Source organism: Pseudomonas sp. 31 R 17 (assembly GCF_900004915.1).
Lineage (GTDB): Bacteria > Pseudomonadota > Gammaproteobacteria > Pseudomonadales > Pseudomonadaceae > Aquipseudomonas > Aquipseudomonas orientalis_A.
Genome location: NZ_CVTN01000078.1, coordinates 39,198 through 96,868, shown reverse-complemented (window position 1 = coordinate 96,868; position 57,671 = coordinate 39,198). Strand labels below are relative to the sequence as shown.

The 57,671-nt window shown below is 61.8% G+C and carries 46 protein-coding genes (1 of these 46 only partly in view); 33 read left to right on the top strand and 13 right to left on the bottom strand.

The annotated features are described in order from the left end of the window. On the bottom strand, window positions 1-491 hold the 5' portion of the coding sequence (locus BFP89_RS21395; RefSeq protein WP_065887452.1) for a DUF1543 domain-containing protein. Its footprint begins 4 nt before the window's first position; 491 of the gene's 495 nt are visible here — the first part of the coding sequence; it begins with the start codon at window positions 489-491; its stop codon lies beyond the left edge, outside the window. A 106-nt stretch (window positions 492-597) separates the two neighbouring features. Here BFP89_RS21395 and BFP89_RS21390 point away from each other — a divergent pair, with 106 nt between their 5' ends. Beyond that, entirely contained in the window at window positions 598-1,419 is an 822-nt protein-coding gene (locus BFP89_RS21390; RefSeq protein WP_065887451.1) for an aldo/keto reductase, read from the top strand. Window positions 1,420-1,468: 49 nt separating this feature from the next. Here the strand turns inward: BFP89_RS21390 and BFP89_RS21385 are convergent, their stop codons facing one another. Further along, complete coding sequence (locus BFP89_RS21385; RefSeq protein WP_065887450.1) at window positions 1,469-1,984, bottom strand: Hcp family type VI secretion system effector; 516 nt, start codon at window positions 1,982-1,984, stop codon at window positions 1,469-1,471. A 478-nt stretch (window positions 1,985-2,462) separates the two neighbouring features. On the opposite strand from BFP89_RS21385, the gene tssA reads away from it, so the two are divergent. Genes tssA through BFP89_RS21305 form a run of 16 tightly spaced genes read left to right on the top strand, consistent with a single transcriptional unit; the run spans window position 2,463 to window position 22,194 of the window. Continuing rightward, entirely contained in the window at window positions 2,463-4,016 is a 1,554-nt protein-coding gene (gene tssA, locus BFP89_RS21380; RefSeq protein ID WP_065887449.1) for a type VI secretion system protein TssA, read from the top strand. Window positions 4,017-4,040: 24 nt separating this feature from the next. After that, window positions 4,041-4,550 (top strand): type VI secretion system contractile sheath small subunit, encoded by a 510-nt coding sequence (tssB, locus tag BFP89_RS21375; protein ID WP_065887448.1) that lies wholly within the window; start codon window positions 4,041-4,043, stop codon window positions 4,548-4,550. Between the two features lie 15 nt (window positions 4,551-4,565). Further along, window positions 4,566-6,047 carry a type VI secretion system contractile sheath large subunit gene (gene tssC / locus BFP89_RS21370; RefSeq protein WP_065887447.1) on the top strand — a complete coding sequence of 494 codons (1,482 nt, stop codon included), beginning with the start codon at window positions 4,566-4,568 and terminating at the stop codon, window positions 6,045-6,047. A 14-nt stretch (window positions 6,048-6,061) separates the two neighbouring features. Continuing rightward, window positions 6,062-6,463 (top strand): type VI secretion system baseplate subunit TssE, encoded by a 402-nt coding sequence (gene tssE, locus BFP89_RS21365; RefSeq protein WP_065887446.1) that lies wholly within the window; start codon window positions 6,062-6,064, stop codon window positions 6,461-6,463. Beyond that, the gene (gene tssF, locus BFP89_RS21360; RefSeq protein ID WP_065887445.1) at window positions 6,453-8,240 is read left to right on the top strand and encodes a type VI secretion system baseplate subunit TssF; all 1,788 of its coding nucleotides are present in this window, start codon (window positions 6,453-6,455) and stop codon (window positions 8,238-8,240) included. The genes tssE and tssF overlap by 11 nt, the downstream gene beginning before the upstream one ends. Continuing rightward, window positions 8,204-9,211 (top strand): type VI secretion system baseplate subunit TssG, encoded by a 1,008-nt coding sequence (gene tssG, locus BFP89_RS21355; RefSeq protein ID WP_065887444.1) that lies wholly within the window; start codon window positions 8,204-8,206, stop codon window positions 9,209-9,211. Before tssF ends, tssG begins: the two co-directional genes overlap by 37 nt. A 12-nt stretch (window positions 9,212-9,223) precedes the next feature. Beyond that, window positions 9,224-11,662: an AAA family ATPase gene (locus BFP89_RS21350; RefSeq protein ID WP_065887443.1), complete on the top strand. Its 2,439-nt coding sequence runs from the start codon at window positions 9,224-9,226 to the stop codon at window positions 11,660-11,662. Next, a complete protein-coding gene (locus tag BFP89_RS21345; protein ID WP_065887442.1) occupies window positions 11,659-13,203 on the top strand; it encodes a sigma-54 interaction domain-containing protein in 1,545 nt (514 codons plus the stop codon). Before BFP89_RS21350 ends, BFP89_RS21345 begins: the two co-directional genes overlap by 4 nt. After that, entirely contained in the window at window positions 13,203-13,334 is a 132-nt protein-coding gene (locus tag BFP89_RS21340) for a type VI secretion protein (protein WP_065887441.1), read from the top strand. Before BFP89_RS21345 ends, BFP89_RS21340 begins: the two co-directional genes overlap by 1 nt. Before the next feature lie 20 nt (window positions 13,335-13,354). Beyond that, window positions 13,355-14,545: a type VI secretion system-associated FHA domain protein TagH gene (gene tagH, locus BFP89_RS21335; protein ID WP_065887440.1), complete on the top strand. Its 1,191-nt coding sequence runs from the start codon at window positions 13,355-13,357 to the stop codon at window positions 14,543-14,545. Between the two features lie 5 nt (window positions 14,546-14,550). After that, window positions 14,551-15,036, top strand: a complete 486-nt coding sequence (gene tssJ / locus BFP89_RS21330; RefSeq protein WP_065887439.1) for a type VI secretion system lipoprotein TssJ — start codon at window positions 14,551-14,553, stop codon at window positions 15,034-15,036. 1 nt (window position 15,037) lies between these two features. Beyond that, on the top strand, window positions 15,038-16,366 hold the full coding sequence (gene tssK, locus BFP89_RS21325; RefSeq protein ID WP_065887438.1) for a type VI secretion system baseplate subunit TssK: 1,329 nt from the start codon (window positions 15,038-15,040) through the stop codon (window positions 16,364-16,366). Between the two features lie 5 nt (window positions 16,367-16,371). Then, window positions 16,372-17,232, top strand: coding sequence for a type IVB secretion system protein IcmH/DotU (gene icmH / locus BFP89_RS21320; protein WP_065887437.1), 861 nt, complete (start codon window positions 16,372-16,374; stop codon window positions 17,230-17,232). A gap of 20 nt (window positions 17,233-17,252) precedes the next feature. Continuing rightward, the gene (tssM, locus tag BFP89_RS21315; protein WP_065887436.1) at window positions 17,253-20,600 is read left to right on the top strand and encodes a type VI secretion system membrane subunit TssM; all 3,348 of its coding nucleotides are present in this window, start codon (window positions 17,253-17,255) and stop codon (window positions 20,598-20,600) included. Next, on the top strand, window positions 20,597-21,319 hold the full coding sequence (locus BFP89_RS21310; RefSeq protein ID WP_065887435.1) for a PP2C family protein-serine/threonine phosphatase: 723 nt from the start codon (window positions 20,597-20,599) through the stop codon (window positions 21,317-21,319). The genes tssM and BFP89_RS21310 overlap by 4 nt, the downstream gene beginning before the upstream one ends. Continuing rightward, complete coding sequence (locus BFP89_RS21305) at window positions 21,316-22,194, top strand: serine/threonine-protein kinase (protein WP_065887434.1); 879 nt, start codon at window positions 21,316-21,318, stop codon at window positions 22,192-22,194. The genes BFP89_RS21310 and BFP89_RS21305 overlap by 4 nt, the downstream gene beginning before the upstream one ends. Here the strand turns inward: BFP89_RS21305 and BFP89_RS21300 are convergent. Both BFP89_RS21300 and BFP89_RS21295 read right to left on the bottom strand, forming a co-directional pair. Beyond that, window positions 22,164-22,493 (bottom strand): DUF6388 family protein, encoded by a 330-nt coding sequence (locus tag BFP89_RS21300; protein WP_065887433.1) that lies wholly within the window; start codon window positions 22,491-22,493, stop codon window positions 22,164-22,166. The two genes, BFP89_RS21305 and BFP89_RS21300, sit on opposite strands and share 31 nt — an antisense overlap. 10 nt (window positions 22,494-22,503) lie before the next feature. After that, window positions 22,504-22,782, bottom strand: coding sequence for a hypothetical protein (locus tag BFP89_RS21295; protein WP_065887432.1), 279 nt, complete (start codon window positions 22,780-22,782; stop codon window positions 22,504-22,506). 314 nt (window positions 22,783-23,096) lie between these two features. On the opposite strand from BFP89_RS21295, the gene BFP89_RS21290 reads away from it, so the two are divergent. After that, a complete protein-coding gene (locus BFP89_RS21290; RefSeq protein WP_065887431.1) occupies window positions 23,097-25,166 on the top strand; it encodes an EAL domain-containing protein in 2,070 nt (689 codons plus the stop codon). Window positions 25,167-25,229: 63 nt separating this feature from the next. Here the strand turns inward: BFP89_RS21290 and BFP89_RS21285 are convergent, their stop codons facing one another. From BFP89_RS21285 to BFP89_RS21275, 3 genes are read right to left on the bottom strand one after another with little or no spacing between them, the layout of a single operon-like run. After that, entirely contained in the window at window positions 25,230-26,072 is an 843-nt protein-coding gene (locus BFP89_RS21285) for a metal-dependent hydrolase (RefSeq protein WP_065887430.1), read from the bottom strand. A 15-nt stretch (window positions 26,073-26,087) separates the two neighbouring features. Continuing rightward, window positions 26,088-26,978, bottom strand: coding sequence for an SDR family NAD(P)-dependent oxidoreductase (locus BFP89_RS21280; protein WP_065887429.1), 891 nt, complete (start codon window positions 26,976-26,978; stop codon window positions 26,088-26,090). After that, the gene (locus tag BFP89_RS21275) at window positions 26,975-28,513 is read right to left on the bottom strand and encodes a flavin-containing monooxygenase (protein WP_065887428.1); all 1,539 of its coding nucleotides are present in this window, start codon (window positions 28,511-28,513) and stop codon (window positions 26,975-26,977) included. The genes BFP89_RS21280 and BFP89_RS21275 overlap by 4 nt, the downstream gene beginning before the upstream one ends. Before the next feature lie 268 nt (window positions 28,514-28,781). Between BFP89_RS21275 and BFP89_RS21270 the strand changes: the two genes are divergently transcribed. The 10 genes from BFP89_RS21270 (at window position 28,782) to BFP89_RS21225 (ending at window position 42,344) form a co-directional block, all read left to right on the top strand. Next, window positions 28,782-29,780 (top strand): alpha/beta fold hydrolase, encoded by a 999-nt coding sequence (locus BFP89_RS21270; protein ID WP_065887427.1) that lies wholly within the window; start codon window positions 28,782-28,784, stop codon window positions 29,778-29,780. Window positions 29,781-30,080: 300 nt separating this feature from the next. After that, entirely contained in the window at window positions 30,081-31,361 is a 1,281-nt protein-coding gene (locus BFP89_RS21265; protein WP_065887426.1) for an alkane 1-monooxygenase, read from the top strand. Between the two features lie 126 nt (window positions 31,362-31,487). Continuing rightward, a complete protein-coding gene (gene praA, locus BFP89_RS21260) occupies window positions 31,488-31,991 on the top strand; it encodes an alkane oxidation protein activator PraA (protein WP_065887425.1) in 504 nt (167 codons plus the stop codon). Window positions 31,992-32,109: 118 nt separating this feature from the next. Beyond that, window positions 32,110-32,613, top strand: coding sequence for an alkane oxidation protein activator PraB (gene praB, locus BFP89_RS27860; RefSeq protein WP_163003387.1), 504 nt, complete (start codon window positions 32,110-32,112; stop codon window positions 32,611-32,613). 126 nt (window positions 32,614-32,739) lie between these two features. Then, window positions 32,740-34,149, top strand: coding sequence for an outer membrane protein transport protein (locus BFP89_RS21250; protein ID WP_065887424.1), 1,410 nt, complete (start codon window positions 32,740-32,742; stop codon window positions 34,147-34,149). A 233-nt stretch (window positions 34,150-34,382) separates the two neighbouring features. After that, on the top strand, window positions 34,383-36,908 hold the full coding sequence (locus BFP89_RS21245; protein WP_065887423.1) for an acyl-CoA dehydrogenase: 2,526 nt from the start codon (window positions 34,383-34,385) through the stop codon (window positions 36,906-36,908). A 154-nt stretch (window positions 36,909-37,062) separates the two neighbouring features. Continuing rightward, window positions 37,063-38,406 (top strand): 3-oxoacyl-ACP reductase, encoded by a 1,344-nt coding sequence (locus BFP89_RS21240; RefSeq protein ID WP_065887422.1) that lies wholly within the window; start codon window positions 37,063-37,065, stop codon window positions 38,404-38,406. Window positions 38,407-38,409: 3 nt separating this feature from the next. Next, window positions 38,410-39,318 (top strand): MaoC/PaaZ C-terminal domain-containing protein, encoded by a 909-nt coding sequence (locus BFP89_RS21235; RefSeq protein ID WP_065887421.1) that lies wholly within the window; start codon window positions 38,410-38,412, stop codon window positions 39,316-39,318. Continuing rightward, window positions 39,311-40,609 carry an acetyl-CoA C-acetyltransferase gene (locus BFP89_RS21230; protein WP_065887420.1) on the top strand — a complete coding sequence of 433 codons (1,299 nt, stop codon included), beginning with the start codon at window positions 39,311-39,313 and terminating at the stop codon, window positions 40,607-40,609. The genes BFP89_RS21235 and BFP89_RS21230 overlap by 8 nt, the downstream gene beginning before the upstream one ends. Window positions 40,610-40,640: 31 nt before the next feature. Beyond that, complete coding sequence (locus tag BFP89_RS21225) at window positions 40,641-42,344, top strand: AMP-binding protein (RefSeq protein WP_065887419.1); 1,704 nt, start codon at window positions 40,641-40,643, stop codon at window positions 42,342-42,344. 54 nt (window positions 42,345-42,398) lie between these two features. Here BFP89_RS21225 and BFP89_RS21220 read toward each other — a convergent pair whose 3' ends face one another. Then, a complete protein-coding gene (locus BFP89_RS21220; protein WP_065887418.1) occupies window positions 42,399-43,514 on the bottom strand; it encodes a Gfo/Idh/MocA family protein in 1,116 nt (371 codons plus the stop codon). Window positions 43,515-43,827: 313 nt separating this feature from the next. Here BFP89_RS21220 and BFP89_RS21215 point away from each other — a divergent pair, with 313 nt between their 5' ends. From BFP89_RS21215 to BFP89_RS21195, 5 genes are all read left to right on the top strand, one after another. Beyond that, window positions 43,828-44,856: a WD40/YVTN/BNR-like repeat-containing protein gene (locus BFP89_RS21215; protein ID WP_176718438.1), complete on the top strand. Its 1,029-nt coding sequence runs from the start codon at window positions 43,828-43,830 to the stop codon at window positions 44,854-44,856. Window positions 44,857-44,872: 16 nt separating this feature from the next. Continuing rightward, on the top strand, window positions 44,873-47,248 hold the full coding sequence (locus BFP89_RS21210) for an efflux RND transporter permease subunit (RefSeq protein WP_065887416.1): 2,376 nt from the start codon (window positions 44,873-44,875) through the stop codon (window positions 47,246-47,248). A gap of 165 nt (window positions 47,249-47,413) precedes the next feature. Beyond that, the gene (locus BFP89_RS21205) at window positions 47,414-47,701 is read left to right on the top strand and encodes a DUF5629 family protein (protein WP_065887415.1); all 288 of its coding nucleotides are present in this window, start codon (window positions 47,414-47,416) and stop codon (window positions 47,699-47,701) included. After that, window positions 47,691-48,863 (top strand): lactonase family protein, encoded by a 1,173-nt coding sequence (locus BFP89_RS21200; protein WP_065887414.1) that lies wholly within the window; start codon window positions 47,691-47,693, stop codon window positions 48,861-48,863. Before BFP89_RS21205 ends, BFP89_RS21200 begins: the two co-directional genes overlap by 11 nt. Before the next feature lie 154 nt (window positions 48,864-49,017). Then, complete coding sequence (locus BFP89_RS21195) at window positions 49,018-49,197, top strand: hypothetical protein (RefSeq protein WP_065887413.1); 180 nt, start codon at window positions 49,018-49,020, stop codon at window positions 49,195-49,197. Window positions 49,198-49,316: 119 nt separating this feature from the next. Here the strand turns inward: BFP89_RS21195 and BFP89_RS21190 are convergent, their stop codons facing one another. From BFP89_RS21190 to BFP89_RS21170, 5 genes are all read right to left on the bottom strand, one after another. Further along, on the bottom strand, window positions 49,317-49,910 hold the full coding sequence (locus tag BFP89_RS21190; protein ID WP_065887412.1) for a glutathione S-transferase: 594 nt from the start codon (window positions 49,908-49,910) through the stop codon (window positions 49,317-49,319). Beyond that, window positions 49,907-53,545 (bottom strand): AAA family ATPase, encoded by a 3,639-nt coding sequence (locus BFP89_RS21185; protein ID WP_065887411.1) that lies wholly within the window; start codon window positions 53,543-53,545, stop codon window positions 49,907-49,909. Before BFP89_RS21185 ends, BFP89_RS21190 begins: the two co-directional genes overlap by 4 nt. Next, window positions 53,542-54,783: an exonuclease SbcCD subunit D C-terminal domain-containing protein gene (locus tag BFP89_RS21180; protein WP_065887410.1), complete on the bottom strand. Its 1,242-nt coding sequence runs from the start codon at window positions 54,781-54,783 to the stop codon at window positions 53,542-53,544. Before BFP89_RS21180 ends, BFP89_RS21185 begins: the two co-directional genes overlap by 4 nt. A 200-nt stretch (window positions 54,784-54,983) precedes the next feature. Then, on the bottom strand, window positions 54,984-56,228 hold the full coding sequence (locus BFP89_RS21175; protein ID WP_065887409.1) for a saccharopine dehydrogenase family protein: 1,245 nt from the start codon (window positions 56,226-56,228) through the stop codon (window positions 54,984-54,986). 28 nt (window positions 56,229-56,256) lie between these two features. Then, window positions 56,257-57,354 (bottom strand): carboxynorspermidine decarboxylase, encoded by a 1,098-nt coding sequence (locus tag BFP89_RS21170; protein ID WP_065887408.1) that lies wholly within the window; start codon window positions 57,352-57,354, stop codon window positions 56,257-56,259. Window positions 57,355-57,671: the final 317 nt, after the last annotated feature.

Here is a 57,671-nt window from a genome sequence, read left to right as displayed (position 1 = left end):
GCTAAAACGATGTAGTCGTTCTGCTGGACGATGGGGGCGTGCGGGCCCTTGACCAGATGGATATAGCGGCCGTCCACCAGGTCGATGGGCAGACAATCGTCGATATCCATGACCGCGTCGGTGTGGGCCTGGGACCAGTGGCGCAACAGGTGCTGCTTGCCCTTGCTCATGGCTTCGCGTTTGTCGCGCGCGACCAGCAACAGGTAGTGATGGGCCTCGCCAAAACTGTTGGCCTCATAGCCGCCGAGGTTGATGAAATACAAGTGCGGCGCATCACCGTGGGGCGCCAATTGGCTGAATTGGACCTGCCAGCCGTCGACACCCTCCACCGCCATCCACGAATCGATGTGCACACCCTTGGGGCTGCCAAACCAGGCGTCGCGCAATTGCGGGTAGGTGGCCTGCAGGGTATCCGCCACGGCAAACGCCACATCGTGTACTTCGATCCGGGCCCTGGGGTGCTTGCCCCCGAGCATGACAACAAACAGCATTGCGAGTGATTCCTGGCGATTGATCAAAGGCCAACCATACTGCGATTGAACCCTTTTGTCCGGTCAATGCCACACTGTTAATTCGCCAACTCATCAGGAGGTTGTCATGCGTACTATCGATCTGGCCGGCGTTCCCGTCCCTGTCATTGGCCAGGGCACCTGGCGCATGGGTGAAGACCCGGATCGGCACCGCGCCGAAGTGGGCGCCTTGCAACTGGGCATCGAGGAGGGCCTGACCCTGATCGACACCGCTGAAATGTATGGCGAAGGCGGTGCGGAAAAGGTCGTCGGCGAGGCCATCCGGGGCAGGCGCGACCAGGTATTTTTGGTGAGCAAAGTCTATCCGCACAATGCCAGCCGCACCGGCGTGCCCCGTGCGTGCGAAGCGAGCCTTCAGCGCCTGGGCACCGACTACATAGATCTGTACCTGCTGCACTGGCGCGGCCAGTACCCTCTTGAAGAAACCGTCGAGGCGTTCGAGCGTTTGCGCGAAGCGGGCAAGATCGGCCGTTGGGGTGTTTCCAATTTTGATGTGGCAGACCTGCAGGAACTGGCATCCCCCGTGTGTGCAACCAACCAGGTGCTCTACAACATTGAAGAGCGTGGTATTGAATTCGACCTGCTGCCGTGGTGGCAACAGCACCATTTGCCGCTGATGGCTTACTGTCCTGTTGCCCAGGGCGGTGCGCTGTTGGCCAGCCAGACGCTCAAGGAGATTGCCCGTCGTCATGAGGCCACTCCCGCGCAAGTCGCTCTCGCCTGGGTCTTGCGACAAGACGGCGTAATCGCCATCCCCAAGGCGGTCACTCCCGAACACATACGGCAGAACGCCGCCGCTGTGAAGCTGGTGTTGGACGAGCATGACCTGGACGCGATTGATCGCGTGTTCGGCGCGCCCAAGCGCAAGCATCCGCTGGCGATGGTGTAGTGCCGGCAGGAACGGTGCCTTCCCTGGACCGTTCCCGCCTGCGCCGCGGTTAGCCGGCCACAGGGCTGCGCCAGTCATCCGAGCCGGACGTGCCGGCTACTTCATGGGTCCAGACGATCTTGCGATAGCTGAAATACACGTCCTCCAGGTGGGTGAAATGGGCGTTGTCCGGGTCCTGGCAATAGGGCATGCGCGACTGGATGTCCACAATCGTCGCGCCTTCCAGTTCAACGGTGAAGTAGTGCTCCTGGGTGCCTGCCGAAGAGGTACGAAACCATTCCAGACGGCACGACACTTCTTCCCCCGAGGTCAGTGCACTGAATAGCAGGGGCGAGGACTTGTCGAAGACCTTGCTCACCATCAGCGGTTTATGCACACGCTGGCCGGTTGGCTGGCCCGATTGCGGATCCCGGGGAATGATCACCTGATGCGCGAACGCCTGCACCAGGATCTGATCTTCATGGCCCTCCTGATAAATGTTTCCTACCGAGTCCTGGGTAAATGTACCTGCGGTGATCAAGCCTTGTTTGACACCGGTGATGGAGAGGTACGCGGGTGTTGGCATGACGGGTTTCCTTGTCTGGTTGAGTAGGTACTCCCGAACAGCGAAGTTGCCGGGCGGGTAAATGCCTATAACAAAAAGCGTGCCTGAAAGTGCGTGACTCAATGAAACCAAGGCGATGCGGTTGGGAGGATTTAGTGCAGCAGGAAAATATAGGTTTTTTGCGGTTTTTTTAGTAATTGAAGTTGCACATAAGTGCGCAGCTAATTGCTCACGGTGGTGAATCAATAATTAAGCGCGGTTGCGGATAAATGAAGGATTTTTTCAGCTGATTAAGTGCGCAAATCACTGCGCAGGCCACGATTTCAGGGCGTTGTAGGAAATTCCTTAAGTCCCGCCCTGCGGCTTGCTGGTTGTTTTTAAGGTGGCTAAGGTTTGTTCACTTCGTAGCGTGTTGAACGCGGGGTTAGCGGCACTCTGATCCGTATTTCACGGTATCTGGTTTGCCTATTCAGCCTTATTAGTTGTGTGCGGCCAAAAAATGGTTCATTCAGAAAAGCTTTGCGCTTATTACCAGGAACTTGCACGAACCCCTTGTTCGCCGGGGAATTTCGCCGGCAACGACGTGCGTTTTTCGAGTGAGTTTGAAACCGTGGAAACCGAGGTCGCCAAGACACACTCGATACATGGTGCGAGCCTGCCGGATTGGCAGCAGGTCTGCGAGCTCAGTGAGCGCGTGCTGCGTGAGCAATCCAAGGATCTGCGCGTCGCTGTATGGCTCACCTGGGCGCTGCACCAGCGTGATTCATTTCCCGGGCTGCTGGCCGGTCTCGTCTTGCTGGTTTATCTCTGTGAGCACCACTGGGCACAGGTGCATCCCGCCAAGTCACGCACCCGCGCTGCCGCGTTGGGTTGGCTGGTGGCGCGCCTCGACTCGCTCTTCTCGCACAACCTGTCTCTTGTCGACCAGTTGCCGTTGTTCCGGGCGCTGCATGAACACCTCGTGCGCCTTGATGAGTTGTTGAACGAGCATCTGGGCAGCGACGCCCCGTTGTTGTTGCCGAGCCGGCGTCAACTGGCGGAGCGCCTGGCGCGTGCCACCCAGGGCGGTGAGGAGCCGGCGGGCATCGCGGGTGTCATTGCCCAGGTCAGGCAGGCGAGCACGCAACTGTTCAAGCCTGAATCGCCCATCAACAACGAAAAGGATGCCCACAAAGCGCTGCGCGCCTTACAGGAACAGGCCCGAACGTTATGTAGCTGGTGGTTGCGCCACAATGCCACCGACCTGCGGGCCTTGCGTCTGGGGCGCACCCTGGCCTGGCTGAGCCTCGTCAACTATCCCGATGCCAACAGCGAAGGGGTGACGGCATTGCGCCCGCCGGCTCCCGACAAGCTCAAGCGTTGCCAGGATCGTCTCGGTCATGGCCATCACGCCGAGCTGTTGCTTGAGCTCGAGGCCAGCCTGGCGGGCGCACTGTTCTGGTTTGATGGCCTGCGCATGGTCTGGGAATGCCTTGAAGCCCTGCACGCAAGCCAGGCAATGACTGAGCTGGAAATGAGCTTCGCGCTGTTATTGCAACGTTTGCCGAACCTTCCTGAATTGCGCTTCGACGACGGTACGCCGTTTGCGGCCCCCGCGACCTGTGAGTGGATCACGCTCCACGTGATTCGCCACCTGCACAAACCCGAGCCTTTCACCGCTGTCGCCGATGTCGGCAGCGAACCCTGGGAAGCCGCCTTGCAGGCGGCCATGCCGAGCTTGCGCAAGGAGGGGCTCAAGGCAGCAGTGGGCCTGCTCAAGCAGGGTTTGCAGAGCGCGTGCAGTGACCGCGCGCGCTTTCATTGGCGACTGGCGCTGGCCAGGTTGTGCATACGGGCGGGCAAGCCTGACCTGGGCAGGATTCAACTGGAACAGCTGGACCTCGAATTACAGCGCGCGGGCCTGGACCGCTGGGAGCCGGAACTGGCCCTGCACGTCGGCAGGCTTTTGTATCGCTGCTATGACCTGTTGCCACAAAGCCACGCCGTGCGCGAAAGCAGGGAGGCCACGCACCGCCGGCTGTGCCATTTCGATCTGGCAGCGGTACTCGAATAAAAAATCATCAAAAGGAGTAACACCATGGCCAAAGACGGTTCGGTAGCACCCAAGGAACGTATCAATATCACCTTCAAACCCGCCGTTGGTGGTGCGCAGGAGGAAGTCGAGCTGCCGTTGAAACTGCTGGCGCTGGGGGATTTTTCACAACGCGAAGACCCGCGCAAGCTTGAGGACCGCAAGCCTATCGGCATCGACAGGAACAGCTTCGACGAGGTGTTGGCCAAACAGGCCCTGAACTTGACATTGAGCGTGCCCAATCGCCTGCAGGAAGACGCTGACGTCGACGATCTGGCGATCCAGGTGCGGATCAACTCGATGAAGGATTTCAACCCCGCCAATCTGGTCGAGCAGATACCGCAACTGCAAAAGCTGATGGTGCTGCGAGAGGCATTGGTGGCGCTCAAGGGGCCGCTGGGCAACACCCCGAGCTTTCGCAAAGCCATTGAGCAGGCACTGGCCGATGACGACTCCCGTGCTCGGGTACTGGCCGAGTTGGGGCTGAGCAACGCTGATGCCGAACCTATTCAGTAAAAGGACACTGACACCATGACAACTCCCCAGCATGACCCGCAGCCCCTGCCAAAAACCGCCGACGAGTGCAGCATTCTCGACAACATCATTGCCCAGACGTTACTCAGTGCCGATGACGAGGCGTACAGCATTGCCAAGCGCGGTGTGTCGGCGTTTATCGAGGAACTGGTCAAGCCCCACAACCGCGAAGAACCGGTCAAGAAACGGCTGGTCGACCGGATGATCGCCGAGATCGATGCCAAGCTCAGCCGGCAGATGGACGAGATTCTGCACCACCCGGACTTCCAGGCCCTGGAGGCGGCCTGGCGCGGGCTGCAGCTGCTGGTCGAGCGCACCAACTTTCGTGAGAACATCAAGATAGAGCTGTTGAATGTCTCGCGGCAGGACCTGCTGGACGATTTCGAGGATTCCCCGGAAGTTACCCAGTCGGGGCTCTACAAGCACATCTACAGTGCGGAATACGGCCAGTTTGGCGGACAGCCGGTAGGGGCGATCATCGCCAACTACTTCCTGTCGCCCAGCGCGCCTGATGTAAAACTCATGCAATACGTAGCTGCTGTTGCCGGTATGGCTCACGCCCCGTTCATCGCGGCGGCCGGGCCAGGTTTCTTTGGTCTGGAAAGCTTTACCGGCCTGCCTGACCTCAAGGATCTGCGGGATCATTTCGAAGGCCCTCAGTTTGCCAAGTGGCAGAGTTTTCGCCAGAGCGAAGACGCTCGGTACATCGGCCTCACGGTCCCGCGCTTTTTGCTGCGCACGCCGTACGACCCCCTCGAATGCCCGGTCAAAACCTTTGCCTACCAGGAGACTGTGGTCAACAGCCACGAACACTACCTGTGGGGCAATACGGCCTACGCCTTCGCTACACGCCTGACCGACAGCTTCGCGCGTTTTCGCTGGTGCCCCAACATCATCGGCCCCCAGAGTGGGGGAGCGGTCGACGACCTGCCGTTGCATCACTTCCAGAGCATGGGCGAGATTGAAACCAAGATTCCTACCGAGGTACTGGTTTCGGACCGGCGCGAATATGAGTTGGCGCAGGAAGGGTTCATCGCCCTGACCATGCGCAAGGGCAGTGACAACGCGGCCTTCTTTTCCGCCAGCTCCGTGCAGAAACCCAAGACGTTCGGCATCAGCGAGGAGGGCAAGGCAGCCGAACTGAACTACCGGCTGGGTACCCAGTTGCCTTACATGATGGTGGTCAATCGCCTGGCCCACTACCTCAAGGTTCTGCAGCGTGAACAATTGGGCTCGTGGAAGGAACGGACCGACCTGGAGTTGGAACTCAATAAGTGGATTCGCCAGTACGTGGCGGATCAGGAGAACCCCAGTGCGCAAGTGCGCGGGCGGCGTCCACTGCGCGCAGCGCGCATTGTCGTCAGCGATGTCGAGGGGGACCCGGGCTGGTACCGCGTCAGCTTGAGCGTACGGCCGCATTTCAAGTACATGGGGGCGGACTTCACCTTGTCCCTGGTCGGCAAGCTCGATAAAGAATGAGTCGAAGCCAGGGTATGCGCCACTGCAGAAGCCTCTTCGAACGCCTTGAGCCCGACGCCTGCGCCAGTGTGTGCCGCGTGACGTCCGTCGCCGCGCATTTGACGAAAATGCTCAGCACCCGCGCAGGCAGTGTCCAGACATTGCCGGATTACGGCTTGCCTGATCTCAATGATATGCGGCTCAGCCTGCACGAATCCCTGACGCAGTCGCGGCTGCTGATCGAGCGCTTCATCCAGGCCTACGAGCCTCGGCTGGTGAATGTACGCGTCAGGGTGCTGCCCCGCGTGTACGAAACGTTGGCATTGGCATTTGCCATTGACGCCGGACTGCTCATTGACGGTGGCACCCAATCTGTCGTGTTCCATGCGCGTCTGGCGGATGCAGGGCAAGTGGAGGTCTGCGCAGATGGCCTTTAACCGTTATTTTCAAAGCGAACTCAGTGCCCTGCGGCAACTCGGGCGGCGCTTCTCCGAGCGCAACCCGGCCCTGGCACCGTTTCTCGCCGAGTCCGGTGAGGACCCGGATGTGGAGCGTCTGCTGGAGGGCTTTGCATTCCTGACCGCGCGCCTGCGTCAGAAGCTGGATGACGAGCTGCCTGAGCTGACGCATTCCTTGATGCATCTGTTATGGCCCAACTACATGCGGCCGATGCCTGCCATGAGCATCCTGCAATTTGACCCGTTGAAGTGCGCCGGCCCCAGTGTTCGAGTGGCACGGGATACCGCCGTGGAAAGCCTGCCGATCAAAGGCGAACGTTGCCGTTTCAAAACCTGCTATGCCACCGAGGTCATGCCGTTGCAACTGCGTAGCCTGGACTACACCTGCCAGGGCGCAGTGGACTGGTTGGACCTGCGCCTGACCATGAGCGCAGCGGGCAATTTCAGTGCGTTGGCATTCGATTCGTTGCGCCTGCACCTGGCCGGAGACCGCTCTGTCAGCCAAGGCCTGTACCTGGGCCTGTTGCGTCATCTGCACAGCATTGAGCTGCAGTTGTTGGACCAGGACGGTTCGCCGGTCAACGGAATCGATGATCAGCCTGCCACGCTACGGCTCAGCGCCGGCCAGGTCCGGCCGGTGGGTTTCGCAGAGGAACACGCGCTGATTCCCTACCCGCAAAACACCTTTTGTGGTTATCGCCACCTGCAGGAGTATTTCACGTTTCCCGAGAAGTACCTGTTTGTCGATATCGAAGGGTTGGCTGCCCTCCATCGGTTTCCCCAGGAGGTGCTCAAACAGGCGCACGGCATGCTGTTGCGCTTCGAGCTACGCGGCCAGGGCCGTGCGCTTGGGCGTCCCACCCTGGACAACGTGAAGCTGTACTGCACGCCGATCGTCAACCTGTTCAATCACGATGCGATACCCATTCGGCTGGACGGAAAACAGGACGAATACCTCCTGTTGCCCGGGGAGTACTCCCCGGCGAATGCCGGTGTGTTTTCGGTTGATCGTGTTACAGGATGGCGCCCCGGTGGCCTGGGGCATCAGACGTACGTGCCCTTTGAGTCGTTCGAGCATGACGGCGACCTGCAGACTACGGGGGCGCCCCCCAGCTTCAGCATTCGTCAACGGCCTTCGGTACAGCATGACGGGCCGGCTACCTGGATAAGGTTTGACGGCCGCCGCGAGCAGGGCCCGGAAACCCTGTCAATCGAGCTGACATGTACCAATGCCGGGCTGCCGCGACAGTTGCGGGCCGGTGAAATCAACCAGCCCGGCGAGCACACCCCGGAGTCGTTGACGTTTGGCAATATCTGCGCGCCGACCGCGAGTTTTGCGCCGCCGCTGGACCAGGATTATCTCTGGAAGCTGATCAGCAACATGTCGCTCAACTATCTGTCGTTGACCGATATCAACGCGCTGAAGGTGATTCTCGAAACCTACGACCTGCCGCGCTATCACGATCGACAGGCGCTGAACATCAGCCGGAAAAAGCTGGGCGCGCTGCGCTCGATCCAGCATGAAGCGGTTGACCGCTTGCACCGTGGCCTGCCGATTCGCGGATTGCGGGTGGACCTGACGGTGGACCCCCTGGGGTTTGCCGGCCAGGGCGATCTGTTTGTGTTCGCTTCGGTTCTCAATCAGTTCTTTGCGCTGTACGCCAGCCTCAATTCCTATCACGAGTTGCGAGTTATCAGCACACAAGGAGACGTGTACCTATGGCCGTTCCAGATGGGTCAGCAACCCCTGCTTTGACTCGGCTTTGCCGTGTTATCCGCGAATACACGCTGTTCCAGGCGGTGGTGCAGGTGGTCGCGCGCTTACGCCAAGCCCATCCACGGCTGGATGAGGATGCGCTGTACGACCTGCTGGAGTTCCAGGCCAATCCGGGCCTGGGGTTTGCGACACACGATATTGACCGCGTGGAGTTTTTCATGGACCACGAGACGTTGCGGGCGCGCCTGCGCATCAATGTACTGGGGCTGTTCGGCGCCGGTTCACCATTGCCCGCGTTTTACGCTGAGCAGGCATTGGCGGAACGCGCGGGTGGCAATCCCACACGGGATTTCCTCGACATATTCCACCACCGATTGCACCGCCTGATGTTACCGATCTGGCGCAAATACCGTTACCCGGCCTGTTTCCAACAGGGCGCCAGTGATGGGTTTTCGCAGCAGATGTTTGCGCTGATCGGCCTCGGCAGCCACGCGATACGGGGTGCCTCGCGTCTCGATTGCAAGCGCTTGTTGCCTTACCTCGGGCTTCTGAGCCTGCGAACGCACTCGGCTGCGCTGATCGAGACCGTCCTGCGGTATTACTTCAAACATGCCTCGGTTTTCATCGAACAGTGGGTCGAGCGCACCGTGGACGTTGCGCCGTCGCAGTGCAATGACTTGGGCCGCGCCAACTGTGAGCTTGGCCAGGACCTGGTGCTGGGGCGCCGGATCGCTGACCGCAGCGGCAAGTTCAGGGTGCATATCACGGCGTTGGGTTGGCAGCGCTTTCACGATTTTCTCCCCACGGGAACGGCGCATGCCCCGGCGTGTTCGCTGGTGCGTCTGACCGCGCCGGACGCGCTGCAATTTGACCTGCGTCTGGTGCTGGCGCCCGGCGAAATCCGGGCGCTGCACATCGGCGCCGACAATGTGTGCCGCCTGGGTTGGACCAGTTGGCTGGAGCATGAACGAGCCGAGGGTGCGATCACACTCGCCGGGCATTTTCATTAAGGATCGATGAGCATGATTAATGTGGACCTGCAACAACTGATCCGCACGTTGACGGACCAGACCCGCCGTGACCTGACGCGTGCCGCCGAGCGCTGCATGACGAGAGGCGGCCATGAAGTGTTAGTGGAGGATCTGCTCCTGGCCTTGCTCGAGCATCCCGCCGGGCTGATGGCCAGGGCGTTGTCCGATGCCGGCGTTGCCGTGGGCGAACTGCAGGCGGCCTTGCAGCCCAGGAGTGAGCAGAGTGCTACACGCAACCCGGTATTCGCCCAGGCCTTGGTGCTGTGGTTACAACAAGCGCTGGTCATTGCTCACGCGCAATTGGGTCAACGTTTCGTCGATCACGGCGCGCTGTTGCTGGCACTTTTACAGCACCCGCTGGAACATGCGGGCAGCGGGTATTACGCCGTGCTCAGCCGCCTGGACACGGGCAGGCTGCAGGATTTCCTGAAGAGCCGGCCCTGCGAGAATCAGCCGATTGCCAACGAGTCGCTGTTGCAGCGCTTTACCCAGGACCTCACCCGGCAGGCTCGTGAGGGCCGGATAGACCCCGTGCTGTGTCGTGAGCGTGAAATACGCCAGTTGATCGATATTCTGCTGCGGCGGCGTAAGAACAACCCGATTCTGGTGGGGGAGGCCGGGGTGGGGAAAACGGCAATCGTCGAAGGACTTGCGTTGCAGATCGTCGCATTGCAAGTGCCCGAGGCCCTTAAAGCAGTGCGCGTGCTGGCCCTTGATATGGGCCTTCTGCAAGCAGGGGCCGGCCTCAAGGGCGAGTTCGAGCGACGTCTCAAAGGGGTAATTGATGAAGTGAACGCATCGCCGCAGCCGGTGATCCTGTTTATCGATGAAGCCCATACCCTGGTTGGCGCCGGCGGCCAGCCGGGAGGCCTGGACGCCGCCAACCTGCTCAAGCCGGCGCTGGCTCGCGGCGCACTGCGTACGATTGCCGCCACCACCTGGTCGGAATACAAGCGCTACATCGAAAAGGACCCGGCCCTGGCGCGGCGCTTCCAGCCGGTACTGGTCGAGGAACCCGGTGTCGAACAGGCGGTAACGATTCTGCGGGGACTGGTGCCTGTCTATGAAGCGAGTCATGGCGTGTATGTGCGTGATGATGCAGTGGTCGCGGCCGCTCGCATGAGCGCACGCTATCTTGCAGGCCGACAGCTGCCGGACAAGGCAGTTGACGTGCTGGACACCGCCTGTGCCAGTGTTCGCGCGCGTCAGGCCATGCCGCCACAGGCATTGCAGGCGGTACGCGCCGAACTGATCGAGGGTCAGCGGCAGGCGCGGGCGCTGGGTCGAGACGCCGAACTCGGTTTGCCGGTGGACACACAGGCCTTGCTGGCGTTGAAGCTGCGCCTGGAAACCCTCGAGCACGAGTGCCTGGCACTTGAGCGGCAATGGCTTGAGCTGGGTGAGCAACCGTTGGCCAAACCTGAGGTGTGCCCGCGTGGCATAGCGCACGTCATCAGCGCGTGGACCGGTATTCCCACTGAGCAGCTGGCTTTCGAACCCAATGAAAAAGTCCTGGGTTTTGCCGAGGCTTTGCGCGCGCGCGTGCTCGGGCAGGAACACGCCGTGCAGGCCCTGGATCGTGCCTTGCGCGCGGTCGCTGCCGGGATCGACAAGGTCGATGCGCCTGTCGGGGTGTTTCTGCTGGTGGGGCCAAGCGGCGTCGGCAAGACCGAAACGGCACTGGCGCTGGCCGATCTCTTGTACGGCGGTGAGCAGTTCGTCACCACGATCAATATGTCGGAATACCAGGAGATACACGCGCTTTCCCGACTGATCGGCGCGCCACCGGGTTATGTCGGTTATGGCGAGGGCGGCGTATTGACCGAAGCCGTACGCCAGCGTCCCTATTCGGTGGTGCTGCTCGACGAGGTGGAGAAAGCCGACCCGCAGGTTTTGAACCTGTTTTACCAGGTCTTCGACAAAGGCCGTGCCAATGATGGCGAAGGGCGGGAAATCGACTTTCGCAATACCGTGCTGCTGATGACGTCCAACCTGGCAAGCGACTGTATCAACGCGCTTTGCGCAGACGGTCAACGACCTGATCCCCAGGTGCTGCAAGACGCGATCTACCCGGTACTGCGTGCCCACTTCAAGCCCGCCTTGCTCGCCCGCATGCGTGTCGTACCGTACTACCCGATTGGGGAAAAGGTGCTGCACGAGGTGGCCGCACTCAAACTGGCGAGCCTTGGCCAGCGGCTGCAGCAACGCCAACTGGCGTTCACCTGGTCGCCGGGATTGGTTGCGCACATGGCCGAGCGTTGCGCTGATGGTGACAGCGGTGCGCGGTACATCGACCAGTGGATCGAGCGGCATTTGTTGCCGCAGATGGTGGATGGCCTGCTCGGCGCCATGGCCGCGGACGCACCGCTTGCCTCGGTGCATGCCCGATTGGATGACAACGGCCAGCCCGTCTGTGAGTTCAGCCAATGACCGAAAAAAGCCTTGAGCAACTGCCTGACCCGCTTGCCCATGCCAGCGCCATGCTCGACTGGTTCACACGAATCGGCCTGGACACTGACGTCGCTTCATTGCCCGGTGTGTGCGTTTCGGCAGCGGCCCACATGAGCGGCTGTGAACTGAGCCAGTTGTACCGGCTCGATGAAGAAACCGGCCGGCTCGATCTGATCGCCCAGCACCTGAGCGCGACACCCTCGCTGGTGGTTGCGGCTGCAGCTATCGATCTGCGGCAGGTGCCGTTGCTGCGCGACACCGTGAACCAGGGCGTTGCCGTCCATGTGAATGACGGGCAGCACAGCCCCTACGACACGACTTTCTTGCCAGTGCTCGCGTCACCCTGGCGCGCCCTGTTGAGTGTGCCGCTGTTCAACCGCCTCAACGCAGTCGCGGGCGTGCTGCTATGCGCCGCTCAACGCCCGGCGCCGTTACAGGGGTACGGGTGCTCGCTGGGCCGGTTCGGCAGCTTCGCCTTGCACCAATTGGCCCTGTTGCGCAGCCTGCGGTGGGTGCCGGCTGTTGCACCGCAAGGGCCCGAAAAGTCGCTGGCCGACACTTATGGCCTGATTGGCGGCAGCACAGCAATGGCGCAGACCTGCCAATTGATCGGCAAGGTGCTGCATACCCCTTATACCGTCCTGCTGCGGGGCGAAACCGGTACCGGCAAGGAAGTGGTGGCTCGGGCCATCCACCTGGCAGGGCCGCGCGCGGCCAAGGCATTTGTGGTGCAGAACTGCGCAGCGTTCCCGGAAGGCTTGCTGGAGAGTGAGCTGTTCGGCTACCGAAAAGGCGCGTTCACCGGTGCCGAGCGCAACTATGCCGGGCTGTTCGACGCCGCGCATGGCGGCACGCTACTACTGGATGAAATCGGCGACATGCCGCTGTCCCTGCAAGCAAAGCTATTGCGGGTATTGCAGGAAGGCGAGGTTCGCCCATTGGGCGCCAGTGCCGCGCACAAGGTTGATGTGCGCATCATCGCGGCCACCCACCGCGACCTGGCTGCAATGGTCACCGCAGGAAGCTTTCGCGAAGACCTTTATTACCGGCTTGCCCAGTTCCCCATCCAGTTGCCGGCCTTGCGTGAGCGGGATGGAGATGTGCTGCAACTGGCACGGCATTTCGCCGCCAAAGCGTGCGCAAGCCTGGGGAGGGCGCCTGTGCAGTGGTCCAATATCGCCCTTGATCAACTGTCGAGTCATCCCTTTCCCGGCAACGTGCGTGAACTCAAGTGCCTGGTGGAGCGAGCCGTGCTGTTGTGTGACGACAACGTGATTCTGCCGGTGCACCTGTCGCTGCCCCAGGCGGTGGCGAGCGCCGTTGATGATGTAACGCTGCGCCAGCGTATGGAGCGGGTAGAGCGGGTGTTCCTGCTCGATTGCCTGCATAAGAATCGTGGCAACCGAACCCGTACCGCACGGGAACTGGGGGTTGCACGGCGCACGCTGCTGTACCGGCTTGCGCGCTTGAACATTGCCTGCGGCGATGCCGGCGTGCCTATTCACCGAGGAGAAACCTGATGCTTGATCGTCCCCGACACTTCGTCGTGCTTGTGCTGTGTCTGCTCGGCGGTTGTAACGCCAACTACGTATTCGATGACGCCCAATACCGGCCTTTGGGTGAGCCTCAGGCGGTCATCCGTGGCCGCTGAACAGAGGAGGGAGCCTGACCATGCAACTCGTGTTTGAAGTCAGTGAGGCCGCAGGCGCCAGTTCGGCGTCCACGGTGCGCAAGGTTTTTGACGGCGTCGGCGGCGTGATTGGCCGTGGCTCCGGCTGTGACTGGGTAATCCACGATCCCAGTCGCTTGCTCTCCAGCCACCATGCCCTGGTGGGGTGCCGGGAAGGACGTTACTTTCTCACCGATATCAGCAGCAACGGTATCGGCATGCCAGGCAGTGGCGAACGACTGCGCAAGGGGCAGGCGCGCTTGATCGAGGATGGCGATGTGTTCGAACTGGGCATGTTGTCTGTACGCGCGCGGTTGATGGAACCCGCTCAACCCTTCGACGAGCAGCCGATCAGCACGGGGGCACCGATTCCCGATGACGCGTTCCTGGGGCTGGACCCGTTGCAGGCGCTGGACCTCGAGCACCAGCGGCATAATGCCTCGGATGAGCTGGCGGCGTTGAGTACAGGTGTTGGCGAACTCGGCGCGTGGGCGGATCGGTATGCCGCAGACCGTGAACATGTCGCGATACCGCGCCGGGTCGAGCCCGTCAGAGAGATGCCGGCGGTTGAGCCGGTCGCGATGGCAGCCTCGCCCGACGAGGTCTTCTGGATCGCGTTCGCAGCCGCGCTTGGGCTGGACCTGGGCAGGCTTGACAGCGCTGCCCGAGAAGCGCTGGCAATCAAGGTGGCGCGCTTGTTTCGGCTGGAGGTCGAACGGCTGCAAAGCAGCCTGCGCACCTGTGAGCAATTGCAGGGCGAACTGGCAACGCTGCCTGCCGACGCGTTGCGCACCGCCCACAACCCCTTGCACAGCTGTATCGATACCGACGCGGCGTTAACCGCGATATTGGACATGGCGCAAGTGGCCCCGTTGTCTGGCGAACAGGCGATCGCCCAGGCGCACCGGGCGCTGCAAGTGCATCAAGTCGCGTTGCTGAGTGCCTGTCGAAGTGCGTTGCGTAACGCTCGTGCCGCTTTTGCTCCAGGCCATTTACTGGCCTGCGCCGAATTTCAGGAAGCAGCCCCCCGATGGAGTTCTGACGGCGCGCGCTGGCGGGCATACCTGCGTCACTACCGGCGCCTGGTGGCGGATGGGCAGTTCGACGAACGACCGCTGGGCAGCGACTTCGCCAGGGCCTATGAGGAACAGGTGCGCCTGATCTCAACCCTGCACAACGATTATCCAGGATGACGTTCATGTATCGAGCCGCGCTCACATCGCTGTCGCTCATGCTCGGCCTGTTGGCTGGCTGCAGCGCCCTATCGCCGTTCTCGACGTTGACCAAACTGGACCTGGTACTGAGCGCCAATGAGCGCGTCAACCCGGATCTTCAGGGTCGACCCTCGCCGGTCGTGCTGCAGTTGATTGAACTGCGCCATGGCGTTGCCTTTGAGAATGCCGACTTCTTCAGCCTGTATGACAACGCCGAGCAGGTTTTGCCGAAGGACTGGGTGAGCAGTGAGGAAGTTGAACTGCGCCCGGGCGATAGACAGGCACTCAAGTTGAGGGTCGAGCCAAACAGTCATTTTGTCGGCGTTCTGGCGGCCTATCGCGACTTGCCGCACGTTCAGTGGCGACTGCTCGTTCCGCTCACCGCCCGGCAATTGAACCGTGCCGAGCTGGTGCTGGACCAGGACGGAATCCGGCTTGCCGACCCGCGTTCCGACAAGGAGGTGCAGTGATATGCACGCACATAAAGTCATATGGCAGGAAGGCATGCTGTTGCGGCCACAGCACTTGCAGCACAACGACCGGCATTACCAGCAACAGCTCAACCAGACGCGTCTGCTGGGCCCTGATGCCTGGGGATTCCTCACGCTGGAGTTCGATGTGCAGTACCTCAACCTGGGCAAGCTGGTGGTCACTCAAGCCAGCGGTGTGTTGCCGGACGGCACTCTGTTCGACCACGGTACCGCCATGGAACCGCTGGTATTACAGGTGCCCGCCAATGCCGGGGAACAAGCCGTTTACCTGGCGCTGTTACTGGCGACCGACAATCAGATTGAAGCCCGTCAACCGGAGCAGGGCGATGTCCTGGCGCGCTACCTCAGCTGTGAAGTGGAGGTGGGCGACTCGAATGCCGGGACCGGCTCGCGTTGTCTGATTCACTGCGCGCGGCCTGACCTGCGTCTCCTGCTGGGTGAGCGGCAGCGGGAACAGGGTTACGTCACACTCAAGGTTGCACAGGTGCTGGAGTCTACCGACGCGCGGGGCGTGCGCCTGGACGCGGAGTTCGTGCCTACGTTCATGTTTATGCAGGACCGCGGGTATGTCGCTTCTTGTCTCAAGGAGGTGGTCGGCTTGCTGGCGTCGCGGGGCGATGCCATCGCCGCGCGGATCAGGGGGGAGAGCACCGCCGCCGGCACTCAGGTGGGCGATTTTCTGATGCTGCAAGTCATCAATCGTACCGAGCTTGCGCTGCGTCACTGCTTGAGCCAGGCCCGGGTTCGCCCTGAAACGGTGTTTGCTGCACTGCTGGCCCTGCTCGGCGAGTTATCAACGTTCGCCAGCGATAGCAGGCGCGCTGAGCTGGACGTGCAGTACCGGCACGCCGACCAGGGGGCAAGCTTCCGTGGGCTGATGGACGCGGTGCGTGGGGTGCTGTCGGTCGTGCTGGAACAACACTCTATCGAGTTGACGTTGCAACAACGTCAGTACGGCGTACTGGTTTGCCCGGTAAGCGACTTGAAATTGCTGGGCACTGCGACGTTCATCCTGGCGGCCTCCGCGCAGTCTGATTCGGAGCAATTACGCCAACGCCTGCCAGCGCATCTGAAAATCGGCCCCGTTGAGCGCATACGCGAGCTGGTCAACCTGCATCTGGCGGGGATCAAGGTCAAGCCACTGCCCGTAGCGCCGCGCCAGATTCCGTTTCATGCCGGCAAGACGTATTTCATGCTGGACATGAGTGCCCGCGACATCGCACAGCTGCAGCAGTCGGGTGGGTTCGCGTTCCATGTGGGGGGCGAATTCTCCGGGCTTGAGTTGACCTTTTGGGCCATCAGGAATTGAACGCTATGGACAGTGAATATTCGCAGGATGAAAAGACCGTCCTGCTCGACCGCGACGGCCCTGGGCCCGCACAAGGGCCACTCACGCAGTTCCCTTCGCCGCCACGCTACGAACAGTTACAGGATCGGATGATCTATGCGAGCCAGGCATTGGACGCACACAGCTTCACGACAACGCTCAACCCGTTGGTAGTCGCGGCTTGGGAGCTATTGTCGCAAGTGGTCCGGCTCAAGGGCTGCTCCGGTCGTGAAAACCTCGTCACGGTCAACGATCGATTGTCATCAGCGGTGACTCAATTCGAAACCCGTGCGCTGCAGGGAGGTGTTGAAAACGCTCAGGTCATGTCTGCGCGCTACGTGTTGTGCAGCCTGATTGACGAGGCCGTCGTCACCACGGCGTGGGGCGCCCGAAGCGACTGGTCGAAGATGAGTCTGTTGAGCCGCTTTCACCACGAGACGTTTGGCGGCGAGAAGGTCTTCCAGTTGCTCGAACGCCTGGCGCGTGACCCGATAAAAAACGTGGCGATGCTTGAGTTGGGGTACCTGTGCCTGTCCCTGGGGTTCGAAGGAAAGTTTCGCGTGATGGAGCGGGGGATGCTGCATCTGGAGGCCGTTCGCGATGGCCTGTATCGACAGATCCGGCAGGTGCGTGGCAACCCGTCGTCGGCGCCGGTCTTGCCGGCCGGGCAGGGGCGCGCGCGAAGCAGGCGCATACGCGTCATCCCTGCTCGCTGGTGTGTTGCCTTCACGCTGTGCTGTTTGCTCGCGATGTACGCGGGCTTCTGCTGGGTGTTGGAGCGAGAAAGGGCGAACGCGCTGCAGCCTCTTCAACTTTCGGCGTCGGAGCTTACCCGGACGCCCTTGTAAAAAAACGCAGGGAGCAATGAATGAACGCATTTTTCAAGGGCGTGGGCGCCGTGCTGGGCAGAGTCTGGGTTTGGAGCCTGATACTGGTGCTTTGCTGCGCTGTGCTGGTGTGGTGTGTCGGGCCACTGCTGGCTGTGGACGACCACCGGTTCTGGCAGGGCGCGACTGCCCGCCTGGTCACCATCAGCGTTTTGTTACTGCTGTGGGGATTGGCGATGGTCATGGCGGATGGGCGACGCGCCGCCGCACGCGAAACGCCGGATTCGCCCGCGAGTCAACCTGCGCTGGCGGCGGTGGAGGAGGAGCGCAAGTACGTCCATGGCCGTTTCAGGGAAGCGCTGCACCGGTTGAAAACGTCCCCTCGCTATGCAGAGCGTAATGCGCGCTGGCGCTATGACTTGCCCTGGTATTTGGTGATCGGTGAACCCCGCAGTGGCAAGACCCGGCTGTTGGAAGCCGCCGGGTTGCGGTCACCGCTCGATCAGATGGACACGGGCAGCAGCGCACAGTGTGACTGGTACTTTGCCGACGACGCTGTGCTCATCGACACGCCAGGGCGCTATCTGCTTCAACCCGACCGTTCGGTGGATGTCGCCGGCTGGACCACACTGTTGAACAGGCTGAGGTGGCGGCACCGAGTGCGTCCGCTCAACGGCGTGGTGGTGACGCTCTCGGCGGACAGCCTTCTGAACGCTAACGAGCACGACCTGGAGCAATCGGCACGCCACGTGCGTTCACGCCTGCAGGAGATCCAGCAGGTGCTGCATGTGGATGTACCTGTCTACCTGGTGTTGACCCAGGCTGATCGACTGTCGGGGTTCACCGAGTACTTCGACTCACCCTCGGCGGACGATGTCGACGCGGTGCTGGGCCAGCCGCTGGAGGCTGACAAGGCGGGCAATGACATGACCCGGGTTCGCCAGGCGTTCGAGCAGTTGCTGCAACGTTTGCACACTGAATTGATCGAGCGATTGCACCAGGAACGCGATGTCGAGCGTCGCAGGCAGATGCTTGAGCTTCCCCGGCAGGCGGCGCGAATGGGCGAGCAGTTGTGCCTGTTCATCGAGTGGGTGTTCGGTGCCCATCGCGACCAGCGCAGCAACGGTTTCCGCGGGTTCTACCTGACCAGTGCCAGTGACAGGCGCAGCTATTTCGTGCAGGGGCTGTTCAGTCGGGTGATTTTTGCCGAGGCGGATCTGGCCGCGTTGCAGAGCCGCGAGCGACAGCGCATCTGGCGGCGCAACGGCTTGCTGGGGAGTGCCGCTGCGCTGGTTCTGGCGTGTGCCGGTGGGCTGTGGATGCACAGTTACGCGATCAACCAGCAGCGTTTGGCTCGGATCGCTGCACTCAGCGCACCCGTTGCCCCGGGTAGCGATGAAACCTTGACGACTCTGGCGCTGCTGGACGCGCGCTGGGCGGCAACCCGGGTGTTTCCCCCCGCAGGCGACACTGCGCTGATTGAGCGTGCCGGCCTGTATCAAGGCGAGGTCAGCCGTCCATGGGTGACGCGCGCCTATGAGCAGGCGTTGCAGCAGCGACTGCTGGGCCGCACCGCGGCCCTGCTGGAAGAGCAGGTACGCGCCAGCCTCGGCGACAGGGAACGCCTGCTCGACAACCTGCGTGCGTACCTGATGCTCAATCTGCGCGAGCGGCGTGATACCGCGTGGCTGGCGCAGCATATGACGAGCTATTGGTCGCTGCGGTTTGCCGGTGATATGCCGGTACAGACGCGCCTGAATGAACATTGGGCGCGACTGCTCGAACAGCCGTTTTCAGCACCGCTCAATGACGAGCTGGTGGCCCAGGCGCGTGCCGCGCTGCGGGGAGAGTCATTGGCCGATGTGGTGTATCGAGTGCTGCGCGAACAATCGCGCGACCTGGAGCCGTTGCGTCTGGCCGAGGGCAAGGTATTTGCGGCCATCGAGCCCTCTGTTCCCGGCTTCTACACCAAAAGGTATGTGCAGTATTTCGAGACCCAGGGCCCCAGGCTGGTGAACGCCATCGCCCAGGATAATTGGGTCCTGGGGGAAGGCACTGACTTGAGCGCCGAGGATTTGCGCCGTCTGATGACCGAACTGCAACAGCGCTACTTCAGCGAATACGCCCAGGCCTGGAGTGGCGTGCTCGGGCGTGTCAGGCTGTTGCCAACCGACAGCCTTCGCGGGGATGCCGAACGGCTCGCGGGGCTGACCTCGGCGCAATCGCCGGTACTGCTGTTATTGCAGCAGCTTCGTGAGAACACCCGTTTACTGCCTGGCCTGGAGTTGCCGACCACCGCGGCCCAGCCGGCAGGTGCGTTGGGCGCCATTGCCAAGGCCGCGTCGGCGCAGGGGCAGGCAAGCCTGGGCGACTCGGCGCGCCGGGCGTTGCAGCGGCGGTTTGAACCGCTGCATCAATTGCTGGACGAGCAGCAGAATCCCGGCGCCGAGCTGGCCCGGGGGTTGGGCCTGCTCGACCAATTGCACCTGCAATTGGCGGCGCTGAACCGTGAGGGTTCGCCTGAGCAGGCGGCTTTTTTACGGGCAAAGCGGCGCATGGACGGCCAGCAGGACGTGCTGGGCGAATTGCGTGAAACGGCCGCCCGTCTGCCGCTTCCGCTGGCAGGGTGGTTCGAAGGGATTGCCGAAGAAACCTGGCGCCATGTGCTGGACCAGGCCTACGCCCACGTCAATCAGCACTACCAGAGCGAGGTGCAGGGTCTTTACGCCAGGACGATTCGCCAACGGTATCCGTTCACTGCCCACGCCACGAGTGATGTGGCCCTTGAGGATTTTCGCGAGTTTTTCAAACCCCAGGGTGTCCTGGCGCGTTTTTACGAGGCGTACCTGCGTTCTTTTGTCAGCGCCGATGGCACGCGCTACCGGTTACGCGGACTGGACGGGCAGGGTTTACCCATCTCGCGCTCGCTGCTGGATCAACTGACGAAAGCCCAGCTTATCCGGCGTGGCTTCTTCACCGAGGAGCAGGGCGAGCTGGCCGTGCGTTTTACCCTGGCGCCCTACAGTCTGGATCAGTCGGTCAACCGCGCGACTTTGCGCTTGGGTGGACAGCAGCTGGAATACCGGCACGGCCCGATCATCCCCATGGCGTTTCGCTGGCCCATCGAAGCGGACAACGGTCGTGCCAGCCTCGTGCTGGAGAGAGGCGCCGAACTGCGGCCCCTGGGTATCGAGAAGAACACCGGCGCCTGGTCGTTGTTCCGGTTTTTCGACCTGCTGCACCGAGAGCCGGCCACCGGCGGCAACGCGCAGATCGTCAAGGCCGACCTGGCCGGGCTGCGCGCCCATTACCTGCTGGCGAGCCAGCGAACACCCAGCCCATTTGAAATGGACACGTGGCGCACCTTTCGCCTGCCGGAGCAACTGTGAGCCCCACATGGCGCAGTGCCGGGCGTACACAGCGCGGGCAATCACGGCCGCGTAATGAGGATGCCTTGCTCGATTGCCCTCAGCTGGGCTGTTGGGCCGTGGCGGACGGCATGGGCGGGCACCGGCACGGCGATGTCGCCAGCCAGTGGGTGATCGGCAGCCTGGCTGCGTTGCCCGCGCGGGGCAGTCTTGATCAGCGGGTCGATGCGGTCCGGCAGAGCTTGCAGGGTGTCAATCAGCGGCTGGCGAATGCGCGGCAGGCGCCAGGGGCATCCGGCAATGCCGTGACAGGCAGCACGGTGGTGACGCTATTGCTGGAGCACGGGCGTGCGGCGTGTGTGTGGGCGGGGGACAGCCGCTGTTATTTGTGGCGCGAGCAGACCCTGTACCAGCTGTCCCGGGATCATTCGCTGTTGCAGCGTCTTATGGACGAGCGTCGGCTGAGTGCAACCCAGGCTCGCGCTCACCCTGATGCCAGAGCCTTGACCCGTGCGGTTGGCGGGCACTCGCCCTTGCGGTTGGAGGTGCTGGAGCTCAGGACCCGCCCCGGCGATGTATTTTTACTGTGCAGCGATGGTCTCTACCAGGCCCTCAGCCATGCCGAACTGGGCCGGGCGTTGAGCGCGGGCGGGCCGCGACAGGTCGTGGACAGATTGTTCGCCAGCGCGCTGCACACTCCGGCGCGCGACGACCTGACCGCCGTGGTGGTGCAGTCATGAAGACAGGATCGACTCCGGTGTTGCTGGTCGGGCGCTACCACCTTGAGCACGTCTTGGGCCGGGGTGGAATGGGCGTGGTGTACCGCGCGCGCGATCTGTTGCAGGAGCAGTTCGGCGAACCTTGTTCGGGTGTGGCGCTCAAGCTGCTGGACGAGTCTTTATCGGCGTGCCCGGATGCCCATGTATTGCTGCACAGCGAGTTTGCGTTGTCTCGTCGCCTGCGCCACGAACACGTAGTGAGGATGTATTCGTTTGAGGTCGATACCTGCAGCCAGATCGCGTTTTTCACCATGGAGCTGCTGCATGGCATGACGCTTGACCGCTTGCTGCTGGAATGTCCCGACGGACTGCCCTGGTCCGAACTGCAACCGATTGCCCTGCAACTGCTGGATGCGTTGGCTTACGCCCATCAACACAACGTGCTGCATGGCGATATCAAACCGGCCAATGTCATCGTGGGAGAAGAGGGCGTGCGCCTGTTCGATTTCGGCCTGGGGCAGTCCATTGTGCAAACCACGGCGGACTTGCCGAGTGTGAGTCGCAGCCGCTTGAATGCCTGGACTCGCGCCTATGCAGCGCCTGAGTTACTCGCCGGTGGCACGTTGACGCCCGCGGCCGACCTGTATGGCGTGGCGTGTGTTCTGTATGAGCTGGCCCAGGGGCGTCGCCGTGACGATCACCCCCCGGGCCACACACTGTCACGGCCCAGGCAGTGGCCCCGGCGTTGCTGGCCGGCACTGCACACCGCGTTGGCAGCGGACCCGCAACGGCGGACCCTGACGGTGGCCGAATTGCGCGAGGCCATCGGTTGCAAGCGGCCTCGCTGGTACGGCTGGCCGCCGCGTCAGCCGCTCAAGTCATGCAGTTGGCAGTAGTCGGCCCAGCTCATGCCGGCCATCTGTGCGACTTCCTTATGCACCTCAAGGCGCTGGGCTTCGAAGGCTTCGCTGTTTTCGGTCGTCAGCTTGAGGGTCAGCTCCCAGGCGAACAGGCCTTCGCGCTCGGCCTGCGCCTCGAATGCTTCGTATAGACGTTCGGTACGATACTGCGCCACGCTTTCCCCCCTGGCTTGGGCGGCCAGGGGGTTGAGGCTGTCCAGCTCGGCGGCCACGTCCGGGTGTTCGCGCAGGAACCGGTCCAGTGCGCGTTGATAGTTATCGCCAGGTGCCGACAACGCCAGGCCCTCAGTGAGAGGGATGGGTGTCGACGTCGGGCGCGTGCCGACCGACGTGACGCCGAGCGCGCTTGCGCGACCTGCGCTGGATCCAGCGCTGCACCGGTGCCAATAAAAAGAACATCAGGTAGGCGACGAGCACCAACGCCAGGTCTATCCAGGTTTCCGCGACGGGCCCGGTAAACAGTTCGATGACATTCTTGATCACAAATAACAGCACCACACTGCACGACCACAACAGGATGGTGACGAACAGAGGACGCATGGGGCTGGACTGCTTATCGTGCATGGTAAAGCTCTCTCCTTTGTGCCTGCTTTCATCCAGGCCGTATTCCCTGAGTAGACACCCGGCGTTAGCCAGGTTGTAACATCCTTCGACACACGGAAAGCTGCGGATGATACCGACTCAGGCAGGATTAGGGAGCGGTACACGTCAGAAAGTTCGATTTTTTATGTGGGTATTTTCCTGTGCCTCCGAGTTTTTCGCCGAAAGCGCCAGTGGCGATGGCAAAAAGCTTTCGCTCCGAGCACAAGGGCGTGTAGCGTTGACGCGTATTCCGGCGCTGATCTCCAGAACCCGTGAATACGGGCAGAGGGAGGCTCATGGCGCAAACGCTGTTCAAACTTTTCCTTACCCAGCGCCTGGCGGCCCTGGCCAGTATCGAGTCGTTGCGTGCGATTCGCGAGGGATTGTTGTGGATCCTGCCTTGCCTGCTGGTCTCCGCCGGTTTCCTTATCCTGTCCGAATGCGCCAGGATGCTCGGTTTCAGCCCTCAGACCGCCAGCTTCCTGGCAGGTCTGCATGACCGCATCAGCGCGGTCATCCCGCTGCTGGTCGCCGCCTCCATCGGTTACATGCTAGCCATTCAGCACCGCCTGCCACAGCTGCCGATCGCCTTCTTGTGCCTTACCCATGTGGTGGTGGCCACGTTTCTGTTGCGTGAATACCCTCGAGCGTCGGCCACCTTTCTGTTGTTCATTGCCATCGCGTCGCCGCTGATCAATGTGCCCGCCGTTGCCTGGCTGCACCGTTTTCGTTGGACACGCCTGGTCCATGAAGACCTGATCGGACACAACCTCAAAGGCACGATCAACATGGTGCTGCCTGGCGCGATCAGCGTGTTGGCATGGGTGGTGGTGCTGTCGTTGCTGCTGCAGATCCCCTACGTGGCGCAGTGGCAGGGGCCGCAGGTACTCAATGCGTTACAGGCGCCCTATGGCAGCGGTTTGTTCGTGACCTTGATGAACTCGCTGTTGTGGTTTTTTGGCATTCACGGTGTGTACGCCCTGCAGCCGCTGTTCGATGTGCTGGATCAGGCCGTGACGCTCAACGCTGCGGCGCTGGCTGCGGGGGAGCCGGTGCGGTACCTGCTCAACAGTGGCCTGTTGGGCAGCTTCGCGTTTATCGGCGGGTCGGGCAGCGCATTGTGCCTGCTCCTGGCTATCCTGCTGTTTTCCAGGAGCCGGTCCATGCGGTTGCTGGCGATGGCCAGTTTGCCGCTGTCGTTATTCAATGTCAGCGAAGTGCTGTTGTTCGGTTTGCCGATCATCCTCAACCCGCGCTTGTTCATCCCGTTTCTATTGGTGCCGGCGTTGAACGCGATGGTGGCGTTGGCAGTGGTGCAATTGGGCTGGGTGTCACCGGCAGTGGCCAGCGTGCCGTTTACCGCGCCGGTGTTGCTCAATGCCTACCTCAGTACCCATGGCGACGTCGCCGCCGTGGTGCTGCAGATCGTGCTGACGGGCCTGGGCACGCTGGTGTATGCGCCTTATGTACGGGCGATTCATCGCCAGGCCAGTGAGGGCGGCACGGTGTACCTCAAGTCACTGGACATGACCTTTCGCGGCCTTGAGGAGAAAGGCCGGTTGCTGGAGTTCGACCCGATCCTGGCTTCCCATCGCACCCTGGCCCGCCAGGCCATTGAGCTGAGCCGCATCCAGCAGATCAGCGACTACGATTTCTACCTTGAGTTCCAGCCCCAAGTCTCCACCCGTACCGGCCTGTGCACCGGCTGCGAGGCCTTGATGCGGGCTCGGGACGCCCAGGGCACGGTGCATTCGCCCTGGGAGTTCCTGCAATGGCTGGCGCAGGCGCGGTTGATGCCCGACGTGGACGTGTGGGTGGCGTCCCAGGCCGTGCGCCAACATCAAAAGTGGAAGAAGGCCGGGTTTGAATTGCCCATCACCATTAATGTGTCCAGCTTCACGCTCAAGGACGCGGCCTATGGTGATCGCCTGGTGGAGATTCTCGCCCAGGCCCACGGCTCGGTGTCGGTGGAGATCACTGAAGACGCGCTGGTCAGCGATATCCAGGCCGCCCGTCAGACCATTGGCAAACTGCAGGCGTTGGGGGCCAAGGTGTATATCGATGATTTTGGCACCGGGTTTTCGGCGTTGAGTTACCTGCACCAGTTTCCGGTCGATTTCATCAAGATCGATCGCAGCTTCGTGGTCGCCCAGCACGATCCCAAGGGCGCGCAGGTACTGACGGGCATGCTGCGTTTCTGCGAGGCATTGAACCTGGGCGTGGTGGTGGAAGGGGTCGAGACCGCCGAGCAACTGGCGTTCCTGAATACGGGAGCCGAGTTGTTTATTCAGGGATGGTATTTCAGCAGGGCGTTGCCGGGGGATGAGGTGCCGCAGTTTGTGCGCGAGCGCGCCGCGTTGGCTTGATCAGGTGGGCAAGGCGCCCGGTTTGAATGTGGGAGCGGGTGGGCTCCCACATTTTCACGCCGCCTAGGCGGCCTCGTAGGCCCGGTTGGTCTGTTCAATCTCCTCGACCAGCCCATCGATCCCCTGCAGCCGGGCACGATTGTCATGATCCCATGGGTGAAAACCCGGTTTGAAATAGTGCAGCCATGGCCGCAGCATGCGGGGAAACACGCCCTTGGGGCCATACAGAAACTTGAGCATGCGCCAGCACCCCTTCACCAGCCCTCCCGACTTGCGGTCGGCAATCAGCAGGCGCACGTGGAAGTCGAACACCACCAGCCAAAAAAGCACCGTGGTGAACAGCATGGTGCCGGTGCGCAGCAAGTAGCGCCCGGGCCCAGGCTTGATCACCGTGTTCCATACATCAAAGGCCACTGCCTTATGTTCGGTTTCTTCCAGGGCGTGCCAATACCACATCTGCCGGTAGCCCTTGAGTGAATCGCCAAACCGCGACGGGTCGCTCAGCAGGATCTCCGCGAGCATCGCGGTGTAGTGCTCAAGGGCGATGGTCACCGCCAGATTGAATGAGGGTGGCAGGTGTTTCTTCTGCAAATCCAGGAAAAATTTCAGGCGCCGGTCGAGGCGGTGCGCAGGCAGGCCCGCTGCTTGCAGCAGCTCGTTGTAGGCCACGTGTTCACGGCTGTGCATGGCCTCCTGGCCGATGAAGCCCTGGATTTCCTTCTTCAGGTCCGGATCGTCGATGCGGGTGCGGTAATGGCGCACGCTGTCCATGAAAAACAGCTCGCCCTGGGGAAACAGCAGCGACAGGGCATTGAAAAAGTGTGTCACGAACGGGCCTTGCTCATGCCAGTTGGTGATGCGCCCGGCGGGCAGGGCGAAGCGGATATCACGGCGAATGGGCAACATGGGGCGTACTCCTGTTCAGAGGCGAGGCTCGTCGTTGGTTTCAAACACGGGCGTGCGCGGTTTGGGGACCATGCGCTTGCTGGCAAACACCACCAGCGCTTGATAGGCCGCCGGCAGGCAACGGGCGAGCAGGTCGAGGAAATAGGCATCGCGGCCGATCAGTACGCGGCGCTTGTTTTTGCGCACGCCGTGCAGGATGACTTTGGCGGCCTGGTCGGCGTCGGTGATAAACAGTTTTTCGAAATCGGCGCGCGCCTGTTGTTCGCTGTGGATCAGAAAGCCGGTCATGTTCGCGTCGATACGGCTGCTGCGGCAGATATCGGTGCGAATCCCGCCGGGATGCACGCACGTGGCCGAGACGCCGCAGCGTTGCAGGTCCAGCTCCTGGCGCAGCGCTTCGGTAAAGCCGCGCACCGCGAATTTGCTGGCGTTGTAGCCGCTCATGCCTGGCTGGGCGAACAGGCCGAATACGCTCGAGGTGTTGACGATATGCCCGTCGCCGCTGGCCTTCAGGTAAGGCAGGAACGCCTTGGTGCCGTGCACCACCCCCCAGAAATTGATGCCGACGATCCACTCAAGGTCGGCATAGTCCACGCCTTCCACGGTGCTCGACAGCGCCACGCCGGCATTGTTGAAGACCAGGTTGACCTGGCCGTGCTCGGCCGCACAGCGCGCCGCCCACTCCAGCATGGCTTGGCGGTCTGCTACATCCAGCACCTGGGTGGTGACGGTCACCGGCGACAGGGTCGAGGTCCTGATCAAGTCCAGGGTCTGCTCAAGCCCCTGGCTGTTCTTGTCGGCCAGGGCCAGGTGGCAGCCTTCCCGTGCCAGGGCCAGGGCCAATGCGCGGCCCATGCCGGAGGCCGCTCCCGTGATCGCCGCCACGCGGCCGTTGAATGACTTCATGACAGGCTGCCTTCTGTGGCGCAATGAGGGGTTGGCTGCGCACGCGGCACCGATGCCGCCGGCGCCTGGCTGACCAGGTAGTCCTTGAGCGCAAAATGCCGGGTGATCTGCTTGAAGCGCCACGTCGAGCCGGGCCACAGCGTGGTGTTCCTGCCGGTGCGCGGGTCGAGGTACCAGCTGCGGCAGCCGCCGGTGTTCCAGATAGTGCGCTTGAGCTTGCCTTGCAATTGCTCGTTGTAGGCCTGCTCCACGGCAGGTTTGACGTCCACCACGCTGATGCGCTGGCGCTGCATCTGTTGCAACGCGCCAAGGATGTAGGTGACCTGGGCCTCGATCATCAGGATCATCGAGTTGTGCCCCAGGCCCGTGTTGGGCCCGACGATCAGGAACAGGTTGGGATAGCCCGGCACCGTGGTGCCCTTGTAGGCGTGGGCACCGTCCTGCCAGGTGTCCATCAGGTCGACGCCGTTGCGCCCGATGATGCAGTCACGGGGCAGGGGATCGGCGGCCTGGAACCCGGTGCCGAAGATCAGGCAATCGGCGGGGTGCTTGATGCCGTCGGCGGTGATCACGCCATCGGCTTCGATGCGCAGCACGTTGCCGGTCACCACCTCGACGTTACTGCGTGACAGCGCCGGGTAGTAGTCGTTGGAGATCAGCACACGCTTGCAGCCGATGGTGTAGTCCGGTGTCAGGACTTTGCGCAGGGAAGGGCGGGCCACCTGGCTGCGCAGGTGGCGCAGGGCGATTTTCTGCACCATCTTCATCAAGCGCGGGTGCAGGGCAAAGCCCACCACGCGGCCTTCCAGTGCCCAATAAAAGGCGCCGCGCACCAGCCGTTGGGTAAACGGCACATGCTTGAACAGCCAGCGTTCGGTACGGGTGATCGGCCGGTCGGGCTTGGGCATGATCCAGGGCGGTGTGCGCTGGAACAGGTCCAGGTGCGCCACGTGCGGTGCAATCTGCGGCACGAACTGAATGGCGCTGGCGCCGGTGCCGATCACCGCGACGCGTTTGCCTTTCAGGCTGTAGTCATGGTCCCACTGCTGCGAATGGAAACGCTTGCCCTTGAAACTCTCCAGCCCGGGGATGTCCGGCAGTGCCGGGCGCGACAGCCCGCCCATGCCCGACACCAGCACGCGCGCACTGACCTGGCGGCCGTCGCTGAACGTCAGTTGCCAGCGCTGTTGCTGCTCATCGAACACCGCCCGCTGCAAACCCATGCCGAAGCGCAGGTACGGCGCCAGCTCGAAACGCTGCGCGCAGTGCTCCAGGTAAGCGCGAATCTCCGCCTGCGGAGCAAATTGGCGCGTCCAGTCGGGGTTGGGTGCGAAGGAAAACGAATAGACGTGGGACTGCACATCACAGGCACAGCCGGGGTAGTGATTGTCACGCCATGTGCCGCCCAGGCTGTCGGCCTGCTCGGCGACAAAGAAATCGGTGAACCCGGCTTCCTTGAGTTTGATCGCCATGCACAGGCCGGCGAAGCCTGAGCCGATGATCGCGATGTCGACGTTGTCACTGTGGGCATTCATAGGTTGTCCTTTGTGGGCATCGGATGTGCTCCCGTTTTTGTTGTGTGTTTTAGATAGAACACCATTGCAAAGAAAAATTGAATTAATTATTTTAAAAAAAGATTTTAAATAATCTACCTGAAAATTTCGCCGCCGCCAGGGTCTTGTTCGATACATGCGACTTGTCCGACAGACGCGCATAGAGGTTGGCCCCAAGGTAGGGACGAAAGTTGAGGCCTCGATCAATCCCGGTCAGGTCGCCAGCAGCAGGGAAGCAGAGGACCGAGCTATGGCTGTCGAGTGGGTTGTCGCTGCGGGTGTGGTAATAGGCGCAAGCGCTGCGTTGTGGGCGTTCAGTGCGTGGATGACACGGCGCATCGAAACGGCTGTTCCGATCAATGGGCGCTTTGTCGAGGTGGATGGCGAGCGCTTTCACTATGTAGAAGAAGGCGCAGGCCCGGCGCTGGTGATGATCCACGGGCTGATGGGCAGCAGTCGCAACCTGACCTATGCGTTATCCGGTCAGTTGCGCGAGCATTTTCGCGTTATCAGCGTAGACCGGCCAGGCTCGGGCTACTCCACCCGGCAGCGCGGCACGGCGGCGGATCTGCCGGCCCAGGCGCGCCAGATGGCCGCCTTCATCAACACCCTCAAGCTGGACAGGCCGCTGGTGCTTGGGCATTCCCTGGGCGGAGCGATTGCCCTGGCCTTGGCCCTCGATCATCCCCACGCGGTATCGGGCTTGATTCTGGTGGCGCCCTTGACCCATCCCCAGCGCATGTTGCCGTTGGTATTCCTGTCATTGGCGGTGCGCCCCGCCTGGCTGTGTCGCTGGATGTCGCGCACCTTGACCATGCCTATAGGCCTGCTGACCCAGGGCACGGTGGTCAAGGGCGTGTTCGCCCCCGATGCCGCCCCGCCGGACTTCGCCACGCGCGGCGGTGGCCTGCTGGGGATGCGTCCCGACAACTTCTACGCGGCGTCCACCGAGATCAATCGGGTCAACGATCACTTACCGGACATGGTCACGCGCTACCCGCAGCTGACGCTGCCCATCGGCCTCATCTATGGCACGCGTGACAAGGTGCTCGATTTTCAAAAGCATGGCCAGGGCCTGGCCAGCAGGGTGCCTGGGCTGAAGCTGCAGGTCGTGGAAGACCGTGGGCACATGCTGCCGATTACCGCCACCGAGCGTGTGGTGGCACTGGTCGAGCAGGTCGCCAAGCGGGTTCGACCGGTACAAACCGCCACCGTGTTGCATCCTTCGTTCGCCGTGGCGAGCAAATAATCGTGCCATTTCATTCGCGGTTCCAGCGCGTCAATGCTTGCCCTAGACACCTGGCCGACGGTCTGAAAAAGCGACTGTACGGTCACGGAAAAAAGGTCTGGATAAACTAGTTGACGACCTAACGATTCCGCGCTATTTATTTAAAAAAATTATTTCAATGTGTAATTTGAAACAGTTTTTGAAATGCCTAAGAGCGAATAAAATAATGAAAAGAACGCCTTTTATCGCATGGTTGATGTCTCGCAGCGTTCAGCGCTGCGCCACTGCCTTTTCTGCCTTCGGATGCCTTCGGAGGTTGCCATGAACCCTGCTCTGAGTGTTCCAGGCGTGTGGGCCGACGGCAAGCGCTACCTCTGGTGGCTCGGTATCATGCCGCTGGCAACCCCATTGCTCTCGGGTGCCCTGGCGATCGGCACCGGCATCCAGCAACTGTGGTGGGTCGGTGTGCTGGTCATCTTCGGCGTGATCCCCTTGATCGACGGCCTGCTGGGTGAGGATGTCAGCAACCCGCCCGAATCCGCCGTCAGCCATCTCGAATCCCAAACCTATTACCGTTGGATCGTCTACACCGGCGTGCTGTTTGTGATCGCCTCGGTAGTCATCACCGGTTGGCTCGCCGCCGGCGGCATTGACTGGATCATCGGCGGCGGGTTGCTGCGGGCCACCGCGATGCTCGACCCGTCAAGCGGGTTGGCGAAAGCCGTAGCGTTCATCACCTCTCGCACCGAGTTGCACGGCCAGGTCAGTGGCTTCACTTATCTGGGCATGGCGATGTCTACCGGCGCGGCCACCGGTATCGCGATCAACACCGCCCACGAACTGGGCCACAAGCCCAAGCCACTGGAAGTGTTCCTGGCCAAGGTAACCCTGGCGCCGACTTTCTACGGCCACTTCTACACCGAACACAACCGCGGCCACCACGTACGCGTCGCCACCCCGGAAGACCCGGCCAGCTCGCGCCTGGGTGAAAGTTTCTGGGCTTTCCTGCCGCGTTCGGTGTGGTTCAGCGCACGCTCGGCGTGGAACCTGGAGCGCGAACGCCTGCGCAAACTCGGGCTACCGGTCTGGCACTGGAAGAACGCCGTGCTCAGCGCCTGGATGTACAGCGTGCTGCTCTGGGGCGCAATGATTGCCTGGCTGGGCGTGGCAGTGATCCCGTTTCTGATTATCCAGGGCATCTACGGTTTCTCGTTGCTTGAAGTGGTCAATTACGTCGAGCACTACGGCCTCAAACGGCAGAAATTGCCCAACGGTCGTTATGAGCGCTGTTCGCCGCGTCACTCCTGGAACAGCAACCGGATTGTGACCAATATCTTTTTGTTCCAGTTACAACGGCATTCCGATCACCATGCCAATCCAACCCGCAGTTATCAGTCGCTGCGCCACTTTGATGAATCACCGCAACTTCCGTACGGCTACGCAAGCATGATTGTCTGGGCGTACGTGCCTTACTTGTGGCGCCGACGGATGGACCACCGGGTATTGAATCATTATGCCGGCGATATAACCTTGACCAATCTTCAGCCGTCAAAGCGTTTGAAGTATCTGGAGAAGTACAGCGGCGATGCCAAGCCGTTTTAATTTGAAATAAAAAACGCGTTTTCAAAGGATATTTCGATAAGGATTTCTACGTCGATGGTTTGTTAGTTTAGTTGCAAGGCGGTTGTTTACCCGAACGAAAAATAATTTCAAGGGAAGGGCGTAAACATGCAAGTAACTCCTATAACTATAAAGCTCACCGTTAACTTCGTATTGGCTGCGCTGGGCCTGATCGGCTGTCACCAGGCACAGGCCGCCCGTATCGAACCTGCCGGTAGTGCGTTTACAGCCCAGGGCCCGATCAGCTTTTCCAAAGGCGCGTTGATCAGTGCCGACTGCACCATCAAGGTGGCCGGCAAGGTGGCGGCCGATGGGACATCCGTCAATATCGACAAGGTGGCGTTCGATGGCGGACTCAAGTGCAGCCGGGTCGAAGCTATTAACTTGCCCTGGATCTTGATTGCAAAGGATACAAAAAGCGGCTCGATGTCGAAGATCAGCGTGGATGTGCATGCCTTCGGCCTGGGCGGCAAGTGCGGTCCTTCTACCGCAGTCGGTACGTGGGATAACGCCACCGGCAAGTTGCAGGCTGCCAATGTACCGATTGGTGATGACTGCATCATTAAAACGGTGTCAATCAAGATGCCGCCTGATTTCAAAGTCGTTGAATAAGGTTGTCGGATTTAACTGAATTTGGCTGGAATACGAAGCTCTGCAGTTTTAACCGTGGCTTCGTGTTCATGGTCATTACCCCAGGCGAATAATTCGCCATTACATGTGAGGCAAAATAATGAAAAGCTTGAAAACCCTCGTTTGTGCAACTTCGTTCGCCCTGAGCCTTGGTGCAGTGTCGGTGGCCAACGCTGCCACTATCGCGCCTGCCGGCACGGCGTTCTCCACATCGGGCTCGATTACCGTTACCTCGCCCGCGTCCCTGAACCTGCCGGTGACCTGCAACATCGCCTTCACCGGTTCCGTCGCGGCGGATGGCTCGAGCGCTTCGATCACCGGCGCAACGGTCAACGGTTCCAACTCGCTGTGTGGCGTACCCAAGTTGTTGGGCCTGCCGTGGACATTGAACGTGGCAAGCGGTGGCCCTGATGCCTTCAACGGTACGGTGTCGGGCGTGAATTTCCAGATTCTCAACAATTGCTCCGCTTCGCCTGTGACCATCAATGTCGGCTTCAATAACTCCACCAACCAGTTGAAGGTGCCAAGCACACAAACCGTTGGTAACTGCAAAATTACCGCTCTGACCGCTACACCAAGCCCGGCCTTTACCGTTACCCCATAAAGGCCGTGAGCGTTTGACGTGATGATCACACGTTGAAACACGCCAGTGCCTCGCAAGGGGCACTGGCTGCGGGAGGCCAGGTCGGGACAACCGATCTCGGAGGATAAAAACAATAAGGAGTGGAGCATGAATAATAAAAAGCAACAGGCGCGTACGTTGTTGAGCCTGGCAATTCTCGGCGGCCTTATCACGGCAACGGGACCCGCACACGCTGGCGGTTTCAGCACGCCGACCTTCGGTGCTCCCGGGTGGGGGCGCGCCTTCGGGGGTGGCTCACTGTTCCAGAATGATCCTTCCGCGGCCTACAACAACCCGGCCGGCATGGCGTTCATCGACCATACGATTTCTCAATTTACCGTTGATTACGCGCGCATCAACGTTAAATACAAGGGCACGGCCACGGACTACGCGGGCAACGCACCTGCGGCGGTCGACCCTACGGATTTGAGTTCCACGCCGCGCACCGGCGATGGTGGGCAAGGCGGGTTTACCGCCTGGTTGCCAACCGGTTTCATGGTGATACCGATCAACGACCGTTTTGCATTCGGGCTGAGTCAGGTGGTGCCGATGGGTGCGCGCACCACGTGGGATCAAGACTGGATCGGTCGCGACTTTGCCGTCGATACGCGCATTGAAACGGTGGGTGTCACAGGCTCCCTGTCGTTCAAGGTCAATGACCAGTTCTCGGTGGGTGGCGGTGCCATCGTCCAGCACACCAAAGGTTTTGTAAGCCAGAATCTGGACCTGTATTCCGCAGCCGCCCTGTCGCCGGCGATCGGTCTCCCGTTCCCTTCCGGAGTCGGCTCCTCGCTGATGCGGGTCAAGGTGGACAACACCTCGGTCGGCTGGTTTGCCGGTGTGGTCTGGAAGCCTACCCAATTCGATACCCTGGGCCTGAATTACCACGCGAAAATCAAGAATAAGCTCGAAGGCAAGTACAACCTGTATGCCGACGAGGCGAACAAGTCACTGATCGAAGGCGGCCTGCCGGCGCTGGCTTATCCGGGACTGGACCTCAACGTCAACGGCGCCAAGGCTTCGACACAACTGGACGTGCCCGCCAACGCCTCCATCGACTGGGTGCACCAGTTCAATGATCGCCTCACCCTGGGCGCCAGCGTCACGTGGACCCAATGGTCGTCGTTCAAGGCGCTGACATTGAAGTCCGAGGGCACGCAGCTCGTGTCGATTCCCTATAACTACAAGGATGCCTGGATGGTGTCGCTGGGTGGCGATTACAAATTCACCGACGACTTCACCTTCCGCGCCGGTGTCGCCACCGACCAGACGCCCACCCGCAACTCTACGCGTGACCCGCGTATCCCTGACGGAGACCGGATATTCGCCTCCCTGGGCTTTGGCTACAACATCCGCGCGATTCCCGGTTTGAGCATCGACGGCGCCTACTCGCGGCAATTCGTCGAAAAGGCCAAGCTCAGGACGCACAACCAGGATCGCCTGGGCGGGGCAACCCTTGACGGTAAAGCCGACGCCAAGGGTGAGGTGGTCAGCCTTTCGGCGACCTACGCGTTTTGATCGGTTGATGGCGCGCGACCTGTGCTGGACAGGTCGCGCAGGCAGTGCTGATACAACCCGTTGATGACTTGACAGGCTGACCCGCTCAGCCCGTTATTTCTTCGCCAAAGCATTAAATAAAAATTTCAAAACAAAATTTGAATTTGTCTTTCCAAGTTTGTAGTGTGGACCTGAGCCGTCGCTCAATCCGAGCGGCCGCAGGTGTCACGCCCTGGATCAAGTAGAGGTATCCCATGGTTATCTGGTCATTGGTGGGTTTCGCCGCAGCGATTGCCCTGGCGTATCGACAAGCCGCCGCCACCCTGTGGCTGGGCGCTGGCCTGGTATGGCTGGCGGCTGGTTATCTGTTTAACGCAGTAGCCGCATTCGGCATCACCGTCGCGGCGGTGCTTGTGCTGCTCCCGGCCCTGGTGCTGGCGATCAAACCCCTGCGCCGTGTGCTGTTGACCAACAAGGCCCTGGGGCTGTTTCGTACGATCATGCCGGCGATGTCCGATACCGAACGTGCGGCGATTGAATCCGGCACCGTGTGGTGGGACGCCGAGCTGTTCAGCGGCAAGCCTGACTGGCAGCGCCTGTTGCAAGCCGCACCGGCCAGCCTGAGTGCCGAAGAGCAGGCGTTCCTCGACAACGAAGTGGAAACCCTGTGCGACATCGCCAATGACTGGGAAACCACGCAAGTGTGGCAGGACATGTCCCCCGAGGGCTGGCAGTACACCAAGGGCGCGGGCTTTCTCGGCATGATCATTCCCAAGCAGTACGGCGGCAAGGGCTTCTCCCACTATGCGCACTCCCAAGTGGTGATGAAGTTGTCGACCCGCTGCTCGGCGGCGGCCATTTCGGTGATGGTGCCCAACTCCCTGGGCCCCGCCGAACTGTTGCTGCATTACGGCACCGACGCCCAGCGCAACTACTACCTGCCGCGTCTGGCGCGGGGCGAGGACATCCCGTGCTTTGCGCTGACCAGCCCGTATGCCGGCTCCGACGCAGGCGCAATTCCCGACGTGGGCATCGTGTGTAAAGGCCTGCACGAAGGTGAGCAGGTGCTGGGGTTCAAGGTGACCTGGGACAAGCGCTACATCACCCTCGGCCCGATTGCCACGGTGCTGGGCCTGGCGTTCCGTGCCGAAGACCCGGACGGTCTGCTCGGTGCCGCCGGTTCCCTGGGCATTACCTGCGCGTTGATTCCCACCTCCCATCCGGGCGTGAACAGCGGTCGGCGCCATTGGCCGTTGAATGCGGTGTTCCAGAACGGCCCGACCACCGGCAAGGATGTGTTCATTCCGCTGGAGTGGGTGATCGGCGGCCGCGAACAAGTCGGCAACGGCTGGCGCATGCTGATGGAATGCCTGGCGGCGGGCAGGGCGATTTCGCTGCCGTCGGCCAACGTCGGCCTGGGCAAGGTCGCCGTCCGTGGCACCACCGCCTACGCGGCGATGCGCAAGCAGTTCGGCCTGCCCATCGGCAAGTTCGAAGGGGTGCAGGCGCCCCTGGCGCGCATGGCCGGGCACCTGTATGCCTGTGACGCGGTGCGCAAGGTGTCGGTGGCGTCCCTGGATGCCGGTGAGAAACCTTCGGTGATCTCGGCCATTGCCAAATACCACGTCACCGAGCGCGCCCGCATGATCGTCAACGATGGCATGGACATCGTCGCCGGCAAGGGCATCTGCATGGGGCCCAACAACTTCCTGGCCCGTGCCTATCAGCAAAGCCCCATCGCCATCACGGTGGAAGGCGCGAACATCATGACCCGCTGCCTGATCATCTACGGCCAGGGCCTGATCCGCTGCCATCCCTATGTGTTCCGCGAGATGGAAGCGGCGCGCCAGCCGGATCGGCGCAAGGCACTGGAGGCGTTCGACAGCGCAATGTTCGGCCATGTGAGTTTTGTCCTGGCCAACACCGTGCGTGCGGCGGTGCATGCATTGACCGGTGGCCGGTTGATGTCTGCCCCGGCCAAGACCGACCCGGCGCTGGCGTCCTACTATCGTCAGGCCAATCGCCTGTCGGTGGTGCTGGCGCTGGTCTCGGACATTTCCATGGGCGTGCTGGGCGGTGCCCTCAAGCGCAAGGAAAGCATCACCGGGCGCCTGGGCGATATTCTTTCGCAGCTCTACATCCTGTCCTGCGTGCTCAAGCGCTTCGAGGATGACGGTCGGCCCCAGGCGGACCTGCCGCTGGTGCATTGGGCGGCCCAGGATGCCTTGCTGCGCGCCCATGAAGCCCTGGCTGAAGTGCTCGACAATTACCCCTCGAAAGTCGCTGCCGGGGTGCTGCGCGGTTTGAGCTTTCCGTTCGGCATTCCCTTGCATAAACCGTCGGATCGCCTGTTGGCCCAGGTCGCCGATGTGGTGCAGGTCCCCGGCGAGACCCGCGACCGGCTGCTGGCCAATTCCTACATCCCCCGGCCGGAAATCGACAAGCTGGCCTATGGCGAGCTGGGACTGCGCCTGTTGCCCCAGGTTGAGCTGATCGAGGCACGGCTCAAGCCCGCCATCAAGCAAGGCCTGCTGGAGCCGATGCCGATTTCCGCCGTGGCCTTTACCGACTGGCGCGTCAAGGCGCGGGCGCTGGATTTGATCAGCGACGACGAAGAGGCCTTGCTCGCACGCTATGTGGAATACGCCGACCACGCTATCCAGGTCGACGATTTCCCGCAGGACTTCGGTTTGCTGGAGGCCCTGCAACAGCGCAAGCAAGCACTGGAGCCCGCCGCCAAGCGTCGCGCCAGCCAAAGCGAAAATGCGTCGGTCAATTAACCCGAACGCGGCCCCAATGTGGGAGGGGGCTTGCCCCCGATGGCGGTCTACCTGGGGCATCTGTGGGGGCAGACACACCGCTATCGGGGGCAAGCCCCCTCCCACATTCGATCGGATTTACAAACAAGGATTTGTGTTGTGAGTGAGTGTCCCTATGAGTGACAGCTACCTTTCTTTCGTCAATTCCCCCTGGGGCCGTCGTCTGGCCCAGGCCGTCGGCTTGCCGCAACCTCTGCCCCTGCAACGCCACCGCAGTGGCCAGCAGGGGCTGGCCAACCCGGTGATCCTCGCCGGGGCAGGGCGCCTGGCGGAGCAGGTGCAGCGCATCTTCACCAGCACCGATACCGTCGCCGCCACCCCGGCCACTCTCAGGGCGCCGTCCACGGTGAAGGTGCAGGGCGCGGTTTTCGATGCCACCGGCGTGACCGACCCGCAGCACCTGGACGAGCTTTACCGGTTCTTTCACGCCAATGCCAAGCGCCTGGGCCAACACGCGCGGGTGGTGGTGCTCGGCACTGCGCCGGAACACTGCCAGGACTTGCCCCAGGCCGTCGCCCAGCGCGCGCTCGAAGGGTTGGCGCGCTCGCTGGCCAAGGAGCTGCGCCGGGCAATTACCGTGCAATTGATCTACGTGGCGCCCGGCGCCGAAGACGCGCTGGACAGCAGCCTGCGCTTCTTTCTGTCGCGTCGTTCGGCCTATGTGTCGGGGCAAGTGGTACGCCTGGAAAAACCGCTGGACGACGCGCTGAGTGTTAATTGGGACAGGCCGTTCGCCGGCCGGCGCGCCCTGGTCACGGGTGCCTCGCGGGGTATCGGCCTGGCCATTGCCCAGGTGTTGGCGCGCGACGGTGCCCATGTGGTGTGTGTCGACGTGCCCCAGGCCCAGCTGGCGCTGCAACAGGCCGCCGACAGTGTGAACGGCTCGGCGCTGCCCCTGGACATTACCGCCGCGGATGCCGCTGCGTTATTGCAGGCGCATGTCGGCCAGTACGGCGCCTTCGATGTGGTGGTGCACAACGCCGGGATTACCCGCGACAAGACCATCGCCAAAATGACCGAAGTTGCCTGGCGCAGTGTGCTGGCGGTCAACCTTGAAGCGCCGTTGCAGCTCAGTCAGGCGCTGCTGGATAACCAGGGCCTGAACCCTGGCGGGCGCATCGTGTGCGTGTCGTCGATTTCCGGGATTGCCGGCAACCTCGGGCAGAGCAACTACGCCACCTCCAAGGCCGGCGTGATCGGCCTGGTGCAGGGCCTGGCCCCGCAGGCGGCGGCGCGGCAGGTAACGGTGAATGCCGTGGCGCCAGGCTTTATCGAAACGCAGATGACCGCGAAAATCCCGCTGATGATCCGCGAAGCCGGGCGGCGCATGAATTCCCTGTCCCAGGGCGGGCAACCGATCGACGTGGCCGAGACCATCGCCTGGCTGGCTCATCCCGCTTCGGGTGGAATCACTGGCCAGGTAGTGCGGGTGTGCGGCCAAAGCCTGCTGGGAGCCTGAGCCATGGACTATGTAACGCAGATTATCGACCCGCCGCCCTCGCGCACTCGACTGTTGCTCGACGGCGTGCGCGGTTTGCGCAAACCCAAGCCCGACGCCGCGCCGCCATTGCCCAGGGAGCGCCTGGTGCGGCCGGCGGTGGAACTGTCGGGCGCCGCCATCACCGCCTATGGTCGCGCCTGTGGCTTTCGCCGCGAGCAGGGCGTGCCGCTGTCCTATCCCCATGTGCTGGCGTTCCCGCTGCACTTGATGCTGCTGACCCGCCCCAGCTTTCCGTACCCGGCCAGCGGCATGGTGCACCTGGCCAATCGCATTCGCCAGCATCAACGCTTGCATGAAGGTCAGGCGCTGCGCCTGGAAGTGTTTTGCGAACGTTGGGTTGCCCATCCCAAGGGGCAGGCGTTGAGCATCGCCACCCGTGCCTACGGCGCGGAGGCCCTGGTGTGGGAAAGCGACAGCCTGTACCTGCGCCGCGAGGTAAAAAATCCCGTCGGGGAGCTGTGGGTGGATGCACTGCCGTTGCAGGAAGAGGGCTTGCTGCGCACCCAGCGCTGGGTCTTGCCCGCCGACCTGGGGCGCCGCTTTGCCAAGGTCTCGGGAGACTTCAATCCGATCCATACATCGGTCATGGGCGCGAAGATTTTCGGCTTTCGCCGCGCCATCGCCCACGGCATGTGGACCCTGGGCCGGGCGCTGGCCGCCCAGCAGCCACCGGGTGGGCTGGACCGCGCCGAAGCCCATTGCGATTTCAAGTTGCCGATCTTCCTGCCCGGCCAGGTCGCCCTGTGGAGTCACCCTGTGACCGGCCCGCTGCGCGAGTTCGAAGTGCGCAGTGTCGCCGGCGACAAACCGCATATGCGCGGGTTGTTTATGTGGGATCAATCGCCTGGAATGAGAGCCTTGCATGAGTGAATACAGCTTCAATCCGCCCCCGAGCCGACGCGTGGCGATCATCGGCGGCAATCGCCTGCCGTTCGCCCGTTCCAACACCGTCTATGCCCATGAGACCAATCAGGACTTGCTGGTGGCCGCACTGCAGGGCCTGGTCGACCGCTACAACCTGCACGGCCAGTGCCTGGGTGAGTTCGCCGCCGGGGCGGTGATCAAGCATTCGCGCGATTTCAACCTGGCCCGTGAGTCACTGCTGTCGACCACATTGTCCGCGCAGACGCCCGCCTACGATGTGCAGCAAGCCTGCGGCACGGGCCTGGAAGCCGCGTTGCTGGTGGCCAATAAAATCGCCCTCGGCCAGATCGAAGTGGGCATAGCCGGGGGCGCCGATACCACCTCCGACGCGCCCATCGGCATCAATGAATCCCTGCGCCACACCTTGCTCGCGGCCAATCGGGCCAAGGGCCTGGGCGATAAACTCAAGACCCTGTTGAAGGTGCGTCCGTCGATGTTGTTCAAGCCGTTGCTGCCGCGCAATGGCGAGCCACGCACCGGCCTGTCCATGGGCGAGCACTGCGAGGAAATGGCCAAGCGTTGGCAGATCAAGCGCCTGGCCCAGGATGAGTTGACCCTTGCCAGTCATCAACGCCTCGACGCGGCCTATCAGCGCGGTTTCTTTGACGATCTGATCAGCCCCCATCGGGGCCTCGCACGGGACAACAACCTGCGCGCCGACATCAGCCTGGAAAAACTCGCCGGCCTGGCACCGGCCTTCGACCGCCACAACGGCACGCTCACCGCCGGCAACTCGACGCCCCTGACCGACGGCGCCTCGGTGGTGCTGCTCGCCAGTGAAGAGTGGGCCGCGGCCAATGGCTGGCCGGTGCTGGCCTACCTGCGCACCGGCGAAACGGCGGCGGTGAATTTCGTCGACGGCACCGAAGGCCTGCTGATGGCCCCGGCCTACGCCGTACCGCGCATGCTCAAACGCGAAGGCCTGGGCTTTGCCGACTTTGATTTCTTCGAGATCCACGAAGCCTTCGCCGCCCAGGTGCTGTGCACGCTCAAGGCCTGGGAAGACCCGGACTACTGCCGCGAGCGTCTGGGCCTGGACACGCCGCTGGGCGTTATCGACCGTAGCAAAATGAACGTCAACGGCGGCTCGCTGGGCTGCGGCCATCCGTTTGCCGCCACCGGTGGCCGGCAACTGGCGGCGCTGGCCAAGGCCATCCATGAGCGCGGTGGCGGTCGCGGGTTGATCTCGATCTGTGCGGCGGGCGGGTTGGGTATCACCGCCATCGTCGAAAAGTAGCCTCATCCACAACAACAATAAGGACACTGCCATGAACGCCATCAGCCTGGAACAGACCGAACGCATCTGGTTGAACGCCTACCTGCCCGGCGTGCCGGCGGACATCGATGCGGCCATCGAGGATTACCCCTCATTGCGCGAAGTGTTCCTGGAGCACCTGGAAAAATTCCGCGAGCGCGTGGCCTATGTCAGCATCGGCACGCCAATGACCTACGCCGATTGGAACACCCAGGGCCACGCCTTCGCCGCCTGGCTGCAGGGACAGGGGGTGAAGAAGGGCGACCGTGTCGCGCTGATGATGCCCAATTGCTTGCAGTACCCCATCTGCCTGCTGGGCACGATCCTGGCCGGCGCGGTGGTGGTCAACGTCAATCCGTTGTACACCGCCCATGAACTCAAGCACCTGCTCAAGGACAGCGGCGCAGAGACCGTGGTGATCTTCGAAAACTTCGCCCACACCCTGGAAAAAGTCGTGTCCGGCAGCAGCGTCAAGCGCGTGGTGGTGGCGGCCATCGGCGACCTGCTCGGCACCTTCAAGGGCGCGGCGATGAACTTCATCCTGCGCAGCGTGCAAAAGCAGGTGCCGGCCTTCAGGTTGCAAGGTTCGCTGCGTTTCAATCAGGTGCTCAAGCAGGGGCGGGCACTGATGTACCTGCCGGTCAGCCTGGACCGCGATGAGCTGGCCTTCCTGCAATACACCGGCGGCACCACCGGCGATGCCAAGGGCGTGATGCTCAGCCATCGCAATATCATCGCCAACCTGTTGCAGGCCAAGGCCTGGGTTGGCGACCAACTGGACCAGGACAAGCAGGAAACCAACGTGACCCTGCTGCCGCTGTACCACATCTTTTCCCTGACGGTGAACTGCCTGATGTTCATGTGCCTGGGTGGGCGCAATATCCTCATCGCCAATCCCCGGGACGTGAAACGCGTGCAGATGATCCTGCGCAAGGAGCGCTTCAACGGGATTGCCGGGGTCAACACGCTGTTTAACGGTTTGCTGCAGAACAAGGAATTCTGTGCGCGGGACTTTTCCGACCTGCGCCTGGTGATCGCCGGAGGCATGGCCACCCACACGGCCGTGGCCAAGCGTTGGAAAGAGGTCACCGGGCTGCCGATCGTTGAAGGCTACGGGCTGACCGAGTGCTCACCGGTGGTGAGCATCAGCCCCATCGACATTAACCGTATGCGCGAAATGGCGTTCACCGGCAGCATCGGCGTGCCGTTGCCGTCGACCTGGGTGCGCTTCATGCGTGAAGACGGTGAACTGGCCGAAGTCGGCGAGCCGGGCGAATTGCAGGTGCGCGGGCCGCAAGTGATGCAGGGCTACTGGAAGCGCCCGAAGGAAACCGCCGAAGTGCTGGACGCCGATGGCTGGTTGTCCACCGGTGATATCGGGGTGATGGATGAACGCGGTTACATTCGCCTGGTGGACCGCAAGAAGGACATGATCCTGGTCTCGGGCTTCAACGTGTACCCCAATGAAATCGAAGACGTGGTGGCGATGCACCCAGGGGTGGCGGAAGTGGCGGCGATTGGCGTGGAAGATGGCGTGACCGGCGAGCGGGTCAAGATCATCGTGGTACGCAAGGACCCCAAGCTGACCCAGGAGCAGATCCTCGCCCACTGCCGGGAATACCTGACTGGGTACAAAGTGCCCAGGTATGTGGAGTTTCGCACCACGGAGTTACCCAAAACCACCGTCGGCAAGGTGCTACGCCGAGCCCTGCGCTGATACTGAAGGTGACGCAGACCAAATGTGGGAGGGGGCAAGCCCCCTCCCACATTTTCAAACCGTGCCCACTTTTACCCAGCGCTCCTCATGAGCAGCCATCCGAATCGCCGTCGCCAACCGCTCCACCGCCCACGCCGCTTCAAAATCAGTGCCATCGCCACCTTGCCCCGCCAGCGCCATGATCAGCTCCTGTACCTCCAGCGTCTTAAGCTCGTTGTACCCCAACTGATGCCCCGCCGCCGGGCTGAACGCGGCATAACCGGGCAGGGCGGGGCCGGCGAGCAGACGCTGGAAACCGTCCTGGCCGACGCGGCACAGGCGCAGTTCGTTCAAGCGCTCCTGGTCGAACGCGAGCGTGCCCAGGGTGCCGCTGATTTCGAAACTCAGGTGGTTTTTGTAGCCGTGCTTGAGCCAACTGCTGCTGACCGTGCCGCGCGCGCCTTTAGCAAAGCGCAGCAGGGCGTGCACCTGGTCATCCACGGCGATGGATTTCAGCTCGAGGCTGCCTTTGAAGGCCGGCCGTTGCGCGTGGACGGTCTGGGTATCGGCGCACACGCTGACCACTTCGCCCACCAGATAATGGGCCATCGACAGCAAATGGCTGCCGAGGTCCGCCAGCGCGCCGCCCGCGTGTTCCACCTCACAGCGCCATGACCAGGGCGAGGCCGGATCGGCCATGAAGTCTTCGCTGAACTCGCCCTGGAAACTGATGATTTCGCCCAGCTCGCCGCTGGCAATCATCTGTCGCGCCAGTACGATCATCGGGTTGTGCTGGTAGTTGTAGCCGACGCGCGTCACCACCCCGGCCGCGCTGGCCGCGCGACGCATCGCATCGGCCTGTTGCAGGCTGACCGCCAGCGGCTTCTCGCAATACACCGCCTTGCCCGCCGCAATCGCGGCCATGGCCATGGGGTAGTGCAGGTGGTTGGGCGTGGTGATGGCCACCACATCGACCCTGGGGTCGTCGATCAGTGCCTGCCAGTCGGCATGGGCCTGGGCAAACCCCCAGGCACTGGCGCAGCGTTGCGCGCGCTCAGCGTCGGCATCGGCCAGCGCCGCCAGTGCAAGCGTGACCGGCAGTTCGAAGACCGCCCGGGCGTTGTTGAACGCCAGCGCGTGGGCGCGCCCCATGAAGCCTGTGCCGATCAAGCCGATTCCGAGTTCACGCATCGCCGTGGTCCTTTGCATTATTGTTTTCAGGAGGCGTATTAATGGAATAAATATTCTCAAAATTCAATAGATGGAATAAAAATTCATTTGATGTGCGAATCATCATTTCAGCTGATGCAGGGATATTCAGCTTGTGGCCAAATGCCGTCAGTTAACAAAAGATAACGTAGCACCGATTGTCAGACGATTCGAAAGCCCGATAGGATGGCCCGTGCTTGCCCCAGGCGCTCTAGATTGCAGGTTTCAGAGCCCTGCGCCAGGCAACACGACCTAACAATAATAAATGGGAGAAAGGTCTATGAGTGAGCCTGTCATGGGTTGGGTTGTTTGCCGCCCACGCGCCGCACGCAAGCTTGCGTTGCTGGCCACAGCGCTCTCGCTGTTTGGGGCCGTCGCATTGCCGACGGTCGTCCAGGCCGCCAGCGATACCACTTTTGCGATTGAATCCCCCAAGGCCGCCAAAGGCCTGATGATCGATGTCGTGCATGCCGGCCAGCGCCTGGTGGCGGTGGGTGATCGGGGGCACATCCTCTATTCCGATGACCAGGGCAGCACCTGGGCCCAGGCCAAAGTCCCCACCCGGCAACTGCTCACGGCGGTGTTTTTCGTCGATGCCAAGCACGGCTGGGCGGTTGGCCATGATGCGCAGATCCTGGCCAGCAGCGACGGTGGCGCCAGCTGGACCCAGCAATACCAGGACCTCAAGCGCGAAGCGCCGCTGCTCGACGTGTGGTTCAACGATGCCAATCACGGCCTGGCCGTAGGCGCCTACGGCGCGCTGATCGAGACCACCGATGGCGGCAAGACCTGGGAAGACGTCAGCGACCGCCTCGACAACGAAGACCAGTTCCACCTCAATGCGATTGCCTCGATCAAGGACGCCGGCCTGTTTATCGTCGGTGAGCAGGGCAGCATGTTCCGCTCCAGCGATGACGGCCAGACCTGGGAAAAACTCGAAGGCCCCTACGAGGGCTCGTTGTTTGGCGTGATCGCCACCGCTCAGCCGCGCACCCTGCTGGCCTACGGCCTGCGCGGCAACCTTTACCGTTCCACCGACTTTGGCGGCACCTGGGAACCGGTCGAGTTGAATGCCGCCCGCGGCGCCCTCGAATTCGGGCTGTCGGGGGCGACCTTGCTCGATGATGGTTCCATCGTCGTGGTGGGCAATGGCGGCAGCGTGGTGGTCAGCCACGACGATGGCCAGACCTTCAGCGTATTCAACCGCCCGGACCGGATTTCGCTTTCAGCGGTGACGGCGGCAGGCAATGGCAACTTGATTCTGGTCGGGCAGGGCGGCGTTCGCGTCGCGACAGCTGCTGGCGCCGAACCGACGAAACAATAAGAAAAAGGCGGGAAGCATGAGCAGTCATCACAACGATAAAGCGACCTTTCTTGAGCGCCTGATTTTCAACAATCGCCCGGCAGTGATCCTCATCTGCCTGCTGGTGAGTGTCTTCCTGTTCTGGCAGGCGACGTTGATTCGCCCCTCCACCAGCTTTGAAAAGATGATCCCGCTCAAGCACCCCTTCATCGAAAAGATGATGGAGCACCGCAATGACCTGGCCAACCTGGGCAATACCGTGCGCATTTCGGTCGAGGCCAGGGACGGCGACATCTTCACCAGGGAGTACATGGAGACCCTAAGGCAGATCAACGACGAGGTGTTCTACATCTCCGGCGTCGACCGCTCGGGCCTCAAGTCGCTGTGGAGCCCCAGCGTACGCTGGACCGAAGTGACCGAGGAAGGCTTCGCCGGCGGTGAGGTGATCCCGCAGAGCTACAACGGCTCGCCGCAAAGCCTCGATCAACTGCGCAACAACGTGCTCAAGTCCGGCCAGGTCGGGCGTTTGGTCGCCAACGATTTCAAGTCGAGCATCGTCGATATCCCGCTGCTGGAGTCCTACCCGGACCCCCAGGACCAGGGCAAGTTGCTGGCCCTGGACTATCGCAAGTTCTCCCATGAACTCGAAGACAAGATCCGCGACAAGTTCGAAGCCCAGAACCCCAACGTCAAGATCCACATTGTCGGCTTTGCGAAAAAGGTCGGCGACCTGATCGATGGCCTGGTGATGGTGGTGCTGTTCTTCGGTGTTGCGTTCGTCATCACCCTGATTCTGCTGCTGTGGTTCACCAATTGCCTGCGCAGCACCATTGCGGTGTTGAGCACGACGTTGGTGGCGGTGGTCTGGCAACTGGGGCTGATGCACTTCTTCGGTTTCGGGCTGGACCCGTACTCGATGCTGGTGCCGTTCCTGATCTTCGCCATCGGCATCTCCCATGGCGTGCAGAAGATCAACGGCATCGCCCTGCAATCCAGCGAGGCGGACAACGCCTTGACTGCCGCACGGCGCACCTTCCGGCAACTGTTCCTGCCGGGGATGATCGCGATCCTCGCTGACGCCGTGGGCTTTATCACGCTGCTGATCATCGACATCGGCGTGATCCGCGAACTGGCCATCGGCGCGTCCATCGGCGTGGCGGTGATTGTGTTCACCAACCTGATCCTGCTGCCGGTGGCGATTTCCTACGCCGGCATCAGCAACCGCGCCATCGAACGCAGTAAAAAGGACGCGCACCGCGATCATCCGTTCTGGCGCCTGCTGTCGAAATTCGCCAGCGCCAAAGTCGCCCCGGTGTCGATCCTGCTGGCCCTGGTCGCCTTTGGCGGCGGCCTCTGGTACAGCCAGAACCTGAAGATCGGCGACCTCGACCAGGGCGCGCCGGAACTGCGCCCGGATTCGCGCTACAACAAAGACAACAACTTCATCATCAGCAACTATTCCACCAGCTCCGACGTGCTGGTGGTGATGGTCAAGACCAAGGCTGAAGGCTGCTCGCGCTATGAAGCCATGGCGCCCATCGACCAGTTGATGTGGAAGATGCAGAACACCGAGGGCGTGCAGTCGGCGATCTCGCTGGTGACCGTGTCCAAGCAGATGATCAAGGGCATGAACGAGGGCAACCTGAAATGGGAAACCCTGTCGCGCAACCCGGACGTGCTGAACAACTCCATTGCCCGTGCCGACGGCCTGTACAACAACAATTGCTCGCTGGCGCCGGTGCTGGTGTTCCTCAATGACCACAAGGCCGAGACCCTGGACCGTGCGGTGCATGCGGTGCAGGACTTTGCCAGGGAGAACAACAAGGACGGCCTGGAATTCATCCTCGCCGCCGGCAATGCCGGGATCGAGGCGGCCACCAACGAGGTGATCAAGGAGTCGGAGCTGATCATCCTGATCCTGGTGTACCTGTGCGTGGCGACCATGTGCATGATCACCTTCCGCTCCTGGGCGGCGACGTTGTGCATCGTGCTGCCGCTGGTACTGACCTCGGTGCTGGGCAACGCGCTGATGGCGTTCATGGGCATCGGCGTCAAGGTCGCGACCTTGCCGGTAGTGGCCCTGGGTGTCGGCATCGGCGTGGATTACGGCATCTACATCTACAGCCGCCTGGAAAGCTTCCTGCGCGCCGGCCTGCCGCTGCAAGAGGCGTATTACCAGACGCTCAAGTCCACCGGTAAAGCCGTGCTGTTCACCGGTCTGTGCCTGGCCATCGGCGTGTGCACCTGGATCTTCTCGGCGATCAAGTTCCAGGCCGACATGGGCCTGATGCTGACCTTCATGCTGCTGTGGAACATGTTCGGCGCGTTGTGGCTGTTGCCGGCACTGGCGCGGTTCCTGATCAAACCGGAAAAGCTGGCGGGGCAGAAGGGCAACTCGTTGTTTGCGCACTGAACTGTAGGAGCGAGGGGGACGCCTAGTTCTTGCTCGCGAAAAACGTCAACGATAACGCGTGCATCTGGATAAATGCGCTGTCTGTGAGTTCTTCGCGAGCAAGCTCGCTCCTACATTATTGCTTTGGGCTATCATTGCGACCTTCCTCGTAAATGATTGACTGCCATGACTGCCGACACTCTGACCACCGCCCTTGCCAACAGCGACATGCTCATCATCAACGGGCTGCACGCCTTCGACTTCACGCTGGACCGGCAGTTGCTGATCGAAAGCATGGACGGTCGGGAACTCAAGCGGTGGACCTTCAGTCCAGAACAACTGGAGGCGGCGACCTTCGATGACAGCCTGCAAAGCTGGGTGCTGTGTAATGACGACGGTGAACACCGTCTGGTCTGCCTGAGCGCCATCCAGGGCGACAACAATAACGATGAGGACGAAGCAGATGATGCGTAAATTCTGGCCCCTGTTGATGGCCGGCAGTGTCGGCGCGATGTCGGTGCAGGCTGCACCGGCCGACACCTATGAACTGCTGGTCGGCAGCTATACCGCCGGCAGCAGTGAAGGGATCTACCGCCTGCAATTCGACAGCCGTACCGGGCAGTTCAGCGGCAAGCCGGTGCTGGCGGCGAAAACCGCCAACCCGTCCTGGCTGACGCTCTCCAAAGACCAGAAGCAGCTGTTTGTGGTCAACGAAAACGGCCCGGGCCAGGACGATGTGGTCGGTCGCGTCAGCAGCTACCGCATCGATCCGCAGAATTATCAGCTCACCCTGATCAACCAGGTGCAGAGCCTGGGCAATGAGCCGACTCATTCCAGTGTGGCCGCCGACGGGCGTTATCTGTTTGTCGCCAATTATTCAGTGGTGGAAGACCCGGGCGGCAGCCTGGCGATTTTGCCGCTGGACACCGACGGCAAGCTGTCGGCCCCGGTGCAGTTGAGCGGGCACCCGGCCAGCGGTGTGAACCCTGAACGCCAGGCTTCCAACCACGTGCATTCGGTGGTGTCGTCGCCGGACGGCAAGTATGTATTCGTGCAGGACCTGGGTGCGGACAAAGTGTTTGCCTACCGCTACGACCCCAAGGCCAACCACGAACTGCCGCTGACCCCGGCCGAGCCGGCCGCCGTGCAACTGCCACCGGGCAGCGGCCCGCGCCACTTGCTGTTCAGCGCCGATGGCAAGCATGCCTGGCTGACCACTGAGATGAGCGCCCAGGTGGCGGTCTTCGACTACAACGATGGCAAGCTTGCGCAAACCCAGTTGGTGGATTTCGCCGCCGGCCAGCCGGTGTCCGATAAAGCTGGCGCTGCGCTGCATGCCTCCAGCGACGGCAAGTTCCTCTACGTCAGCAACCGTGGCACGGCCAATCAGCTTGTGGTGTTCAGCATCGACCCGGCCACCGCGCACCTTAAGGAAATCCAGCGCCGCTCGGTCGAAGGCGACCACCCGCGCGAGTTCAGCCTGGACCCGAGCGGCAAGTTCCTGCTGATCGCCAACCAGAAAAGCAATGAGATCGTGGTGGTTGAACGCGACCCCAAGACCGGCCTCCTGGGTAAAACCGTGCAGAAATTGCCGATTGACGCGCCCAGCGACCTCAAGTTCCTGGTGCGTCAATAAGCCACAGGCCCCGAAAGCCGGGGCCTGACCTTCACTATTAATTTTATTGATGAAGGCTACTGTTTCAAAGCATTTCTAAGCTTCAACCCTCGGGCGTAAGTTGGCTTCCAAGGCCTCCCGGCCACCAAAACCAACGCACACGAGGGTTACCGTCATGAACTTCAATCTCTTCTCGATCATCGCCGCTTCCGCCGTTTCCGCGACCGTAGCCCTGCCTGCGGCAGCCAGCGTGGACGTCACCAGCAAAAAATCCGGCACCACTGCCTATACCCAGAAGTACCTGCAACAAAGTGCCAACTTCTATGCCGCGCTGGATCACAAGACCCAGGGCTAACAAAGATCAACCTGTGGGAGGGGGCTTGCCCCCGATTGCGGTGGGTCAGCTACAGATAAGCAGACTGACACATTGCCATCGGGGGCAAGCCCCCTCCCACAGGTTGATTGATGTTGGTTTCAGGGTTTTGCCATCACTGCCATAAACAGCTGCGACTCCAGAATCCGCTGCAGCCATGCCTGAAGCCGTGGATACGGCGCCCCCGCAAACCATTCGCGATCCACATGAGCGAACTGCCGTACGAACGGCACAACGGCCGCGTCCGCCAGGCTCATGTGCCCGGCGAGCAAGTAGTCATGGTCCCCCAGCAAGTCCTCCAGCATCTGCAGGAACACTTCACCCTCGGCCCGATAATGTTCCATTGCGTGCTCGGGGTAGCGCTCGGCGTACTTGTATCGATTCAAGTGATGTCTGAACACCTGGTCATTCTCGGCGATCAACGCCAGCACTGCAGGATCGCCTTGCAGCAGCCAATCCTCGGGGTCGTGCTGCGCCAGGGCCCATTGCATGATCTCCAGGCTTTCCTCGATCACCCGGCCGTCAAGGCTCAACACCGGCACCGTGCCCTTGGGCGACAACGCCAGCATGTCGGCCGGTTTGGCCTTGAGGCTCACCTCGATGATCTCCACCGGTACGCCTGAATAGCGCAACGCCAACCGCGCGCGCATGGCATAGGGGCAGCGCCGGAACGAGTACAGCAGCGCCGTGCTCACTTGACCTCCAGGGTGCTCAAGCCGTTGCCCTGGCGCTTGACCTGGATCTGCACCGGGATGCGTTCGTGCATTTCCTGCACGTGGGAGATTACCGCCACCTTGCGCCCCTGGGCCTGCAAACCGTCCAGGGCGTCCATCGCCAGTTGCAGGGATTCGGGGTCGAGGCTGCCGAAACCTTCGTCGATAAACAGCGACTCGATCTTCAAGGTACTGGACGCCATCGACGCCAGACCCAGGGCGAGCGCCAGGGAGACGAGGAAGGTTTCACCGCCCGACAGTGAGTGCACCGAGCGCAGTTCGTCGCCCATCTCGGTGTCCATCACCAGCAGGCCAAGCATGCTGCCGCCGCGTTTAAGGCGGTAGCGGCGCACCAGTTGGCGCAATTGCACGTTGGCGTGGTGCACCAGCAGGTCGAGGTTGTAGGCCTGGGCGATTTTGCGGAACGTGTCGCCAGTGGCCGAGCCGATCAGCGCATTCAGGCGGGCCCAACGCTGCCATTGGTCATAGGCCTTGGCGATCTGTTCGGCCAGGGCGTGGTTGGCGTCCTGGCGCCGCTGGTCTTCGGCCTGGCGGGCGCGCAGTTCGGCGCAGTGTTTCTCGCCCTCGGCCAGTTGCTGGTTGAGCGCGGCAAGGCTGTTGTCCAGCTGCTCGGCGTCCAGGTTGCCGTTGTGCAAGGCCTGATGTTCGGCCAGGCGCTGTTCGCGCTCCTGCAGCAAGACACCGGCTTGTTCAACGGCTTTTTCGCGGGTGTGCAACTGCTGGCGCAGGTCCGTGACCTGGGCCTCGTCGAAGGCCAGCAGGCGGGTCAGGCCTTGGTCATCCAGTTCGGGATGCGCGGCGCGCCACGCAGTGATGCGCGTGTCCAGGGCCTGCTGCTCCGCCTCGAGCGCTTGCTGACGTTCAAGCAGGGCCTTGAGATCGGCGACCAGTTGCACCAGCGCCGTGTGTACCGCGTGCAGTTCCTGGCTGGCGTCGGCTTCGCTTTGGCGCGCCTGGCTGACGGCCTGGTCCAACTGCTGTTGCCACTGTTCGGCGCTCTCGTGCGCACCGAGCAAGTCGCTGAGTTTGGCCTGGGCGTCGTGTTGCTGGGTGCAGAGCTGCGCGACCTGCAGATTCAGGGCTTCTGACTGCTGCTGGCGATGCTGCTGATGGGTCTGTTGTTTTTCAATGGCCTGCTGGCGCTCTTGCTGCTCGGCCAGTTCATCGCGCTGATGGCCCAGTTGCTCGAGACGCTGGCTGACCTGCTGGTCGAGTTGCAGGAAGGTCGCCGCCGGCTCACTGCGCAAGCCTTCCAGGGTGGCGGCGGGCAACAGGCTGGCGAAGCTGGCAAGCTCCGTATCGAGGCGCTCGCGGTCACTGGCCAGGGCGCGCTGCTGGTCGAGCAACAATTGTCGGGCCTGCTGGCTCGCGTCCTGTGCGGCCTGCAATTGCTGCTGCAAGCGCCCGGCGTTTTGTTGCAGGTTGAGCAGGGCGCCCTGGCGCTGTTCGTCCTGGGCGATGCTTTGGGTCAGTTGCGCCAGTTGCTGGGCCAGCCAGTCGGTGCGCTTGACCGCGTCCTGATGCAACAGCGTCGCGTACAGTGGGTGTGCTTCAAGGCTTGGCGCCAACGCCTGCTGCTGCAGCGCCAGCTGTTCCTGTTGCGCCAAAAATTCCTTTTGCTGGGCGATCAGCCCACCGACTTCGCCGCGTAGCTCGGTGAGTTTTTCCTTGAGGCGGTCGACGGCTTGCTGCGCTGTGGCCTCTTCGCTTTCATCGTGGCGACCCAGGCTCTGCAACAGCGCTTCGGGCTGGTGATAGGGATGTTCGTGGCTGCCGCAGACCGGGCAGGGCTGGCCATCCTGCAACTGTTCGCGCAGTTCCTCGACGCTCGCACTGCGGGCCAGGCGCTGGCGCTCCAGCAGTTGCCTGGTCACCGTCAGGGTTTGCTCGGCCACCGTCAGTTCGGCTTTGGTTTGCAGGCCGGTCTGGTTCAGTTGCTCGCGCTGCTGCGCCGCATCGGCGAGTTTTTGCGCCAGGGTGCCGGCCTGTGCGTCGAGCTGCTGTTGACTGCCCCACAAGCGCGCGAGGTCTTCGAAAGCGCGTTGTTGCTTGCGATTGTCCTGCAGGAGGCTGGCGAGCAATTGAATTTGTTCGGCCACCGCGTGGGGTTCGGCGCCGGCCTCCTGGTACAGCAGGTCCAGGGCCTCGCGTTGCTGGGTAAATTGCTCGACGGCGGCGTTGACGCGCTGTTCAAGCTGCGGCAGTTCAGCCTCGCCCTGGTTCAGGCGATTGCCGATCATCATCAGTTGTTGCAGGCGGTCGCGGTAGGCCGTCCAGGCGTCGCTCAGTGGCGCGAGGGTGGCGCTGCGCTCAAGTTCGGTGGCCAGGCTTTGCAGGCGCTCGGCGACCTGGGCCTGTTTGTCCTGCAAGCCTGTGAGCAAGACGTGGCCTTCGTGGCAGGCGCTTTCGTGCTGCTGCTTTTCCTCGGTGCGCTTGGCCAGCTCTTTGGTCAAGTGGGTGAGGGTGGTCTGTTCTTCGAAGGCCTGGCGCAGCAAAGGCGCGGCGCTTGCCTGGTTTTGCTGGGCCTGGGCCAGGGCCGATTGGGCGGCGGCCTGCTGTTGTTGCGCCTGTTCCTGACGGCTGTGCAGCACGGTTTGTTGCTCAAGGTGCTGTTGAATCTGCGCGGCGAGCGGGGCCAGCAATGCGTCGAGTTCAGCGCGACGCACGAAGTGATGGCGCTGCGGCGCGAGCTGGTCCAGGCGCGTCAGGTCCTGGCGCTGCTGGCCTTGGCTGTCCCACAGTTGTTGGGCTTGCTGCAACTGCTCGGCGGCGCTTTGCCGGCGCTCCTGCCACTCGCGCAATTCCTTGAGCCAGGTGTGCTGCAACTCCAATTGCTTGAGTTGGGCCTGGTGGGTTTTGAGTTGCTGTTGTGCCTGGCCCAGTTGTTGATCCAGCTCGGCGCGGGCTTCGGCAGCCAGAGGCACCACGCCGCTGGCCTGGTCCTGCAACTGTTTGTGCACGTCCCTGGCATCCTTGGCCTTGTCGAACGCACGGCGGCCCAGTTGGGTATACAGCGCGGTGTCGGTGAGCTTTTCCAGCAGTTCGCTGCGCTCGTTGTCGTTGGCCTTGAGAAAGGCGCTGAACTCGCTTTGCGCCAGCAGCACTGCGCGGGTGAATTGTTCGAAGTTCAGGCCCAGGGCCAGTTCCAGCTGGGTCTTGTATTCGGTTTTCTGACTGGCCAGCAGTTGCTCGCTGTCGAGGTCGATCAGGCTCTGGCGGCTGTTCTGCAACTTGCCGCTGGCCTTGTCGCGCGCGCGATTGGCTTCCCAGCGCGCACGGTAGCGGCGGCCGCTGGCGCCGACGAAATCCACCTCGGCATAACCACCGCCGGTGCCCCGTCTGAGCAGGGTGCGCGGGTCGCCGATGGAAATGTCGCTGTCGGCGTCCGGCATCTTGGCCTGGCCGGTATCGCCCAGGCGCGGCACCGCGCCAAACAGCGCCAGGCACAGCGCATCGAGCAGGGTGCTCTTGCCGGCGCCGGTCGGCCCGGTGATGGCGAACAGACCGGCGCTGGCCAGCGGCTCGGCGGTGAAGTCGATCTCGAACGGCCCGGCCAGGGACGCGAGGTTTTTCAGGCGGATGGCGAGGATCTTCATGGCTGTTCGCCCTCCTGTTGCACTTCCTGGAGCAGCACGGCGAAGTCCTTCAAGGTCTGTTCATCCACTTCGCTGCCGTAGCTGTCCTGCCAGGCGCGGCTGAACAATTCCTGGGGGGTGAGTTGGTCGAGTTCGACCAGGCGCTCTTCATCACTGCCTTCGCGCGGGCCATTGCCTGCGTATTCGGCAGCGATGCGTACCAGGCGCACGGCCTTGCCTTGCAGGGCATTTTCGATCTGCTGGCGCAGGTCCGGCTGCGGTTCGTCAAGGCGTACCCGCACTTCCAGCCATGGGTGACGTTGGGTTTCGGCCAGCAAATCCACATCGGGCAAGTCGGCCAGCTGTTTGAGGATATCTGCCAGAGGCGCGGCGTCCAGGCGTTGCAGGTTGACCGAGCGCGGAATCGGCAGCGGTTCGACGCTGACCAGTCTTTCGCCCTGGAACGTCACGTCGAGCACCTGGTGCTTGTAGCCGATTTCGGAAAAAGACAGCGGAATCGGTGAGCCGCTGTAGCGAATGCGCTCTTCGCCATTCACCTTCTGCGGCTTGTGCAAGTGGCCGAGGGCGACGTAGCCGACACTTCTATCGAAGAGTTTGGCCGGCAGCGCCTCGGCATTGCCGATGATCAGGCTGCGCTCGGAGTCTTCCGACACCGACCCCCCGGCCATGTGCGCATGGCTGATGGCAATCAGCGCCTGGCCTTTTTTGCGTTTGGCGTTGGCGGCGGCGATCAGCCATTCATGCACCTGGCCGATGCCCTGCAGGTAATCATCGCCCAACTGCGCCCCCGTGACCTCCGCCGGGCGCAGGAATGGCAGCGCCAGGCACCAGGCGGCGATCTTGCCTTTGGCATCCGGCAACGGGATCAACAGGCGTTCGGCATCCAACTGGCCATCATCGAGCCACAACACCCGGCCCAGGGCGTGGGTGCGCAGGCGGCGCATCAACGGTGCGGGCAGTTCGATGCGCGACCCGGAGTCATGATTGCCGGCAATCATCACGATCGTCAGTGTCGGGTTTTGTTCGTGGGCGCTGATGATGAAGTCATACAGGCGCTCCTGCGCCTTGAGCGGTGGGTTGACCGTGTCGAAAATATCGCCGGCGATCAACAGCGCCTCCGGGCGGTGGGCCTTTAACTGGTCCAGCAGCCATTCGAGGAAACAGGCGTGTTCGAAGTCGCGTTCCTGGCCGTGCAGGTTTTGCCCAAGGTGCCAGTCGGAGGTGTGGAACAGACGCAAGGCGAACTCCGTGCAGAAGAGGAAAAGGAGGGGAGTTTACCTGTAAAAGCACACGGGGTGCCTGCGGGTAGACCCGGAACCAGTGTGGGAGGGGGCTTGCCCCCTCCCACAGAGGATCGCGTTGTTTTATTGGATATCCGTGCCCCAACAAAAAATGCGCCCCTGAGGGCGCATTTCTTTGTTCGGTCAGCTATCGCCTGTCAGGCAGGCGCATTCCAGGCCCGATCACCTTTCTCGTCCTTGATCCGAGTCGGCAAGCCCATCACGTCCAGCGCTTTGAGGAACGGCTCGGCCGGCAGTTCCTCGACGTTGGCCATGTGTTTCACATCCCACTCACCACGCGCCACCAGCAGCGCAGCGGCGACCGGTGGCACGCCGGCGGTGTAGGAGATGCCCTGGCTGTCGGTCTCGGCAAAGGCTTCTTCGTGATCCGCCACGTTGTAGATGAACATCTCGCGCGGCTGGCCATCCTTGGTGCCCTTGACCAGGTCGCCGATGCAGGTCTTGCCGGTGTAGCCGGGGGCGAGCGACGACGGGTCGGGCAGGACGGCCTTGACCACTTTCAACGGCACCACTTCCAGGCCCTCGGCGGTGGTGACCGGCTTCTCGGAGAGCAGGCCGAGGTTTTTCAGCACGGTGAACACATTGATGTAGTGTTCGCCGAAGCTCATCCAGAAGCGCACGTTGGGCACGTCGAGGTTTTTCGACAGCGAGTGCACTTCATCGTGGCCGGTGAGGTAGAGGTTCTGCGAGCCGACGACCGGCAGGTCGTCGGTGCGTTTGACTTCGAACATGGTGTTGCTGGTCCACTGGCTGTTCTGCCAGCTCCACACCTGTCCGGTGAACTCGCGGAAGTTGATTTCCGGGTCGAAATTGGTGGCGAAGTATTTGCCATGGGAGCCGGCATTGACGTCGAGGATGTCGATCGAATCAATGCGGTCGAAATGCTGTTGCTGCGCCAGCGCGGCGTACGCGTTGACGACACCCGGGTCGAAGCCCACGCCCAGGATGGCGGTGATGTTCTTCTGTTTGCATTCTTCCAGGTGGTTCCATTCGTAGTTGCCGTACCACGGCGGGGTCTCGCAGACCTTGCCCGGCTCTTCGTGAATGGCGGTATCGAGGTACGCAACGCCCGTGTCGATGCAGGCACGCAGCACCGACATGTTGAGGAACGCGGAACCCACGTTGATGACGATCTGCGAGTCGGTCTCGCGGATCAGGGCCTTGGTCGCTTCCACGTCCAGGGCGTTCAGCGCGAAGGCCTGGATGTCGGCGGGAACCTTGAGGCTACCCTTGGCCTTGACGCTGTCGATGATGGCCTGGCATTTGGAGATGTTGCGCGACGCGATAGCAATACGACCGAGTTCGTCGTTGTGCTGCGCGCACTTGTGGGCCACCACCTTGGCGACACCTCCTGCACCAATGATAAGAACGTTCTTTTTCAATTGCTTTATCTCTCCTTTATCCGCCAGCTTACGAAAGGCTGGACAGGTAGTCGTCGTAACCAAATTCACGAACCACTTCGACTGTACCGTCGAGTTGTTTCACTACGATGGACGGCATTTTCAGGCCGTTGAACCAGTTTTTCTTGACCATGGTGTAGCCTGCGGTGTCGATGAACGACAGCCGATCGCCGATGGCCAGCGGACGATCAAATTGATACTCGCCGAAAATGTCCCCGGCCAGGCAGGATTTGCCGCACACCATCACGGTGTGTTCGCCCTCGCTTGGCGCCAGCTTGGCGTTGAGGCGATAGATCAGCAGGTCCAGCAAGTGGGCTTCGATGGAACTGTCGACCACGGCGAGGTTCTTGCCGTTGTAGAGCGTGTCGAGCACGGTGACTTCGAGCGACGCGCTGTTGGTGATCGCCGCTTCCCCCGGTTCCAGGTACACCTGCACGCCGTACTTCTCGGAGAATGCTTTCAAGCGCGCGCAAAACGCGTCCAGCGCGTAGCCTTCACCGGTGAAATGGATGCCGCCGCCGAGGCTGACCCACTGGACCTTGTGCAACAGCGCGCCGAAGCGTTCTTCGATGGTGCCGAGCATTTTGTCGAACAGACTGAAATCGCCGTTCTCGCAGTTGTTGTGGAACATGAAGCCGGAGATCTGCTCGATCACGCCTTCGATCTTCACCGGGTCCCATTCGCCCAGGCGGCTGAACGGACGCGCCGGGTCGGCCAGCAGGTAATCGGAACTGCTCACTTGCGGGTTGACCCGCAGGCCGCGGGTCTTGCCCTCGGAGCGCTCGGCAAAGCGCTGCAGCTGGCTGATGGAGTTGAAGATGATCTTGTCGCAGTTGTCCAGCATCTCTTCGATTTCATCATCGGCCCAGGCCACGCTGTAGGCGTGCGCCTCACCTTCGAACTTCTGGCGGCCGAGCTTCAACTCATACAGCGACGACGAGGTGGTGCCGTCCATGTATTGCTGCATCAGGTCGAACACCGACCAGGTGGCAAAGCACTTGAGTGCCAGCAGAGCCTTGGCGCCGGACTGCTCGCGCACGTAGGCAATCTTCTGCATGTTGACCAGAAGCTTCTGTTTATCGATGAGGTAGTACGGCGTTTTGATCATTTTTGAGAGCCTGCGGCGGTGCCTGCCAAAAAAGGACACGCATTGTGCCCGCACTTGGAACAGATCGAAAGGTTAGTGGGCGGAATTTGCTGCGCCGGGTTTCGAGCATAGGCCCTGAGTATGACCGTCCATGGTTATACACCGACCTGATGTGGGAGGGGCGGTGCGACGATTCGACTTGCTCTCGATGGCGGCCTCTGGGCCGACCAGGATGGTGGATTGTACCGAGTACATATCCGTTTCTGCGGTCACGGCTGCTAATGGTTCCGCTTTTACAGCGGCTCACTTTTGAAAAGCGCAAAAGTAAGCAAAACGCT

Excerpts from the sequence above, each read along its gene's own strand:
- BFP89_RS21340 (WP_065887441.1), top strand. The coding sequence starts at position 13,203 with ATGCTTGATCGTCCCCGACACTTCGTCGTGCTTGTGCTGTGTCTGCTC.
- tssJ (WP_065887439.1), top strand. The coding sequence starts at position 14,551 with ATGTATCGAGCCGCGCTCACATCGCTGTCGCTCATGCTCGGCCTGTTG.
- tssF (WP_065887445.1), top strand. The coding sequence starts at position 6,453 with ATGGCCTTTAACCGTTATTTTCAAAGCGAACTCAGTGCCCTGCGGCAA.
- BFP89_RS21230 (WP_065887420.1), top strand. The coding sequence starts at position 39,311 with ATGAGTGAATACAGCTTCAATCCGCCCCCGAGCCGACGCGTGGCGATC.
- BFP89_RS21390 (WP_065887451.1), top strand. The coding sequence starts at position 598 with ATGCGTACTATCGATCTGGCCGGCGTTCCCGTCCCTGTCATTGGCCAG.
- icmH (WP_065887437.1), top strand. The coding sequence starts at position 16,372 with ATGGACAGTGAATATTCGCAGGATGAAAAGACCGTCCTGCTCGACCGC.
- BFP89_RS21240 (WP_065887422.1), top strand. The coding sequence starts at position 37,063 with ATGAGTGACAGCTACCTTTCTTTCGTCAATTCCCCCTGGGGCCGTCGT.
- BFP89_RS21285 (WP_065887430.1), bottom strand. The coding sequence starts at position 26,072 with ATGTTGCCCATTCGCCGTGATATCCGCTTCGCCCTGCCCGCCGGGCGC.
- BFP89_RS21280 (WP_065887429.1), bottom strand. The coding sequence starts at position 26,978 with ATGAAGTCATTCAACGGCCGCGTGGCGGCGATCACGGGAGCGGCCTCC.
- BFP89_RS21350 (WP_065887443.1), top strand. The coding sequence starts at position 9,224 with ATGATTAATGTGGACCTGCAACAACTGATCCGCACGTTGACGGACCAG.
- tssK (WP_065887438.1), top strand. The coding sequence starts at position 15,038 with ATGCACGCACATAAAGTCATATGGCAGGAAGGCATGCTGTTGCGGCCA.
- BFP89_RS21250 (WP_065887424.1), top strand. The coding sequence starts at position 32,740 with ATGAATAATAAAAAGCAACAGGCGCGTACGTTGTTGAGCCTGGCAATT.
- BFP89_RS21195 (WP_065887413.1), top strand. The coding sequence starts at position 49,018 with ATGAACTTCAATCTCTTCTCGATCATCGCCGCTTCCGCCGTTTCCGCG.
- BFP89_RS21265 (WP_065887426.1), top strand. The coding sequence starts at position 30,081 with ATGAACCCTGCTCTGAGTGTTCCAGGCGTGTGGGCCGACGGCAAGCGC.
- tssM (WP_065887436.1), top strand. The coding sequence starts at position 17,253 with ATGAACGCATTTTTCAAGGGCGTGGGCGCCGTGCTGGGCAGAGTCTGG.
- BFP89_RS21270 (WP_065887427.1), top strand. The coding sequence starts at position 28,782 with ATGGCTGTCGAGTGGGTTGTCGCTGCGGGTGTGGTAATAGGCGCAAGC.
- tssG (WP_065887444.1), top strand. The coding sequence starts at position 8,204 with ATGGCCGTTCCAGATGGGTCAGCAACCCCTGCTTTGACTCGGCTTTGC.
- tssC (WP_065887447.1), top strand. The coding sequence starts at position 4,566 with ATGACAACTCCCCAGCATGACCCGCAGCCCCTGCCAAAAACCGCCGAC.
- BFP89_RS21210 (WP_065887416.1), top strand. The coding sequence starts at position 44,873 with ATGAGCAGTCATCACAACGATAAAGCGACCTTTCTTGAGCGCCTGATT.
- BFP89_RS21200 (WP_065887414.1), top strand. The coding sequence starts at position 47,691 with ATGATGCGTAAATTCTGGCCCCTGTTGATGGCCGGCAGTGTCGGCGCG.
- BFP89_RS21305 (WP_065887434.1), top strand. The coding sequence starts at position 21,316 with ATGAAGACAGGATCGACTCCGGTGTTGCTGGTCGGGCGCTACCACCTT.
- BFP89_RS21215 (WP_176718438.1), top strand. The coding sequence starts at position 43,828 with ATGGGTTGGGTTGTTTGCCGCCCACGCGCCGCACGCAAGCTTGCGTTG.
- BFP89_RS21220 (WP_065887418.1), bottom strand. The coding sequence starts at position 43,514 with ATGCGTGAACTCGGAATCGGCTTGATCGGCACAGGCTTCATGGGGCGC.
- BFP89_RS21205 (WP_065887415.1), top strand. The coding sequence starts at position 47,414 with ATGACTGCCGACACTCTGACCACCGCCCTTGCCAACAGCGACATGCTC.
- praB (WP_163003387.1), top strand. The coding sequence starts at position 32,110 with ATGAAAAGCTTGAAAACCCTCGTTTGTGCAACTTCGTTCGCCCTGAGC.
- tssA (WP_065887449.1), top strand. The coding sequence starts at position 2,463 with ATGGTTCATTCAGAAAAGCTTTGCGCTTATTACCAGGAACTTGCACGA.
- BFP89_RS21225 (WP_065887419.1), top strand. The coding sequence starts at position 40,641 with ATGAACGCCATCAGCCTGGAACAGACCGAACGCATCTGGTTGAACGCC.
- BFP89_RS21290 (WP_065887431.1), top strand. The coding sequence starts at position 23,097 with ATGGCGCAAACGCTGTTCAAACTTTTCCTTACCCAGCGCCTGGCGGCC.
- praA (WP_065887425.1), top strand. The coding sequence starts at position 31,488 with ATGCAAGTAACTCCTATAACTATAAAGCTCACCGTTAACTTCGTATTG.
- BFP89_RS21295 (WP_065887432.1), bottom strand. The coding sequence starts at position 22,782 with ATGCACGATAAGCAGTCCAGCCCCATGCGTCCTCTGTTCGTCACCATC.
- BFP89_RS21185 (WP_065887411.1), bottom strand. The coding sequence starts at position 53,545 with ATGAAGATCCTCGCCATCCGCCTGAAAAACCTCGCGTCCCTGGCCGGG.
- BFP89_RS21385 (WP_065887450.1), bottom strand. The coding sequence starts at position 1,984 with ATGCCAACACCCGCGTACCTCTCCATCACCGGTGTCAAACAAGGCTTG.
- BFP89_RS21170 (WP_065887408.1), bottom strand. The coding sequence starts at position 57,354 with ATGATCAAAACGCCGTACTACCTCATCGATAAACAGAAGCTTCTGGTC.
- tagH (WP_065887440.1), top strand. The coding sequence starts at position 13,355 with ATGCAACTCGTGTTTGAAGTCAGTGAGGCCGCAGGCGCCAGTTCGGCG.
- tssB (WP_065887448.1), top strand. The coding sequence starts at position 4,041 with ATGGCCAAAGACGGTTCGGTAGCACCCAAGGAACGTATCAATATCACC.
- tssE (WP_065887446.1), top strand. The coding sequence starts at position 6,062 with ATGCGCCACTGCAGAAGCCTCTTCGAACGCCTTGAGCCCGACGCCTGC.
- BFP89_RS21275 (WP_065887428.1), bottom strand. The coding sequence starts at position 28,513 with ATGAATGCCCACAGTGACAACGTCGACATCGCGATCATCGGCTCAGGC.
- BFP89_RS21345 (WP_065887442.1), top strand. The coding sequence starts at position 11,659 with ATGACCGAAAAAAGCCTTGAGCAACTGCCTGACCCGCTTGCCCATGCC.
- BFP89_RS21235 (WP_065887421.1), top strand. The coding sequence starts at position 38,410 with ATGGACTATGTAACGCAGATTATCGACCCGCCGCCCTCGCGCACTCGA.
- BFP89_RS21245 (WP_065887423.1), top strand. The coding sequence starts at position 34,383 with ATGGTTATCTGGTCATTGGTGGGTTTCGCCGCAGCGATTGCCCTGGCG.